Consider the following 57,671-nt stretch of genomic DNA (forward strand, 5'->3'; position numbering starts at 1 on the left):
TGGCAGCACCGCTTTCTGCAGAGCCTCGAATTATACATCGCTTTTTACAGCAGCAAACTCAAAACCAGAAAACTTCTCAAACCACTCACAACCACCACCCCAACCAAGCACCAGAGGCTTCTCACCCCCAACACCCGTAGAGCACTGTTCTGTGCAGCCGAGCCCGCTAGTATACACAAAAAATCAGCCGCCAAACAAGAGAGGCTTCCCGGATCATCTTTGGTGCCTCGTGGCAGACGGCCCCCATGGTGGAGAGGCACACAACAGCAAGGGCGCCGATAATCCTGCCCAATGGCACTCCTAACCTTACTTGACGCCCATCTGGCGTTTGGGCACGTCGCTTTGCTCGATGGCGCCACCTTTTCACTTGAGTCGACTGAACGTGTCGGTTTGATCGGTCGCAATGGCGCGGGAAAGTCTTCATTGCTGAAGATACTGGGAGGGCTTGAAAAGCCCGACGACGGCTTGCTGCAGGTGCAGCAAGGTTTGCGGATCGCCTATGTGGCGCAAGAGCCCCTTCTCGAGCCCGATCACACTGTTTTTGAAGCAGCCAGCGTGGGGCTATCGCCCGTCATCGCACTTCGAGACCAGTATTTGTCTGGGGCAGAGGGCGTTGACCTTGACGCACTGCAATCCCAGATTGAAGCGTATGACGCCTGGAATTGGGAGCAACGGGTCTCAGAGACTCTGGACCGCTTGCACCTGGCACCCGATGCCAAGGTCGGCACCCTGTCGGGGGGCACCAAAAAGCGTGTTGCCCTGGCACAAGCACTGGTCGCCAAGCCCGATGTGTTACTGCTTGACGAGCCCACCAACCACCTGGACCTGGATTCGATCGAGTGGCTGGAAGGACTTCTGAAGGAGTTCAAGGGTAGCGTCGTCACCATTACGCACGATCGAGCGTTCCTCGACCAAGTGGCAACTCGTATTGTTGAACTGGATCGAGGCCACCTGCGCTCCTACCCTGGCAATTTTGGCCAGTACCTTATTCAAAAGGAAGAGCAACTTGCCCAGGAAGCTGTCATCGCGGCAAAGGCTGACAAGCTTCTGGCTCAGGAGGAGGTCTGGATTCGCAAAGGCGTCGAAGCCCGACGCACACGAAGCCAAAGTCGCATCGGGCGCCTTGAAAAGCTGCGCGCTCAGCGCAGCGCCCGCCGCGAAGCACTGGGCAGCGTTCGAATGGACGTGGCCTCTGGCCTTCCATCCGGCAAGATCGTTGCCGAGCTGACCCATGTGAGCAAATCCTTCGGTGATCGCACCGTCGTGCGTGATTTCACCGGCACCATTCTGCGGGGCGACAAGGTCGGGCTCATTGGTCCCAATGGTGCAGGCAAATCCACCTTGTTGAAGATGATTCTGGGTGAACTACAGCCTGACTCAGGCGGGGTTCGCCAAGGCGCCAATCTTCAGGTCGCGTACTACGATCAAATGCGCCAGGCCATTGACCTGGACGCCACCTTGGCCGACTTCATCAGTCCCGGCAGCGAGTGGATCGAAATTGGCCAACAGCGAAAGCACGTCAAGAGCTACCTGGGCGACTTCCTGTTTTCGCCGGCACGGGCCAATTCCCCGGTTCGCACCCTCTCCGGCGGCGAACGCAACCGCTTGCTGCTGGCACGCTTGTTTGCCCGGCCGACCAATGTGTTGGTTCTTGACGAACCCACCAACGACTTGGACATCGACACGCTGGAATTGTTGGAAGACCTGCTCCAAAACTTCGATGGCACCGTGTTTCTCGTCAGCCACGACCGCACCTTCCTCGACAACGTGGTTACCAGCACCATTGCCTGGGAAGGCGAAGGCCAGTGGCGAGAGTACGAAGGCAGCGTGCAAGACTGGCTGATCCAGTCCCAAAGGTCACGCCAGATCCTCGCCAACGCAACCAAGGAGGCGGGCAAAGGTGCCGCCGCCAGGAATGAACCGGCGGCCGCAGAACCTCCGGCGGCCATTGTGGCCGCTCCACAGGCCACAGCGCGCCGAAAGCTCAGCTACAAGGAACAAAGAGAACTGGACGCTCTGCCTGCGCTGATCGAGCAATTGGAGACGGAACAGTCCACAGTGCTCGCAGCCTTGGCGGATGGGCAGCTCTATGCCAACGATCCGGCCAAGGCCATGCAACTCACCCTGCGCAACACTGAGATCGAAGAAGCGCTGATGAATGCCTTGGAACGCTGGGAAATGCTGTCGAATTGAACCAGGGGAGGAGCCCCGCGGAGTGACTGGACTGCCTCTCACGCCGGGGGCACCCGCCCCCCTCTTACCTCAGATGCGGTGATGCAGGCGGTCGGTGGTCCCACCCAATCGGGCCAGCAATGCCCCCGCAATCTTGTCCAGGGGCAAAACCTCATCGGCAGCACCATGGGCAATGGCTTCACGGGGCATGCCGAACACGATGCAGCTGGCTTCGTCCTGCACGTAGTTGTAGCTGCCGGCGTCTTTCATCTCCCGCATGGCCTTGGCGCCATCGTTGCCCATACCAGTCAGCATGATGCCGAAGGCATTGCGCCCCACCACCGAGGCGGCCGACTTGAACAAGACTTCAACCGAAGGCTTGTGCCGATTCACCGGTTCCGTATCCTCAACCACCGCAACATAGTTGGCGCCGCTGCGATCGATGCGGAACTGGCGCCCCCCTGGGGCGATGTACGCATGGCCGGGCAAGATGCGCTCTCCGTTGGAAGCTTCCTTGACAGTGATCTGGCACAGCCCGTTGAGTCGCGCGGCGAAACTGGTGGTAAAGCCTGGCGGCATGTGCTGCGTGATCACGATGGCCGGAGAGTCTGCCGGCATGCGCACCAGAATCTCCTTGATGGCCTCGGTACCCCCTGTGGAGGCGCCAATGAAGATGATTTTCTCGGTAGACAGCCGGCCAAGCAGGGTCGGTGCCGGGCGCGCAGGCGCGACCGGGCTCGCACCCCCAGTCGGTGCATGCGCAGCACCGGCCACATGCAGGTCCTGGTGCCCCCGGTGGACGTGGGCCACCGACGCTACGCGAATCTTGTCGACAATCTGGTTGGCCAGTTCGTTGATGCCATTGGCGAGACCGACACGGGGCTTGGCCACGAAATCCACAGCGCCCAATTCAAGCGCACGCAAAGTCACCTCTGCGCCTTTTTCAGTCAAGGTCGAAATCATCACCACCGGCATGGGTCGCAGACGCATCAAACGCCCCAGGAAATCGATGCCATCCATGCGGGGCATTTCGACGTCCAGGGTGATCACATCCGGATTCAACTCCCGGATCATCTCGCGTGCGATCAGCGGGTCATTGGCAGTGCCGACACACTCCATGTCGCGCTGCCGGTTGATGATCTCCGACAGCAGGCTGCGAACCAATGCGGAGTCATCGACCACCACCACCCGTATTTTTTTTGACATCCCCATTTTTCTCTTCTATCCCATCGAAATCAGAACAGGTCCACAGAACCACCAGCTGTGGTCTGCACCACCGTCGCCACGCTGCCACGCTTTTCCTGGGCCATGGTTTCGGGATGGGCATGGGCCAGCCTCTTGACCATGGCCTTGCCCGTCACGGGGAAGAAGCAGACCTTGCGTGGATAGATATCCAGAACATCCTCAGACACCACCGGAATGCGCTCGGTCTGCAAATAGTCACGCACGAACTTGGTGTTGCGTTCACCGACATTCATGGTCGTGAAGTTGGCCATCACCGCGCCACCGCCAAAGATCTTGGCCTGCATGGTTTCACGACGGGCACCTTGCTTCATCAACTCGTTGATCAACAATTCCATCGCATACGAACCATAACGACCCGACGAATCCCCGCCCTCGCCCTCAGGCAGCATGAAGTGGTTCATCCCCCCAACCAAGGATCGGCTGTCCCAGATGCAGGCGGCAATGCACGAGCCCAGAACCGTCATGATCACCAGGTTCTCATCTGCCACGAAATACTCACCCGGCAGGACCTTCACGGCGTTGTACTGAAAATGATGGTCGAAGTAGAAAAAACTGGCCTCGCCGGCTTTGCGTGACTTCTGCTTGAGCTCATCCAACGTCGACGTCCGAGCCCCCATGGCACCCGCCGTGTTGTAAGCATTGGGCGACACAGGCTGGATGCGTGGCGCCTGCCGCCGCTCCACGCCGGCCGGCAAAGGCGTGCCGCGAGGCGATGAGAACGGGTTGTTTGGCGTAAGTGTCATGGTCGACAAATCATCAATAGGTTGGCGTCAACGACGCTCATAGACCGTCTTGCCACGCAGGGTGAACAGGTCACGCGACTCACTGAAGTTCTCGGCATGACCGACAAACAACATCCCACCCGGTTTGAGCACCCGGTGGATCCGTTCCAGCACCTTGCGCTGGGTCGGCGCATCGAAGTAGATCATCACGTTGCGGCAAAAAACCACGTCGAAGGGCTCCTTGAAAGGCCAGTCATCGCGGATCAGATTGACGCTCAGGAACTCGATGGCCTTGCGCAGTTCGGGTTTCACCCGGATCAGCCCCGCGTTGGAGTCCTTGCCTCGCATGAAAAAGCGTTGCAACCGATCCTGTGTGAGTCCCTTGAGGTTGTCCAGTCGGTACACACCCTGAGCCGCAGAGGCCAAAACCTTGGAATCAATGTCGCTCGCAGTCAGCTTGAAGGGCGCGTTGTTGCCCAAGGTCTCGAAAGCCGTCATGACAATCGAGTAAGGCTCTTCCCCGGTTGACGCCGCGTTGCACCAGACTTTCCAAGGTGAACCTGCCGGACGCGACTTGAGGTGCGCAGCAAAGATCTCAAAATGGTGCTGCTCACGGAAGAAGGCCGTCAAGTTGGTCGTCAAGGCATTGACGAACTCCTGCCACTCGGGGCCATCATGTGTTTCCAGCCAGCTCAGGTAGTCACGAAAGCTGGTGTGCCCCGTCTCACGCAGGCGCCGCGACAGACGGCTATAGACCATCGCGTGCTTGCCGTCATGCAGGTTGATACCAGCACGCTGGTAGATCAACGACTGCACCCGGGAAAAGTCGGCATCGGTCCAGACGAACTCACGCCCCTGCATGACCGGGCCATTGGAAACGGGCACAGCAGGCGCCCTGTCTTTGACAGGTGAACTGCCGGCATCAGCTCGGTGCATGCTGGACATCATGGGCGATCCTTCTCTGTGAGCACAGCCCGGACGGGACCATGGCTCTGCGCGGCAGTCTCAATCGAGAACGAAAAAAAGTTCAAATGGCAGCCACCAGGCCCATGTCCACACCCGACATCAGCTTTTCGATGTCCAGCAGGATCAACATGCGCTCGCCCACCGAACCCAGCCCCAAAATGCAGCCGTTGTCGATCACGCTTTCGATGTCGGGTGCGGCCTTGATGTTGTCAGGGGACAGCTCCATCACATCGCTCACCGAGTCCACCACGATGCCCACGACACGGGTGCGCAGATTCAGGATGATGACGACGGTGAAATTGTTGTACTCAGCATTGGCGCAGTTGAACTTCAGCCGCATGTCCACGATGGGCACGATCGTGCCCCGCAGATTCACAACGCCTTTGATGAACTCAGGCGCATTGGCGATGCGTGTCGGGGGCTCATAGCCACGGATTTCCTGCACCTTCAGGATGTCGATCCCGTACTCCTCCTGATCCAGGCGAAAGGTCAGGTACTCACGAGCACCGGCCGGGGCACCTTCAGAAGTTTTACCGATCACACTCATGATGTTCTCCTTCAAAGACTCACAGACTCAATGACGCGCGCGCCGCACCAGGCCCGCCGTATCCAGGATCAAGGCCACCTTGCCGTCGCCCAGGATGGTGGCGCCCGACACATTCGGAACCTTGCGGTAATTGGTTTCCAGGTTCTTCACCACCACCTGATGCTGGCCCAGCAACTCGTCCACCAAAAGCGCCACACGGCTGCCCTCGGCCTCGACCACCACCATGATGCTGCTGCTCTTCTCGAAATCGAAGCGCGGCACCTGGAACACCTTTTCCAACTCGATCACAGGCATGTACTCGTCGCGCACCTTGACCAGCTGCGAGCCCTGCGCCACGGTGCTGACGGAGTCGTCATTGACCTGGAAGGACTCCACCACCGACGACAGGGGCAGGATGTAGACCTCGTCGCCCACCCCCACCGACATGCCATCCATGATGGCCAGCGTCAGCGGCAGTCGCACCGACACCTTCATGCCATAACCCTCGGCAGAATCGATCTCCACCGTGCCGTTCAAGGCCAGGATGTTCTTCTTCACCACATCCATGCCCACACCGCGGCCAGACACATCGGTCACGACCTCGGCTGTCGAGAAGCCTGGGGCGAAAATCAGCTGCCAGACCTCGGCATCGCTCATCTGATCCGACACATCCAGGCCACGCTCGCGCGCCTTGCCCAAAATCTTCTCGCGGGAAAGTCCACGCCCGTCGTCGCGCACTTCGATCACGATCGAGCCCCCCTGGTGGGCCGCCGACAGCGTGATGGTGCCCTGAGCCGATTTGCCCTTGGCCAGGCGGTCCTCGGGCAGTTCGATGCCGTGATCGCAGCTGTTGCGCACCAGGTGGGTCAGCGGGTCGGTGATCTTTTCAACCAGGCCCTTGTCCAGTTCGGTCGCTTCACCCTGGGTGATGAGATCCACCTTCTTGCCCAGCTTGTTGGCCAGGTCACGCAACATGCGCGGGAAGCGACTGAAGACGATGGACATCGGGATCATGCGGATCGACATCACCGATTCCTGCAGGTCGCGGGTGTTGCGGTCCAGATCGGCCAACCCGGCCAGCAGTTGCTGGTTCAGCGCCGGATCCAGACTGCGGCTGTTCTGCGCCAGCATCGCCTGGGTGATCACCAACTCGCCAACCAGGTTGATCAGCTGATCCACCTTGTTCACCGCCACACGGATCGTCGCAGCTTCCAATTGGGCTTGCGTGTGCGCCTTGGGCTCTGCAGCCTTGGCCGGCACGACCGCCTTGGTCGCTTCTGCCTCGACGGCCTTGGCTGCCGGGGCTGCAGGCGCATCAGGCACCCCGGGGGCGCCGGCAAAAAAGCCGAAGCCGGACGCGGGCGCGGCTGAAGCGGAAGGCGCCACAGCCGGCGGCTCCACCGGATCAAACAAACCAAAACCAGGGATTTCAGGCGCTGGTGCAGCCGCTGGGGCAGCCGCCAGATCGCGGATCTTGACCTGGTCCTTGGCCACGTGGAAGACAAACAGATCCAGCAGTTCGTCGTCCGACGAGGCGGTTTCCACGGCGAACACGCGCAGATCAGCCTGAGCGCTGGGCCGAGCCTCGATGGTTCCCAGCCCAGGGATGTCGCGGAACAACTCAGGAATGGCATCGGCCTGCTCTGGCCGGCCCAGCGGACCGATCACGATTTCAAGCGAACGGACACCTCCTGCAGCCGCGGCTGCAGGTGCCGCAGCGGGCGCTGGCGCAGCCACGGGAGCGGGCGCGGGGGCCACAGCAACCGCGGGGGCAGGCGCTGGTGCCGCGGGCACACCACCCGAAGCCAATTCACTGATGCGCCGCACCAGATCTTCGGTCGACGGAGGGGTTCCTTCGCCACCGGCCTGATGCACGGCCAACAGCCCGCGAGAGGCATCCGCCGACTCCAGCAACACATCCACCATCTGGGGAATGGGCTTGAGTTCTCGACGCCGTAGCTTGTCGAGCAGGGACTCCATGTGGTGGGTCAACTCGGCCACATCGGAGAAACCGAAGGTCGCCGCACCGCCCTTGATGGAGTGAGCGCATCGGAAGATGCCGTTGAGCTCTTCGTCGTCGGCGCTGGCCAGATCCAACTCCAGAAGCATCTGCTCCATCAAGTCCAGATTCTCACCAGCTTCTTCAAAGAAAATTTGATAAAACTGACTCAGATCGAAGTCTGCACCAGAACTTCCACCGTCATGCACTTCAGCCATGCCTTGCTCCTGAAAACGTCAACTGAAGAAAGTGTCGGCTCATCGAATGACTTTCTGGATGACTTCGATCAAGCGGTTGGGGTCGAAGGGTTTGACCAACCAGCCGGTCGCCCCCGCACTGCGTCCGGCCTGCTTCATCTGGTCGCTGGACTCGGTGGTGAGAATCAAGATCGGGATGGTCTTGAACTTGGGATGCTCACGCAATTTGCGCGTCAGACCGATGCCGTCCAGACGGGGCATGTTCTGGTCGGCCAGAACCAGGTCGATGTGGTGGGTTTGAGCCTTCTCGAAAGCATCTTGGCCATCCACGGCCTCCACCACGTTGTACCCGGCGCCAGTCAAAGTGAACGACACCATCTTGCGCATGGACGGAGAGTCATCAACGGCGAGAATCGATTGCATTTAGAGCTCCAGCAACAATATTTATCAGCTTGGTTAGGGGGAACAGGCGCGGGCGTCAGAAAAGGTCGATCGACCCTGCGTCCATTTCGCTCTGAGTGACGGGATTGGGCCGCTCCGGCATCTGATCGGCATACGGGGCAGCTTCTTCACCCTCGTCATTGCCCATGGATTCAGAGGCCAGTCGGAATGCACAGCCTTGCAAGATCTTGGTGGTGTGCGTGATCAACTGGGTTGCCATGTCATGAAACTGCAGCTCAGTGACCGCGCTCTTGAGCGCGTCCCGCACCTGGCGTATTGATTCTGAGCTTTCCACATCCAGCCCCGACAGGCCTTGATTGGCCACACCGAAGCGGTCCAACAGGTTGTCCGCCGCGTGGTTGAGCAAGCCTTCAAGGCGATGCAGGTCGTGCATCACGACCAACAATGAATCCTGTATCTCGGCCACCGCCATGACGGGGAGGTGAACAGCCGGTTCATTGGAATTTTCTAGCGCTGGTTGCATTTTTTCTCCGTCGCCACGAACACACTCTTTAGCGTTTGCAATTCACCGTTACTGCCAAAGCATTTTGCAATAGGCGATTGGCCTGCGCCTGATCGAGGCCACAAAAAAGCCAGGTAACAGCCCTGATTTTGCAAAAAAGCTGCGCAAACTGCCCCCCGGACATCCCCGCATGAAGGCGTTCATGCGTGCTCTATCATATTGACCCATGTCTCAAGAATCGACCGGCCAAGCCCTGCACATCCTCCATCTGGAAGACTCACCGGTCGACCACGAATTGGCCCGCCTGGCGCTGCAGCGCGCAGGGCTGCAGTTTTCCATCGAGAGGGTGGACACCCTGGAAGACTTTGACCGCGCCCTGGCATCGCGCCCTGACATCGTGCTGGCCGACTATCAATTGCCCGGCTTCAATGCATTGGACGCCTGGCGACACGTGCAAGAAGCAGGCCTGGCCAGTCAGATGCCGGTGATCCTGCTGTCCGGTGCCATCGGTGAGACAGCGGCGGTCCAGGCCATTCAACACGGCATCAGCGACTACCTGCTCAAGGACAGCATCGGCAAACTGGCCCACACCATCACCCGCGCACTTGAAATCCACCAGGCCCACCGCGAACGCGAACACGCGGCGCGAGAGCTGGCGGCCTCACAGCAACGGCTGGCCGAACTGGCCGAACACCTGCAGAGCTCGATTGAACAAGAGCGCAGCGCGATTGCCCGCGAAATCCATGACGACATTGGCGGTGCACTCACCGCGGTGAAGTTCGACCTGGCCTGGCTGAGCCGACACAGCACTGGCGAGCCCATGGACGGCCATATCAAGGCGGCTTCGGACATGCTGCAGCACGCACTGGGCGCCAGCCAACGCATCATGTTGAACCTGCGCCCGCCCATCCTGGATCAGGGGCTGGTGCCTGCCTTGCAATGGCTGGCCGACAGTTTCACCCGCCGCACCGGCATTCCCGCACGTCTGCAAGCCAGACTGGAGGGAGGCAGCAGCAGGGCATCGCGCGATGTTCAGTTGGTGGCCTACCGCACCGCCCAGGAATCCTTGACCAACATCACGAAATACGCGCAGTGCAGCCGGGTCGACATCGATATTGCAGAAGACCGGGCCGCCTTGACCCTGGAAGTCTCGGACAATGGGCGGGGCATCCATGGCGACGAACTCGAAAAGCCCAAGTCCTTCGGACTCAAGGGCCTGCAGGAGCGCGCCAGGATGGCCGGTGGATGGCTGGACATCAGCAGCCAGCCCGGACGTGGCACAGCGATCACGCTCACCGTGCCCATGGATGACGCACCCGACCTGACCCCCAACGAAGAGGACACCCCATGATCCGCGTGATGCTTTGCGACGACCATGCCATGCTGCGCCGCGGCATCCGCGACACGCTGGCTGAGGCGGTGGACATCCAGGTCACGGCCGAAGCGGGCAGCTACCCCGAGTTGCGCGAGGCGCTGCGCAACTCCCCCTGCGACGTGCTGCTGCTGGACCTGAACATGCCGGGCCGTGGTGGCCTCGAAGTGCTCGCCAGCCTGAAAGAGACCCACCCTGACATCAAGGTGTTGATCGTCTCGATGTACCCCGAGGACCAATACGCCTTGCGATGCCTCAAGGCGGGCGCCCAGGGCTACCTGAACAAGGCCGGCGACCCCGAAGACCTGATCAAGGCCGTGCGGACCGTGATGGAGGGCCGCAAACACCTCACGCCCGAAGTGGCGCAGTTGCTGGCCGACAGCCTGTCGCGCCCAGCCCACGAGGCGCCGCACGCCACGCTGTCCGAGCGTGAACTGCAAACCCTGCTGAAAATCGCCTCGGGCAAGCGCCTGTCGGACATTGCCGAGGAGCTGATGCTCAGCCCCAAGACCGTCAGCGTCTACCGGACCCGGGTGCTGGAAAAGCTGAGCCTCAGCAACAACGCCGAACTCACGGTCTACGCGATACGCAACAACCTGGTCTGAACGCGCCGGATCAAAGCCCCCCCTAGTGCACGCCGAACAGGTCCATGGCGCGCTCCAACAAGGCCAAGACCGGTTGATCCAGCATCGGGGTGATGAGCGACACCCCCAGCAAACCGATGCTGAGTGTGACCGGAAACCCCACCGAGAAGATGTTCATCTGGGGCGCCACGCGCGAGATCACCCCCAGCATCAGGTTCACGAACAACAGCAGGCCGATCACCGGCAAGGCAATCCACAAGGCACTGGAGAACAGATCGGCTCCCAGCTGATACAACTTCAGCTGCGCCAGGGCCTCCAGAAAATTGCCATCGGCCGGAAACGCCTCAAAGCTCTTGATCACGGCCATCAGCAGCATCAGGTGGCCGTTGATCACCACGAACAGCAAGGTGGCGATGTTGCCCATGAAAGAGGACACCGCACTGGATTGCCGATTGGTCATGGGGTCAAAGAACGAAGCGAAGCTCAGGCCCATCTGCAGACCGATCAGCTCCCCCGCCAACTCGACGCAGCCGAACACCAGCCGGGCCGCAAAGCCGATCGCCAAGCCCACCCCCACCTGTTGCAGCACCGCGCCCAGGGCCTGGGTGCTGTTGACCGAGATCATGGGCTGATCGACCAGCACGGCCTGGGCCGACAGCGCCACCAGGAATGCCAACCCGATCTTGGCGCGCGTCGGGATCGAACGCACCGAATACACCGGCGCGACCGAGAACATGGCCAGCACGCGCAGAAAAGGCCACAGGATCGGCGATATCCAGGCGACGATCTGCGCCTCGGAAAACGAGACCACGCCTAGCCCGCCATGGTCGGGATCGACTCGATCATGCGCCGCAGATAGTCCACCAGCGTGGTCAACATCCATGGCCCGCCCACCAGGAACACCGCCACCGCAGCCAACAGCTTGGGCACAAAGGTCAGGGTGGTCTCATGGATCTGCGTGATGGCCTGGAACACACTGACGACCAGCCCCACCACCATCACCACCAGCAAGATGGGCAGTGACACCAGCAACATCAACTCCATCGCTTCGCGCCCGATGGTCAACACCATTTGTGGATTCATGACCGCCCTTTTCTCAGTTTGCAAAGCTGGCCGCCAGCGAGCCAATCATGAGGTTCCAGCCGTCGGCCAGCACGAAGAGCATCAATTTGAACGGCAAGGCCACCAGCACGGGAGACAGCATCATCATCCCCAACGACATCAGGATGCTGGAGACCACCATGTCGATCACCAGAAACGGGATGAAGATCATGAAGCCGATCTGGAACGCAGTCTTGAGCTCGCTGGTGGCAAAGGCAGGCACCAGGATGCGCAAGGGTGCCGTCTCGGCCGTCACGCTCGGATCCAGCTTGGCCAAGCGGGCGAACAGCGCAAAGTCGGACTGACGGGTCTGCTTCAGCATGAACTGCCGGATCGGTGGATCGGCCTTGGCCATGGCCTGCTCAAAGCTGATCGCATTGGTGCTGTAAGGCAGATAGGCCTCTTCGTAGATGCGGTCAAACGTCGGCCCCATCACGAAAAAGGTCAGGAACAGCGACAAGCCGACCACCACCTGGTTCGGAGGGGCTGATTGGGTGCCCAGGGCCTGACGCAGCAGCGACAACACGATCACGATGCGCGTGAAACCCGTCATCATCAACAGAATGGCCGGCAGAAACGACAGTGCCGTGAAAAACAGCAGCGTCTGGATGGGCACCGAAAAACTGGTGCCTCCGCTGCCCGACCCCACCAGCAGCGGCAGCTGCCCGGCCGGTTGCGCCTGTGCGCACCAGGGCAACAAACCGACCAGTGCCAGCGCAACGCTCGCCAACACCCCGGCCCGGCGGGAGAGTGAACCACGCTGCCAAAGCGCACGGGCAAAGCCCCTCAGATCAACGCCCATCGTTCACCGCCCCAGCAGGAGAGGCGGCCAACGCCGCAGCAAAACTGACAGGCGCCGCATCCGGCGATGCTGCCCCTGCGGCGACCACCGGAAAACTCTGCAGACAGGTGACTTGTTGAGCGGTCACCCCCAGCACCAGCCAGGTCCGCGCATGGGGTGGCCCGACCTCGACCGTCACCACCCGCTGCTGCGGGCCCACGGCCACACTGGAGATCAGGTCCGAAGACAGCCAGACCCCGCCCGCCTTGCCACGCTGCAGGCGTTGCAGCCAGCGCAGGCCCCAAGGCAACAAGGCCAGCAAGCCCACCAGCAGGGCCAAAGGCCCGATGGATTGCCACATGCGTCTACCCCTTGCTCACGCGGCGCAGGCGCTCAGAGGGCGTGACCACGTCAGTCAGGCGGATACCGAACTTGTCGTTCACCACCACCACCTCGCCTTGGGCGATCAGGTAGCCGTTGACCAGCACGTCCATGGGCTCGCCTGCCAGGGCATCCAGCTCCACGACCGAGCCCTGGGCCAATTGCAGGATGTACTTGATCGGCACCTTGGTGCGGCCCAGCTCCACCGACAGCTGCACCGGAATGTCCAGCACCATGTTGATGTCATTGAGCGAACCGTCCCCGTTGGGCGATCCCCCATAGGACGAGCGTGACGGCTCGCCCCCCGACAAGGGGCCACCGGGCTCATGCACCGGGCCATCATCGGCGCGCTTCTGCTCTTCCAGCGCCTCGGCCCAACCCGCCATGGGATCGTCAGCTGGATCCTGGTTTTCTTCAGACGACATTCTTATCTCCAATCCAGTTCAGATCGTGGCTGCGCAGGCACTCCTCGATCCGGATCGCATACTTTGAGTTGTGAGTACCGTATTGGCACTCGAAAATCGGCACGCCGCCGATCGAGGCACGGATGCGGGGCTGGCGGTCCAGCTCGATGAAGTCACCGGGCTTCATGGCCAGCAATTGCTCCACGGTGGCATCGGCACGGGCCAGCTCGGCCACCAGGGTCACTTCGGCCGCCTGGATCTCACGCGTCAGCACCTTCACCCAACGGCGATCGACCTCGATCGAGTCCCCCTGCGTGGAGGAATACAACACATCGCGGATCGGCTCCAGGGTGGCATAGGGCATGCACAGGTGGATGGCGCCCGACAACTCGCCGATTTCCAGCTGGAACGCGGTGGACACCACGATCTCACTGGGCGTGGCGATGTTGGCAAACTGAGGCTGCATCTCCGAGCGCTGGTATTCCAGCTCCAGCGGGTAGATGCCCTGCCAGGCCTTCTTGTACTCGGTGCAGATCACGTCCACCAGGCGGTTGATCACGCGCTGCTCGGTCGGCGAGAAGTCTCTGCCTTCGATGCGGGTCTGGAACTTGCCAACGCCACCATACAAGGTGTCGATGATGCCGAACACCAGCGCCGGCTCACACACGATCAGACCACTGCCGCGCAAGGGGCGGATGGCCACGATGTTGAAATTGGTCGGCACGGCCAGCTCGCGCAGAAAGGCGCTGTAGCGCTGCACGGCCACGGTGCCCACCGAAATCTCGGGGCTGCGGCGGATGAAGTTGAACAGGCCGATGCGGAAGTTGCGGGCAAAGCGCTCGTTGACGATTTCCATCGTCGGCATGCGCCCGCGAACAATCCGCTCCTGGCTGGAAATGTCGTAGCTGCGGACCGCCCCCGCCTCGGGGATGTCCTCGACGATCTTCTGACTCTCGCCCGTGACCCCCTCCAGAAGCGCATCGACTTCTTCCTGGGAGAGAAAGGATTCGCTCATGAGGGCTCCTTACTGGACGATGAAGTTGGAAAACAGCACCGCTGTGAGCGGGCTCTCAGCTCGTTTGACCTTCTTCTTTTTCTTGGCCTTGGGCGCCTCTTCCTCTTCTTCGACTTCGTAGCCCAGAATGCGCGAAGACTCCTTGAGGATCTCGCCGGCCAGTTTTTCCTTGCCGTCAGCGGTCAACAATTCTTCCGAGGTGCGCTGGGAGGACTGGCGAAGAATCATGTCGCGGATCTTGGGCAGATAGGCCTTGACCTGATCGGCCGCATGCGCATCCTCGATCTCGAAGGTCACACCGATCTGGGCGAATCGGTCGCCCCCCTGATCAGCCAGGTTGACCACCATGTTCTCCAGCGGCAGGTAGGTGGGCGCCACTTTCTTGGCGTCGTGCGAGGCCGAAGCGGCGGGCTTCTCGTCACCGTCCTCGTCGGCATTCTTCTTCATGAGCAAAAAGTAGCCAGCACCACCACCACCCAGCAACAACACGGCCGCGATGATGATGATGAGCATCTTTTTGCTTTTGGGTTTTTCCTTGGCATCGGCTGCGGGAGCATCAGACACGTTGTTTCCTTCCGGCGATCACCCCACTGCACACCGGGACGGCTGGCAGTAGATGCATGTTGGGGATTATTGGGTCAATCGAGCCCAATAATAGCCAGAATAGAAGCCCTAAAACGGGGTTAAAGGGGCTCAAGCCCGCGGGGCTGCTCAGCAGGCGCCCCCCAGGATGAGGTCAACAGAACGCCCGCGTCAGACAAACAGATCGAGGGTGCGGTTGGTGCTGACCGAGCGCCGCACCACGGTGGCAGGGCCGTCAGAGGCCTGCGCCGACACGGTGCGCGAGCCCAGGCGCCGGATGCCTGAGCTGGCCTCTTCGCCCTGACGGGAGGAAGACGAAGACGTGTCCGACTGCCCACCACCAGCGCCGACCGACACACCGGCCAAGACCAGCCCCTCGCCCTGCAACAAGGTTTTCAACTCGGGCAGGGCCCCGTTGAGCATGTCGCGCGTCGCCGCCTGATCCGAACGGAAGGCCACACTCGCCTCGTTGCCGTTCATTGAAATGCTCACGGCCACCGGCTGCCCATTGCCCCCGTCCAGGGTCAACTCCGCGGCCTGGCGTTTCTGGTGGATCCAGTAACTGACCTGTTCCGCCACCACCTCCTCCGAGCTGCGCGCATTGGTGTCGCTCAAGCCGCCACCCGCAGCCCCGGCCGTGGTGGCGCTCACGCCCAGGTTCTGGCTTCGGTCCTGCCCATCCGAAAAGGGCTGCAGGCTGACGCTTTGCCGATCTTCCTGCGCCTGGGCCGACTTGTGCTCGCTGGCCGAGCTGGGGTCCGTCCCCGCCAGGCGCCCCAGCAGCTTTCCGGTCTCCTCCGCGGCCGCCGCCAAGGGGGTGTTGTCCAGCACACGGGTGGCCATGTCCTTGAAATCGATGTCGGACTTGGCCAAGGGCACCAGATTGCCGGAGGCGCCAGCATCCGTGGTCAAGCCAGCCTTGCCGACCTCTGCACCGCCGCCGATCTGCGCCTGCAACTGGGCCAGCAGGTCCCGGTGGCCCTTGCGCGCCAAGGCGCCGGACTCGAGCGAAATACGCCCTGCATCCCCGCCCCCACCCGCGCCAGGGACCGCCCCCGCAACCGCCCCCGTGCCGGCATCTTTCTGGGCCGCAGCTGCCATTTGCGCCAACACGGCCGGGTCGGTGGTGGCCTTGGTGATGTCCACCACCCCCGCCGTGACCGCAGGCAGAGCCGTCCCCACGGCTGCGCCAGCAGCCGATTCCTTGGCGTCCGCCGTCGTACCAGCCCCAGCCGCAGCCTGGCGCGCCGCTTCGGCCAGCAGGGCCATTTGAGAGACCAGGTCGGTGGGCAAAGTGCCGTCCGCCGGGTTCAAGCCATCGGCCCCATCTCCTGTCAACTGCACCCCCGGCTTGCGCCGAGCCTGGCCTTGTGCGCCCTGCAACAGAGCGCCCAGGTCGCCAGTCCCATCGCCGCGCAGGGCCGTGGACGCATCAGTGCCGTCGGTCAAGGCCGTCGAAAAATCTTCGAGCAAACCGGTGAACTCCGCGCCAGCGCCTGCTGCCGCCTTGCCGTGCCCCCGGGTGTGCGCCGAGTTGGCCGACGCAGTGGCCGATGTGCTGCTGGATTTGACTTGTTCTACCATGGTCTACCTCGTCAGGCTGTGGGCTGAATCTTCAGGCGGTGGCGCGAGGCTGCCAGCTCGTCCACCTCTTTCTGTTCGCGGCGCTGCAGGGCCAGCGCGGCATCGTGCTGGCGCCGCTGCACCACCTGGCGCAGGCTCACCAGGCGCAGTTCGGCCTGGGTCAGCTCGCGCTCGGCGTCCTGCACCAGCTGGTCGTGGCGCGCCATCTGGGTCTTCTGCAATTCGATGGTCTGGTCCAGTCGGGCCATGAACTGGCGGTGATGGAACATCACCTCCGGGGCCATGCCGAGTTGGCCGCGGATCAGCCAGCGCTGCTCGGTCTCGCCGGAGTAGCCGGTCAACTGGTCCATTTGCTGCTGCGCCCGCTGGCGCGCCAGCCTGGCCTGGGCCAGGCGCTGGACCGCGGCATCGCGCAGCCGCGTCGCATGCTCCATGGCCACCTGCAATCCGTGAGACGCTGCCATCGTCGTGCTCCTGGGTCAGGGGTTGATCTGCAGGCCCAGGCTGGCGGCCATCTGGTCCAGCGCCTGTTGCAGATTGACGGCCTCGTGCATGTCCTGCTGCAAAAAGCCGGCCATGCCCCGCTGCAGCTGAATGGCCTCGTCCAGATCGGGGTCGCTGCCCTGTACATAGGCGCCGACCTGGATCAGATCGCGGCTCTTCTGATAGCGCGAATACATGGCCTTGAAGCGCCGAGCCACCTCGATGTGGATCGGGCTGACCACGTTGTGCATCACGCGGGAGGCCGACTGTTCGATGTCGATGGCCGGGTAATGCCCGGCCTCGGCCAAGGTGCGCGACAAGACGATGTGCCCGTCCAGAATGGCCCGGGCCGCATCGGCGATCGGGTCCTGCTGGTCGTCCCCCTCGGACAGCACAGTGTAGAAAGCCGTGATCGACCCCACCCCATTGAGGCCGTTGCCACTGCGCTCCACCAACTGGGGCAGCTTGGCAAAACAGGAGGGCGGGTAGCCCTTGGTGGCCGGCGGCTCGCCAATGGCGAGCGCGATCTCGCGCTGGGCCATCGCATAGCGGGTGAGCGAATCCATCAACAACAGCACATGCTTGCCCTTGTCGCGGAAGTGCTCGGCCACCGCCGTGGCATAGGCCGCGCCCTGCATGCGCAACAAAGGCGGCGCGTCGGCGGGCGCCGCCACCACCACCGAGCGGGCGCGGCCATCGTCACCCAGGATGTCCTCGATGAACTCCTTCACTTCGCGTCCGCGCTCACCGATCAGGCCCACCACGATGACATCGGCCTGGGTGTAGCGGGCCATCATGCCCAACAGCACACTCTTGCCCACGCCAGAGCCTGCAAACAGGCCCAGCCGCTGGCCACGGCCCACGGTCAGCAAGGCATTGATGGCGCGCACACCAGTGTCCAGCGGCTCCCGCACAGGATCGCGGTCCATGGCATTGATCTGGCGCCGGCCCGGGGGTTCGGCCACCACGTCGAGCACCGGGCCTTGGTGATCCAGGGGTTGACCCGAGGCATCCACCACCCGCCCCAGCAGCCCATCGCCCAGCGGCAGGCGCAACACCCCCAGCGACAAGGCCGAGGCGGGCAAGGGTTCGTCGCCCAGGCGAGGAACGGGTACAAAGGGCAAGGCGGGCGTGACCACCGCCCCGCTGGACAAGCCGTGGATATCGCCGGCCGGCATCAGAAATGCCCGCTCGCCCGAGAAACCCACCACCTCGGCCAGCACCGGCGCCGAATCCTTCTGGGTGATCCAGCACTGCGAGCCCACCGGCACGCGAATGCCCGTGGCCTCCAGCACCAGGCCGGTCAAGCGGGTCAGCGTACCGCGGCTTTCCAGCGCCATGCCCCGCGACACCCGCTGGCGCAGGTCCTGCATGTAAACGTCCCAGCGCAGCGGGCTGTCGTGCTCAGTCGACATCGGCCACCTCCGCATCGTCGGTCCAGGGACGATCCAGGCCCAGATTCGCCACCGCACGGGCCCAGCGGCGCGACAGGCTGCCATCCACCTGGGCCCCCGCGGCCTCGAGCAGACAGCCGCCGGGCTCGACCGCGGGGTCGGCCACCCATTTGATCTCGACGCTGCCGAATTCGCCTGCCGGGGCATTGGCCAGAACCTCGTGGTCGACCGGGTTCAGCCGGACCACCGCGGTGCGGGCGTCCACCGACAACAACCCCAGGGCCTCCCGGATCACCGGGCGCAGCGCCGCCGTGTCCTGGGCCAGCTCACGCCGCACGACCTGGCGCGCCAACTCACAGGCCACATCCAGCACGCCCTGGGCCACCACCTGCTCGGCATCGGCAAAGCGCTGCTCCAGCGAGGCCAGCAAAGCGTCGAAACGCTGACGCGCCTCGGCGCCCTGCTGGGCGATGTATTCATCGAGCCGGCGCTGCCCTTCCAGCGAGGCCTCCAGCCGGCCCTGCTCCAACCCCTGCTGAAAGCCCTCCTGGTGCGAGGCCTCCAGCATGGCCGGGCTGATCACGGGCTCGGCGGGCGCCTGGGCGGCCAGCATGGCGGCGACACGCCGGTTCTCGTCCACTTCGGTGAACTGCCATTGGGCAACGTCGTCGATCTCCTCACTCGGGATGAAACGGGCGTACTGACGGGCGCGATTAGATGAGTTGGTCGTCACCGCCGCCTCCGATCACGATCTGGCCTTCGTCGGCCAGACGCCGCACCGTCTTGAGGATTTCCTTCTGCTGGGCCTCGACCTCGGACAGCCGCATCGGGCCACGGGATTCGAGGTCTTCGCGCAGCGTTTCGGCAGCCCGAGAAGACATGTTCGACAGGAAGCGCTCCTTGAGCTCGGGCGCCGCGCCCTTGAGGGCCACGATGAGGGTCTCCGAGGCCACCTCCTTGAGCACCATCTGGATGGCCTTGTCGTCGAGCTTCATGACGTCGTCGAACACGAACATCTTGTCCATGATCTTCTGCGCCAGGTCGGGGTCATAGCCCCGGATCGATTCGAGCACCGTGCCCTCGATGTTGCTGCCCATCAGGTTGATGATCTCGGCCGCCGTCTTGATGCCGCCCAGCGAGGTCTTGCGGATCTTGTCGCCGCCGGCCAGCACCTTGAACAGCACCTCGTTGAGGTCTTTCAGCGCCGTCGGCTGGATGCCCTCGAGGGTGGCGATGCGCAACAGCACCTCGCCACGCTGGCGCTCGGTCAGTTGGGACAGCACTGCGGCGGCCTGTTCGTAATCCAGGTGGACCAGGATGGCGGCCACGATCTGCGGGTGTTCGTTGCGCAGCAACTCGGCCACCGACAAGGGGTCCATCCACTTCAGGCTTTCGATGCCGGAGACATCGCCGCCCTGCAAGATGCGATCGATCAGCAGCGAGGCCTTGTCGTCGCCCAGGGCGCGCCGCAGCACCGCCTTGACGTAGTCACCGGTGTCTGACACCAGCAGGCTCTGCTGCGCAGCCGCCTCGGTGAACTTGTTGACCACGTCGTCCACCCGGTCGCGCGAGACGGAGCGGGTGCGGGCGATGGTCTCGCCGAGCTTCTGCACCTCTTTGGGCGACAGGTGCTTGAACACCTCGGCCGCCTCTTCCTCACCCAGCGACATCAGAAAAATCGCCGCGTCGTTCAGACCTTGTTCGTCCATATCATCTCTCCGGAGAGTGCCTGATCATGCCGGCGCTTCGCCGTTGACCCAGGTCTTGATGATATTAGCCACCGCAATCGGATTCTGCTTGGCCAATTGGCGTGCGTCCTCAAGGCGCAGCTGCTCCTTGGTCGGGGGCACCGGCGTATTGTCGGCCGCCGGGGCGGGCAACAAGTCAGGCCGGCTGGGGGTCTCGGACTCGATGGCATCGAGCTGGGTGCCCGCCACGGCTGGCACCACGGGCTCAACCTTGGGCGCATTCATCGCCTTCACGGCCGGGCGCACCATGCCCATCAGCACAATCAGCCCAAACAAGACCATGCCGACCGGCCAGGCAAAGCTCTTCGCCAACTCCAGCATCTCCGGCTGCTTCCACAGCGGCACCGGCGTGTTGTCCGTGGCCAAGGCCATGAACGGGGTGTTCATCAGGTTGACCGAGTCACCGCGCTCCTTGCTGTAGCCGATGGTGTCGCGAACCAGCGCTGTCATCTGCTCCAGTTGCTCAGCTGTCAGAGGCTTGTTCACAGGCTTGCCCTTTTCTTCAGGGCCGCTCTGGTAATTGACCACCACGGCCGCGCTCAGGCGCTTGACCGCGCCTGTGCCGCCCTTGACCACCTTGACCGTCTTGTCCACCTCGTAGTTGGTGACCGACTCCTTCTTGGTGGGGGTATTGGTGCCGCCCGCCGGCGCACCCGCGGTCAGCGTCGGTGCAGCGCCGTTGATAGGGGCATTCGCCGCTGCTGCGGGTTGATTGCTGGTGGCACCAGGCACGCCGGTGGGCGGGGTGGCCGCAGTGCCGCCACCGCTTTCCACCACCTGCTGGCTGCGCACGGCCGCGCTGTCAGGGGTCTGGTTGGGCTTGTGCAACTCCGAAGTCGATTCAGTCTGAGAAAAATCAATTTCAGCCGTCACCTGCGCCTTGACGTTCTGCCGCCCCACCACCGGCTCCAGGATGTCGATGATGCGCTTGCTGTAGAGCTGCTCGATCTGCTGCACATATTGAAGCTGCTGCACATCGCCGCCGGCGCCGGCCGCGTCAGGGGTGGCCGACAGCAGCTTGCCGTTGTCGTCGATCACACTCACGGCGGCCGGGTTCATGTCCGGCACGCTGGATGCCACGAGATGCACAATGCCGGCCAGTTGGGCCCGGTCCAGGATGCGTCCCGGGTACAGGGTGACCAGCACCGAAGCCGAGGGCTTGAGCTGCTCGCGGAAGAACCCGTTCTGATTGGGCAGCGCCAGGTGCACGCGGGCACTCTGGATGGCCGCCACCGCCTGGATGGAACGGGTCAGCTCGCCCTCCAGACCCCGCTGGAAGTTCAGCCGCTCCTGGAACTGGGTCACGCCAAAGCGGTTGCCCTCCATCAACTCAAAGCCGGTCACCGACCCCTTGGGCAGCCCTTGGGAGGCCAGGCGCAGGCGCAGGTCATGCACGCGATCTGAGGGCACCATGATGGCGCCACCGCCCTCGGAGTACTTGTAGGGCACATTCATCTGGGCCAGTTGCGCCACCACCGCGCCACCGTCCTTGTCGCTGAGGTTGGCGTAGAGCACCTTCCAGTCGGCCTGGCGCGTCATGAAGGTGCCGGCCAGGGCGACCACCACCAGCAAGGCGATGCCCAGCGCAAGCTTGATCTTCTGCGACCGATCCAGCTCGGCGAGCTTTTGTGTCCACGATGGGGCCACTGGGGTAGCGGTAATTTCAGCGACGGCAGACATCTTGTTTCCAGGTCAAAGGGGTGGCAATACACCTCAGGTTGGAGCCGATTATTCAGCCTGACCGCCGCGCCATCGCCGGGATAAACCAGCTCTTTGGACCTCAATTCAAAGGTCTGCCACCCCGCCAAGTCCCTAACATCGGCGTCAATGATCTCACCGGAGAAGCGCCATGGATCTGCGATTCCCCTCGACCGCCACCCTCAGCCCACTCAGCACCCGCACACCGCAAATCGGCAAGGCCGGCACCGGCGCGGCCGGGCAGACCTCATCCACCGGCAGCGCCGGCTTCTCGGGTGAGTTGAGCAACGCCCTCAAATCCGTGAGCGCCGCCCAGAACAAGGCCACCCAGATGCAGCAGGAAGTGCAGATGGAGAACCCCAATGTCAGCCTGGAAGACACCATGATCGCCATCCAGAAGGCCCAGATCGGCTTTCAGGCCACCATGCACGTGCGCAACCGCATGGTTCAGGCCTACACCGACATCATGAACATGCAGGTCTGAACCCCTCGCCCCGCCAAGCACGACCCCAAACAAAAAGCCCGCTTCGGTCAACGAAGCGGGCTTTTTGTCATCGAGGGCCCTGTTTCAGGCCCCAGAAGCATCAAGGGAGCCCGCCGAAGCAGGCCCATCCCATCAGTGGAGCAGTCGCGAGCCGCCGTCCAGCAGACGCTGGATGTCAGAAAGCCGAGGCTCGGCCAGGTTGCGGATCAGGGCGTCGTTGCGCAGGATGCGCAGCATGATCTTGCCCTTCTCGCTGCGGTCCTCGCTGGCCAGAGGCTCCACCTGGGACTGGTGGTGCAATTGCTCGATCAGCACCGCACAGGCACCTTCGAGTTGCATGACCTGCTCCCAGTCTTCACGTTGTGCGGCCATCAACATGCGCTGGCTGGCGCCCTCGATGGCCTTGTAGTAATCAAGCAGAGATTGTTGCTGCACGTTATGCCCCCTTGCTATTCAACGTGTTTGAGGTCTGATGGCCTTCCAGGCCTCAGCGACGGGTCGGATCAGTTCGATCACGGATTGGACAGCCTCGGGACTGTTGCTCAAATTGGCCTTGGTCAGTTCAAACACCGCGTAGCTGTAGAGCGAATCGAGGTTCTTGGCCACATCGCCCCCTTCCTTTTCGTTGAGAACACTGCGCAGACCATCCTGAAGAATCTGGATGGCCTTGTTGAGATACCGGGACTTCTCCTGGATATCGCCGCGGCTCATGGCACCCGACACCTTCGAGAGGCTGTCCAGCAAGCCGTCGAACAACAGAACCACCAACTGATGCGGATCCGCACCAGTGATACTGGTTTCGACGCCAACACGTTGATAGGCAGATGCAGCTCGGGTACTCACGGGTGTAAACATTCTTTTGGCCTCGCAAATTGTCGCACGGTACAACTGGTGTATCGGCAGCCCGGCCCGGTTCTGAAGGGCTCAATAGCAAGACATTTGGCAGGCTATTCCCAGAGGGCTTCACAAACCCCCTGAACAAGCCGGATTCACACTCTATATAGAAGGATCGAGAACGCCCCAGATCCCACCCGACACCCGTGAGCGAGACCCGCCGGCACCCCGATTGCCAACTTGTTTGCACTCTCGCTCACAAGTAGACCTAAAGTTTTCTGCGCACGACCCGAAAAACAATGCAACGGGCTTCAAGAAGGGTTCGTTGCCAAGCCTGCGACACCGCAGGTTTGACATCAGCGATAGGCTGATTTTTAACTTGAAGGAGCTTCAAAATGGCAATGACCATCAACACCAACGTCAACTCGCTGACGGCGCAACGTAACGCAAGCGCCAACCAGATGAGCCTGTCCACCTCGATCGCACGCCTGTCTTCGGGTCTGCGCGTCAACAGCGCCAAGGACGACGCCGCCGGCCTGGCCATCGCCACCCGCATGGACGCCCAGGCTCGAGGCATGACGGTGGCCATCCGTAACGCCAACGACGGCATCTCGATGCTGCAGACGGCTGAAAGCGGCATGCAGACCGTGTCTGACATGCTGCAGCGCATGCGTGAACTGGCTGTGCAAGCGACCAACTCGACCAACACCTCGTCCGACGTCGCCTCGCTGAACCAGGAATACACCCAGCTGGCAGGTGAAATCGGCCGTACTGTGAGTGCCGTTCAATTCAACGGCACTTCGATCCTGACCACCACCGGCGGCTTTGATTTCCAGGTCGGCGCCAATTCGGGTCAAACCATCACCATTGGCTCGGGCACATTGAACCTGAATCAGGCCAGTTCTGTGTCTGCCGTTTACGCAGGCAGCGCCGCCAGCGCTTTGACCACATCCGCAAACAGTGCAAACGCCAGCAACATTGATGCGATCGACAAGGCCCTGCAAGCCATCAACGACAGCCGCGCTTCACTGGGTGCTGCGCAAAGCCGCTTCCAGAACACGGTCAACTTCCTGCAAAGCGCAGTGGAAAATCAGACTGCTGCCAAGGGCCGCATCATGGACGCCGACTTCGCCTCGGAAACCGCCAACCTGAGCCGCGCACAAATCCTGCAACAGGCCGGCACAGCGATGATCGCCCAAGCCAACCAGCTGCCCCAGGGTGTGCTGTCTCTGCTGCGTTAAGCCAGCGCCCGCTTCAAGTTGAACCTTCGAACCCCGGCATAAGCCGGGGTTTTCTACTGGAGTTGCGGCTTTTCATTTGGAGGTTCGCTTGCTAGAGTAGAAGAGCGCAGGCTCTCTATCTGCACCAGGGGATACCAACATGACCATTTCTTCACCCGGCATTGGCAGCAATGGCCTTGACGTCAATGCGATCGTCACCAAGCTCGTCGCCGTCGAGAGCCAGCCCGTTACCCTGCTGCAGAAAAAGGGCTCTCAGATCCAGAGCACCATCTCCTCCTGGGGCACCGTGAAATCCCAGTTGTCCGCGATCCAGGACGCGGCCTCTGCGCTGCTCGACAAATCGGCCTGGGCATCACGCACCGTCAGTTCAAGCAACAGCAGCGCCGTGAGTGGGGCCGTCACCACAGGCGCGCTGGCAGGCAACTACAGCGTGTCAGTGACCCAGCTGGCTCAGTCCCAAACCACCTTGTCGAGCGGCATCACCTCCGGCAGCGCCATCGGCTCAGCAGGGCGCCTGGACATACAGGTCGGCCAGTGGAGTGGCAGCACATTTACTCAGGGCAGTGGCTCGACCGTGAGCGTCACGGTCAATGCCACAGACACCTTGAGTGACATCGCCACACGCATCAACGGCTCCAATGCGGGGGTTAGCGCATCAGTCGTGACATCAGGGGGGCAGGACAAACTGGTGGTGCGAGGTGCCAACACCGGCGACAGCAACGGCTTTCAGATACAGGCCTTTGACAGCGGCGGCACGGCCATCACCGATGGCACCACGGGCGCAGGCAAGCTCGCCTATGCCAGCAACGGCACGAGCATCGTCGGCATGGGTCTGTCGCAGGCTGCCAAGAATTCGGCGGCTACGGTCGACGGCGTCGCAGTGAGTTCCACCAACAACCAAATCACCGGAGCTGTCTCAGGCCTCACCCTCAATCTGCAGCAGGTTACCACCTCGCCCGTAACCGTGAGCGTGGCCGCAGACACCACGACGACCAGCGACAAGGTGAGCGCCTTCGTGACGGCCTACAACCAGGCCATTTCGGCCATGCGTAACCTCACAAAATACGACCCCAGCACAAAAGCATCCTCGCCACTGCAGGGCGACAGCACGGCCATCGGCCTGCAAAATGCGCTGCGCCAGATGGTGGTGGGCAACGGTCCTGCCAGCAGCAGCTACAGCAGCCTCAGCGCCGTGGGCATCTCCATGCAGCAAGACGGCACCCTGGCGGTCAACAGCACCAAATTGAATGCAGCCATCACCAGCAACCCCAGCAACCTGGAGTCCCTGTTTGACGCCAATGGCGGAAGCACCACGACGAACGGGATTGCCCGGCGCATCCGAGACTTTGCCATGGCGGCCAACAACACAGGCGGCAGCGTCTCCAACCGAACCTCGGCCCTGCAGACAGCCCTGACCCGCAACAGCACCGACGTGACCAAGATGCAGGATCGGATTGCCGTGATCCAAGCCCGTCTTTACAAACAATACAACTCGCTGGACACCAACCTGACCAGCCTCAACAGCCTCAGTAGCCTAGTCAACCAGCAGATCACCACCTGGAACAAATCGTCAGGCTGACGCGCTCACCCGCCACCACCCGGCCAAGGCGACGATACCCGCCTCACCCCTCCCTCACCTCTCCAGCCCGGCGCCCCCATCACTGCGGGGCAAACCTGGGCCAGACGCTCAGAGGACACCGACACCCGGTAAAAGTCCCGAACTGAGCGGCCAGAAGCCCGCTTATCCAGCCTTCTGTTTTTCTCCCAAGCCGAATAATTTTCACAACACTCGGCTGGGATCGGTCGCTGTATTCCGTACAGACATCGCACCGTGTGGATCGTTCATCTTGCATTCATTGAAGGAGCCGTCCCATGGCAATGACCATCAACACCAACATCAACTCACTGAACGCCCAGCGCAATGCGCAGGCTACCCAGATGAGCCTGTCCACCTCGATCCAGCGCCTGTCCTCGGGCCTGCGCGTCAACAGCGCCAAGGACGACGCGGCCGGCCTGGCCATCGCCACCCGCATGGATTCCCAAGCCCGCGGCATGACTGTCGCGATCCGCAACGCCAACGACGGCATCTCGATGCTGCAGACGGCTGAAAGCGGCATGCAGACCGTGTCTGACATGCTGCAGCGCATGCGTGAACTGGCTGTGCAAGCGACCAACTCGACCAACACCTCGTCCGACGTCGCCTCGCTGAACCAGGAATACACCCAACTGGCCTCGGAAATCGGCCGCACTATCAGCGCGGTGCAGTTCAATGGCACCTCCATCCTGACCACTACCGGCAACTACGACTTCCAGGTCGGCGCGAATTCCGGCCAAACCATCACGGTCAATTCTGGAACGCTGAACCTGAACCAAGCCAGCAGTGTCTCTGCCGTCTTTGCGGGCAGCGCAGCCAGCGCACTGACCACCTCCGCAAACAGTGCGAACGCAGGCAACATCGACGCCATTGACAAGGCGCTGCAAAGCATCAACGATGCACGTGCGCAATTGGGTGCGGCGCAAAGTCGCTTCCAAAACACCATCACGTTCCTTCAAAGTGCCGTGGAAAATCAGACGGCGGCCAAGGGACGCATCATGGATGCAGACTTCGCAACAGAAACCTCCAACCTCAGCCGAGCCCAAATCCTTCAGCAAGCTGGGACTGCCATGATCGCTCAGGCCAATCAGTTGCCACAGCAGGTTCTGTCGCTGCTGAAGGGCTGAAGACGCTTCACCCACAGGGTGAAGCGAGCAAGGCTTTTCGCAGATGTCGACAAAGGATCAACACGAATGGCAACACCTTTACACTCTTGTTCAGAGTTGGCCTTGGCCACCTGTACAAGAGGTTTAAGCGTGAATCCACCACGGCAGCCGTGCCTCCGACGCCTTGATGTACGCCACCCGCGTTGCCCAGAAATACCTGCAGAAAGTATTCGCCAACCATGCCAACGCAAGAGACCGTGAGCCCCAGGCCAGAAAAGCACCCGTACTACATCGCGACGTCAGACTATGACGGCAATGCGGTCCATGTCCATCAAATGCATCTGTTGTGCCACGAACTGAACAGTCGTGGCGCTGAAGCCTATGTGTTCGGTGCACGTCATCTCAATGGTCATTGGTGGACACCCATCCTCTCCCTGGAACAAAGAGCGGCCCATTACAAGGCGGGCAAAAAGCCCGTCTGGATCCATCTTTCAACCAGCGGAACCTGGCGTGAACAGTCCCACTGGACGCTGGCCTACACGCCGGAATCACTGACAAGCCACATGCCCACTTTCGCCAAGGGTCGCATCACATTTGCCAGCGGAACAAACCCTGCCACCCTGACACTCCCCTTGGCTTTGCCATGGATCGAGGAAGGGCTGTATCACCCGGACCCGGAAGCAAGACGCGGCGAGGCCCTGGTTTACGCGGATCGCTACCTCAAACTGGGTGGCAAACTGCCCACCAGACACGAGACACTGGTCAATCTCGCCCAGCACCTCAACACACCTCAAGAACGAGCCCAGGCACTGCGCCAGGCCTCACTCATCTATTGCTACGAGCCGGGAGCGATCACCACGGAAGCCTTGTTGAGCGGTTGTCCGGTGGTCTATGTGCAAAACGACCGGACATTGATCGTTCCCCCTACCTCCAGTTGGCAAAAATGGGGAACCGCCTGGGGAGAAGATCCTGAAACCTTGATCCGGGCCCAAGGAGAAATGGCGAGCTTTCAAGAGGCATATCGGAACAATCTGCAAAACGCTGGTGCAGAGCTGAGTGAATTTATCGAACAAACACAGCAGGCCTTGCAGAAACAGCCCTTTGACGCTGCCTGGTCCAATGAGTCGGTATCCCTGCTCGGCGAATTGGTCATCGACACCAAAGACATGGCGCAGCACGCCGACCAGAGCAAGTACCAACGCATCCAGCAGCAATTCAAAACTTGGCGCAAACGGACAACACTGCGCGAGATCGACGGAGAAATCTACGCAGAACACGTGGCCAGCGGCGCGCTCCCCGCTTTCGCAGTGTGCGTGTTTGTTCGCAATGGCGATCTGGACGGCCTGGCTCAGACTCTGGACAGCCTTGAGCAAAACTTCTATCAGGCAGCCGAATTGCATGTGCTGGCGGATTTTGAATGCCCGATTCCTCTGTCGGAACTTGGACCGAACTGTGTATGGCACAGCGGAGTGGATGCCTCTGAAGCTTTCGCAGTCCCCCTGCCTGAATGGCTGCTTCTGGTGGAGTCCGGGGCTCAACTGGCCCCCCAAGCCCTGGTGGAATTTGCTTTGGCAGCACGCAACCCGACAACGGCACTGCTGTACTCAGACGAGTCCCTCATCGCCAAAGACGGCACCGAAACCCCCCACTTCAAACCCCAACTCAACACCGAATGGCTGCACAGCACCAATTACCTTGGGGCTGTTGTAGCGATTCGCGCCGAACACTGGCTGAACAGCCCGGCGCCCAAAACGTTTGAGTCGGTCTACGCGCTGGCCCTTCACCTGAGCGAAAAGCCCCGGGCGATCCAGCACATAGACACCGTGCTGTTCAGCAGCGACGGCCATGTATCCGCATCGCGTGAGCTGATTGAATTGCAGCAACTTGAGCAGCATCTGACTCAGCGAGGTCTGCACGCCACCGTCACCGCCCAAGCGATTGCTGGCTGCCGTCTGCTGCAATATCGCAGCGAGACGCCGCGTGGGGTCTCAATGATCATCCCCACAGGTTATCAACTGGGCTATCTGCGCTGCCTGCTGCAATCTCTCAAAACCTACCAGGAAGATGAGTTGCTAGAGGTCATCCTGGTAACCCAAGCTGATCACGAAGTCGCTACTCGCAACGCAACAGCAGACATCGGTCTGCCCGTGCCGCTGCACCTGATAACGACGCCTGCAGGGCCTTACAACCACGGACTGGCCCTGAATGCCGGAGCCGCCACGGCCAAGGGCGATGTCTTGCTGTTCGCCGACGACGACACAGAAGCCATTCAACGACACTGGCTGAGCCAACTCACCGCCTACTACGATCAGCCTGATGTGGCTTGCGTGGCCCCGCGCCTAGTGCTGCAGATCGGTGACAAGCCGACGCTTCAGAGTGGCCCCATGAGCCTGGGCATCACAGACTGGGCTGGCAGTTACAACGGAGAGCGTCGGCTGTTGGAAGAACAGGGTGTCTTCTCTCGTCTGCAAACCTCGCAGGATGTCGCCACGGTGGCAGGACACTTTTTCCTGCTGCGTCGGGACTGCTGGCAACAATTGGGCGGCTTTGACACCGAAAGCCGCCACACCTTCACGACAGTGCATGATTTCTGCATCCGTGCCAGTCAACAAGGTCAGCGCCATGTGTGGACGCCGGTCAGCTCCGTTCTGCACCAAGGCGGGAAAACCCTGGAAGCGCTGGCGCGCGAGCCTGGCCGGATGTATGAAATCCAGGCTTCGGCGCTCAAGGAAAAACAATCCTTCATGCAGCGATGGATCCAGTTCATTGCAAGCGACGGGCGCTACAACCGACACCTGTCGCTTCAAACACCTTACGACGTGGAAGCGAATCTGGTGATCGACTGGATGAGCACACGAAAAGACCGCCCGACCGTGCTTGCCTTCCCGATCTCCAGCGGATCAGGTCAGTACCGGGTTGTTGAACCCCTGAACGCCTTGCAACATGCCGGCCTGGCCCAGACCTGCAACGTCTTTCCGATCAGCAGCTCCCAGTTCCGCACCCCCAACCCGCTGGAGGTGACCCGCGCCAACCCGGATCGGATCATCGTGCAGCACTCAATCGGTGACGCCCACTTGCAACTGCTGCGGGATTACCGGCGGACCAATCCAGCGTTGTTCACCATCCAGACCGTGGACGACCTGTTCCATGATCTACCGGAGAAGCACCACCTGCACAACATCCACCAGCGCGAAGGCTATGTGCGCATGCGCGAGGCCATGAGCTTGTGCGATCGCGTGATCGTCTCCACCCAGCCCCTGCTGGAGGAATACCGGGGCTACTGCAAAGACATTCGCGTGATGCCGAACTGCCTGGACGATCAGGTCTGGGGCCAATTCTACAAAGTTCCGGCTCCACGATCACGCCTGCGCGTGGGCTGGGCCGGCGCGGCCCAGCACCTGGGCGATCTGGAAATGATCGGCGAGGTGGTGGCCCGGTTCAAGGACGAGGTCGACTGGATCTTCATGGGCATGTGCCCCGACAGCCTGCGCCCCCATATCAAGGAGTTCCACCCCTTCGTGTCGTATGTGGACTACCCGGCCAAGCTGGCCTCGCTGGACCTCGACATCGCCATCGCCCCGCTGGAGGACAACCCCTTCAACCGCTGCAAGAGCAATCTGCGCCTGCTGGAGTACGGCGCCATGGGCTGGCCGGTGGTGTGCTCGGATGTCTACCCCTTCCGCACCGAGAACCCGCCCGTGCTTCGCGTGCCCAACGAAAAAGAGGCCTGGATCGAATCGCTGCGGCGCCTGATCGATGACAGCGCGCTGCGTCACCAGATGGGCCGGCAATTGAATCAGTGGGTCAGCGACAACTTCTACTTGTCCAAGAACACGGACAAATGGTTTTCAGCCATTTTTGATTGACCCATTTGCACCGGGAATCAGCCCTTCCATTCGGAGCGAAGTCAGGACGGGGCCCCTAGAATTGATCAAGGCGCTGCGGTGACGGCGCACATCAATTTCCATCTGCCTGGAGCATCCGACATGAAAGCAGTCATCCTGGCCGGCGGGTTGGGCACCCGCATCAGCGAGGAAACCCTGACCCGCCCCAAGCCGATGATCAGCATTGGCGGCAAACCCATCCTCTGGCACATCATGAAGATGTACTCCAGCCATGGCATCAACGACTTCGTGATCTGCTGCGGCTACATGGGTTATGTGATCAAGGAGTACTTCGCCAACTACTTCCTGCACACCTCGGACGTCACCTTCGACATGACGACCAACCAGATGGAGATCCACGAACACCACGCCGAACCGTGGCGTGTGACGCTGGTGGACACCGGCGACAGCACCCAGACCGGGGGGCGCATCCGGCGCATCCGCCGTTATGTCGAGAACGAACCCTTCTTTTGCATGACCTACGGCGACGGTGTGTCCGACATCGATATCACTGCCGAGATCGCCTTCCACCGCAGCCACGGCAAGCTGGCCACGGTGGCCGCCGTGGCGCCTCCGGGTCGCTTCGGCACGCTGGAAATCGCCGAGGGTCAGGTGCAGGCCTTCACCGAAAAGCCCCTGGGCGACGGCAACCTGATCAACGGCGGCTTTTTTGTGCTGTCCCCCCAGGTGCTGGACCTGATCGAGGGCGATGACAGCATCTGGGAAGACAAGCCGGTGCACGCCCTGGTGCGCCAGCAGCAGCTCGCCGCCTACCAGCACACCGGCTTCTGGCGCCCCATGGACACCTTGCGCGACAAGACCTACCTCGAAGAACTCTGGGCCAGCGGAGCCGCGCCGTGGAAGAACTGGTGAACCGCCGCTTCTGGGCCGGCAAGCGCGTCTTTCTGACCGGTCACACGGGCTTCAAGGGCAGCTGGCTGAGCCTGTGGCTGCAGGCCATGGGGGCCGAAGTCTGGGGCTTTGCCCTGCCGCCCGGCACCCCCATCAACCTGTTCGAAGTGGGCTCGGTGGCCCAGGGCATGCACTCCCGCTTGGGCGACATCCGCGACCTCGAGGCCCTGAGCCAGGCCATGAACCAGGCCCGACCGGACGTGGTGCTGCACCTGGCCGCCCAGGCCCTGGTGCCTCTGTCGTACGAGCAGCCCCTGGACACCTTCGCCACCAATGTGATGGGCACCGCCAACGTGCTGGAAGCCGTGCGCCGCACCCCCGGCGTGCGCGCGGTGGTGGCCATCAGCAGCGACAAGTGCTACGAAAACCAGGAGTGGGTGTGGGGCTACCGTGAAACCGACCCCATGGGCGGGTACGACCCTTACTCGGCCAGCAAAGGCTGCACCGAACTGGTGGTGGCCTCGTACCGGCGCTCCTTCCTGAACGCGGCCAACGTGCCGGTGGCCAGTGCCCGCGCCGGCAATGTGATTGGCGGCGGTGACTGGACCCCCACCCGCCTGGTGCCCGACGTGCTCGCCGCCTTCTCGGCGCAACAGGCCGTCACCCTGCGCCAGCCCGGTGCGATCCGGCCCTGGCAGCATGTGCTGGAGCCCCTGAGCGGCTACCTGGCCCTGGCCCAACGCCTGCACGAGCAAGGCATGGCCTGGGCCGAAGGCTGGAACTTCGGCCCGCACGAATCCGACGCCCGCACCGTGGGCTGGGTGGTGCAGGAGCTGGCACGCCGCTGGGGCCCGGATGCGCGCTGGCAAACCGAGACCCAGGCCCAGCCCCATGAAGCCCACACCCTGAAACTGGACTGCAGCAAGGCGCACAGCCGCCTGGGCTGGCAACCCCGCTGGCGCGCCGACACCGCCTTGCAACACACTCTGGACTGGCACCGCGCCTGGCAGGCCGGCGCCGACATGCGCCAGCAGACCCTGGACCAAATCACCGAATTCGAAAGCGCCGCATGAGCCTGACCCGACACCAGCTGACCGCCGCCGCCGATGGCCAGGTCCACCTCAACCTGCCGGAACTGGCCGGCCAGGAGCTCGAAATCATCGTGCGCCCGGCCCGCGCCGCCGCCACGGCCCAGCCCTGGCGCGCCGGCATCGACGCCATCCCGCCCTCGGGCAAGGTGGTGGGCGACCCCGAAAAGAACGCCATGATCGATGCCGCGCTCGACGCCTGGCTGACCACGGGCAGATTCAACGACGCCTTCGAGAAACGCCTGGCCGATTTTGTCGGCGTCAAGCACGCGCTGACCGTCAACTCGGGCTCCTCGGCCAATCTGGTCGCCTTCTCCACCCTGACCTCGCCACGCTTAGGGATACGCGCCATCCGCCCCGGTGACGAGGTGATCACCGTGGCCGCCGGCTTTCCGACCACCGTCAACCCCATCATCCAGAACGGTGCCGTGCCGGTGTTTGTCGATGCCGTGCTGCCCACCTACAACATCGATGTGTCCCAGCTGGAGGCGGCCCTGTCGCCCCGCACCAAGGCCATCATGATTGCCCACACCCTGGGCAACCCCTTCGATCTGGACGCCGTGTGCGCCTTTGCCCAGGCGCATGGCCTGTGGCTGGTGGAAGACTGCTGCGACGCCCTGGGCTCGACCTGGAAGGGCCGCAAGGTGGGTACTTTCGGACACCTGGCCACCCTGTCGTTCTACCCCGCCCACCACATCACCATGGGCGAAGGCGGCGCGGTGCTGACCAGCGACCCGGAGCTGCGCCAGATTGCAGAATCGTTCCGCGACTGGGGCCGCGACTGCTGGTGCAAGCCCGGCTGCGACAACACCTGCGGCAAGCGCTTCAATTGGCAACTGGGCAGCCTGCCGGCCGGTTACGATCATAAGTACACCTACAGCCACCTGGGCTACAACCTCAAGATCACCGACATGCAGGCCGCCTGCGGCCTGGCCCAGCTGGATCGCCTGGAGGGCTTTGTGCAGGCGCGCAAGGACAATTTCGCCTACCTGAGCGAGCAACTGAAAGACTGCGCCGACCTGCTGGTGCTGCCCGAGGCCACCCCGGGCAGCGACCCGTCGTGGTTCGGCTTCCCGATCACCCTGCGCCCCGAGGCCGGGCTCAACCGCCAATACCTGCTGCAGTACCTGGACGAGCACCGCATCGGCACGCGTTTGCTGTTTGCCGGCAACCTGATCCACCAGCCCTACATGCAAGACCGGAACTTCCGCGTCGTGGGCTCGCTGAAGGCCGCCGACCAGATCATGAACGACACCTTCTGGATCGGTGTCTGGCCCGGACTGAGCCGGGCCCAGCTCGACTACATGGTGAGCCAGCTCCGGCAGGTGCTGGGCCTCAACTTCTGAGCACCAGGCCATGTCCACCCTCGACAGCGCCCCGACCGCAACAGGGCCAGGCCTTCCTGGTGAGGACCGGGCCTGCCTGCGACCCTGTCCGGTCTGTGGCAGCACCGAGGCGCAAGCCCTCAAAACGCTCTCCCTGCCCCAGCCTTCGGGCTCGCCACTGCCCGGCGGCTACCGGCTGATGGCCTGCCACGCTTGCGATCTGGTGTTTGCCGAGACGCCGGCGCCGCAATCGGCCTACGACCTCTACTACCAGCGCTGCGCCAAGTACGGCGGCCCCACCGGCACCGGCGCCGGCCTGCACCCTGCCGACCAGGCCCGGCTGGAGCAATTGGCCGATCGGCTGCTGAGCTGCCTGCCTCGGCCCCAAGCCCGCGTGCTGGACCTGGGCTGCGGTGCGGGCGGTCTGTTGGCGGTTCTGCAGGCGCGAGGCCTGTTTCAGGTCGAAGGCCTGGACCCCGACCCCAGTGCCGTGCAAGCGGCCCAGGCCCGCGGCCTGCGCCTGCGCGAAGGCCTGATCCACGAAGCCGCCACGCGCTGCGCCGGCGAGCGCTACGACCTGATCGTGCTCTCGCATGTGGCCGAACACCTGCGCGACCTCCAGGGCCTGCCGGACCTGGCGGGGCTGCTGACGCCGGAGGGCAAGCTCTACATCGAAGTGCCCCACCCGGTGGGCTACGCCTGTGGCGAGCGCCCGCCCTACTACTACTTCGACAGCGAACACATCAACCACTTCAGCGCCCAGGCCCTGGACCGGCTGCTGGCCCCGGCGGGGCTGCAGTTGCACAGCGCCGAGGCCGTGAGCCTGACCCTGTCCGACGGCGGTCACTATCCGGCGCTGGCCGTGGTGGCCGGCCGGGGGGCCGTGCCGACGCTGCCCCCCCAGCCCTCGACCGTGCAAGCGGTTCAGCGCTACCTGGCCGACTGCGCCCGGGGCGCCACCCTCGTGCCCGAACCGCCCCTGCCGGCCCAAGGCCCGGTGCTGGCCTGGGGCGCGGGCTCCTGGGCCCAGCGCCTGCTGGGCCAGGGCCAGTTGCCGCGCGATCGCCTGGTGGCGTTTCTCGACAACGACCCCAACAAACAAGGTCTGCAACTCGACGGCCTGCCCATCATTCCACCCGCGCTGGGCCTGCAACAGCACCCGCAGGCAGCCATCCTGGTCTGCGTGGCCATCGACCCGCAGCAAATTGCCACTGCCCTGGACGCCTTGGATCCCGGGGCCCGGCAACGACTCCACTTTCTGAGCGACCCGCTATGAACCTCTCCGAACGCATCGCCGACTGGCTGGTCCAGCAAGGCATCACCCAGGTCTTTGCCGTCACCGGCGGCGGCGCCATGTACCTGAACCAGGCCCTGGGCTCCCACCCGGGCCTGCAATGCACCTACCTGCACCACGAACAGGCCTGTGCCATGGCCGCCGAGGGCTATGCCCGCATCGCCGGCAAGCCGGCCGTGGTGATGGTGACCACCGGGCCTGGCGGCATCAATGCGCTCAACGGCGTGTTCGGGGCCTACACCGACTCGATTCCCATGCTGGTCATCAGCGGCCAGGTCAAGCGCGCCACCTGCCTGGACTACACCCCGGTGCCCGGCCTGCGCCAACTCGGTGACCAGGAAGGCCCGGTGCTGCAGATGGCCCGCCCGGTGACCAAACTGGCTGAAGGCGTGGGCAGCCCCGAGGCCTTGATGACCCTGCTGCCGCAGGCCCTGGCCACCGCGGTGGGGGGGCGCCCCGGCCCGGTCTGGCTGGACATTCCCCTGGATGTGCAGTCGGCCGAATGCGGCCCCATTCCAGCCCCCGTCTTCACCCCACCGCTGACACCGGCCACCCTGCAGGCCGATGGCGATCAGATCGCCCAACGCCTGGCCGCCGCCCAGCGCCCGCTGATCCTGGCCGGCACGGGCGTGCGCCTGGCCCGGGCCGAACAAGACCTGCTGGCCTTTGCCGAAGCCCACGGCATTCCCGTGGCCACCGCCTGGACGCACGACCTGATCGCCAGCGACCACCCCCTGTTTGCCGGCCGCCCCGGCACCATCGGCACCCGACCCGGCAACTTCTGCCTGCAGGCGGCCGACCTGGTGATCGTGATCGGCTCGCGCCTGAACATCCGCCAGGTCAGCTACAACTGGGACACCTTCGCCAAGAACGCCTATGTGGTGCAGGTCGACGTGGATCCCGCCGAACTGAGCAAGCCGCTGGTGCAGGCCGATCTGAAGATCACGGCCGACGCGCGCGTCTTTCTGCAAACCCTGCGCGAGCGATGCCAAGGCGGCTTGCCCAGCTATGCGGCCTGGGTCGCCTGGTGCCAGGACATTCGTCGGCGTTACGGTCTCCAAGCACCTGAGCCCAAGGGCCCCGCCATCCACCCGTATGCGCTGGTCGAGCGGGTTTGCGGCCAATTGCGCGAGGACGACATCCTGGTCTGCGGCAATGCCTCGGCCTGCATCCTGCCCTTCCAGCTCGCCCCGCTCAAAAAAGGCCAGCGCCTGTTCAGCAACTCGGGCTCGGCCTCCATGGGCTACGACCTGCCGGCAGCCCTGGGGGCCGCCACCGCAGCCCCCCAGCGCCGCGTGATCTGCTTTGCTGGCGACGGCAGCCTGCAGATGAACCTGCAAGAACTGCAAAGCCTCAAGAGCCTGGGCCTGAATGTGCTGGTGGTGGTGATCGACAACGGTGGCTACCTGTCGATCCGGCTCACGCACGACAACTTCTTCGGTCGCATCGTGGGCGCCACGCCGGCCTCGGGCGTGGCCTTCCCCGACTTCGCCCGCCTGGCCACGGCCTTCGGCCTGCGCACGGTCGACGTGCGCAGCAGTGCCGACCTGCCGGCCCTGGACGCGGCCTTGCAGCAGGACGGCCCGCAATTGCTGGCCGTGACGGTGGACCCGGAGCCCGGCTTCGAGCCCCGCATCAAGTCGCGCGCCCTGCCCGAGGGGGGGTTTGCCACCCCCGAGCTGGACGACATGTTCCCCTTCCTGCCGGCAGAGGAAGTCGCGGCGGTCCGCGCCGAGGCCGCCCGCCTCGTTTCTCATGGAGGGCACTGACCCGTGAAAACGACCTCATTCCCATCCCTGGATGCCGTGGGTCAGGTGGACCTGGAGACGGTGCAAAGACAGGGACTCCTCATTTTCGGATATGGCTCGTTCGCCCATGATCTGGCTGCAGCAGCCCAGAAAAACGGCATCCCTGTCCTGGGCTTTGTCGTTTCGGGCGTTCCTCCCGCTGCCCGCAGCGCACTGCCGGTCTGGCAGCTCAGCCAATTGCCCGCAGCCTACAAGGACAAGCCGCTGTGGGTCGGTGTCTACAACCACCTCGCCCACTCGGACTACCAGTTGATTGATCAGACCTGTCGCACGGCAGGATTTGCAGCGCAATTTCCTCAGCACTATTTTGAGGTGGTCGCTGACGCGCTGGGATGGCGCTATTGGCTCACGCCCAGAGCCGATTACGCAGCCCGCGCAAGCGAATTGCGCGCGGCATTTGATCAATTGGCTGATGAGCCAAGCCGGCAAGCCATGGCACAAACCTTGGCATTTCGGCTGGGGCAGACCTTGGCTGCGCCCTTGCCCGACGCCGGGGTAGCGCATTACTTTCCGGATTTTGCCGTGGCGGCCTGCCTGGCGCGCGAGCGCGGTGCGCAGGCCTTTCTGGACGGTGGCGCCTACAACGGCGACACACTGGACGCCGCGCTGAGCCAGTTGCCCTTCCAGCAGACCTATGCTTTTGAGCCCGACTTGAGCAACTATGAGCTGCTGACCCAGCGAACCAGACAACTGGGGCTCCGCGCCGCCAACTACCCCTGCGGTCTTTCAGGACGAAACGAACAACTGCGCTTTTCCACCGGACAAGGTGAAGCCTGTGCCGTCAAGGAAGACGGTGACAGCATCATCCAGGTGGTTCGCCTCGACGACTGCCTGCAAAACGTGACCATCGACTATCTGAAGCTCGATGTTGAAGGTCAAGAAATCCCCACCCTTCAGGGGGGCCAGGATTTGATCCTGAAAAGCCGGCCTATTTTGGCCATCGCCGCCTACCATCGCTGGGATGATATGTGGCGTATACCGGCTTTTGTTGCAGCACTGGCCTTGGACTACCAGCTCGCGTACCGCAGCCATTCCAGAAACTCATTTGACGGGGTTTTTTATGCCTATTAACACCAATCCCAACAGCATTTTCGAAAACCTCTTCATTCTGGAGCTTGCCAACAACCACTGGGGACGGCTGGACCGGGGCCTGCGCATCGTGAATGACTTTTCTCAGGTGGTGCGCTTCAACAATGTGCGCGCCGCCATCAAGCTGCAGTTTCGCGAAGTCGACCACTTCATCCACAAGGATTTCCGCGGCCGCGAAGACATCCGCTACATCAAGAAGACCGAAGTCACCAAGCTCAGCAAGGCCGAGTACCGGACCCTGACCCGCACCATCAAGGAACGTGGCTGCATCCCCATGGCCACCGCCTTTGACGAGCGCTCGGTCGATCTTTGCGAAGAGCTGGACCTGCCCCTGATCAAGATCGCCAGTTCGGACATCAACGACTGGTTCCTGATCGAGCGCATCGCCGAGACCAAGAAGCCCGTCATCGTCTCCACCGGTGGCTCCAGCCAGAAGGACATCGACGACATGGTGACCTTCTTCGCCAACCGCAACATCCCTCTGGCGGTGAACCATTGTGTGTCGCTCTACCCCAGCGAGGACGACGAACTGGAGATCAACCAGATCGACTACCTCAAGAAGCTCTACCCCAAGAACGTGATCGGCTTCTCCACCCACGAGTACACCGACTGGACCTCGTCCATGCTGCTGTCCTATGCCAAGGGCGCGCGCACCTGGGAACGCCACATCGACATCGAGGAAGGCGGCATCCCGGTCTCGCCCTATTGCTCGCTGCCGCACCAGATCGACGCCTGGTTCAAGGCCTACCACAAGGCCGTGGTCATGTGCGGGGGCTCGGGCCAGTCCAAACGCCTGCCCAAGAAGAAGGAAACCGAGTACCTGGACGGCTTAGTGCGCGGCGTCTACGTCAAGCGCGACCTGCCGGCAGGCTACGAGTTCAAGCACCCGGGCAATGACGAAGATTTCTACCTCGCCATCCCGCTGCAAAAAGGCCAGCTGTCCTGCCGCGAAACCATGAACGGCCTGAAACTGACCCGCCCGGTCTCCCGCGACTCGGCCCTGACCATCGACGACGTGGACAGCCCCTACGCCCAGCACGAATCGCTGCGCCAGGCCATTTACGACCGAGGCCTCTGACCCCCTCCTGCCCCCTGATCCCGACCTCCCTGTGAGCAAGCACTACCCCGCCCCCGGCCTGCCCGCCATCCAGGGGCGGCTAGCCCAGTTGCTGCCGCACCTGGATGCCTCGGCGCTGGAGGGCAAGACCCTGTTCATCACGGGCGGCACCGGCTTTTTTGGCTACTGGCTGCTCTGCCTGCTGGACCTGCTGCAGCAAGGTGGTCATCGCTTTCATGTGCGCCTGCTGTCGCGCAACCCGAGGCGCTTCCAGGCCGTGGCGCCCTTCTTTGCCGCCCAGCCCTGGATCGACTTCGTCACCGGTGACGCGCGTCACTTCACGGACGAACGCCCGGCCGACTTGCTGATCCACGCCGCCACGGACACCCACGCCCAGGCCCACACCCGGCCGCTGGCCATCATGGACGATGTGCTGCTGGGCACCCGCAACACCTTGGAGCAGGCCTTGGCCCAGGGCGTCAAGCGGGCCTTGTTTGTCAGCTCTGGCGCGGTCTACGGCCCGGCCGCCCGCGCCGCCAGCCACACACCCGAAACCACACCCCTACAGCGCAGCCTGGAGCAGCCCGACCCCTATGGTGAAGCCAAGGCCACGACCGAGCTGTGGAGCCAGCATTTCGGTGCGGCCCATGGCCTGTGCATCCCGGTGGCGCGCTGCTTTGCCTTTGTGGGCGCGGGCCTGGATCTGGACGGGCACTTCGCGATCGGCAACTTCATCCGCGACGGCCTGGCCAGCCAAGGCGTGCGGGTGCAGGGCGACGGCACGCCGGTGCGCAGCTACCTGTATGGCGCCGATTTGGCCGTGTGGCTGCTGCAACTGCTGCTGCGCGGCGAGCACGGCCGGGCCTACAACGTCGGCTCGGACCAGGCCATCACCATCGAACAACTGGCCCGCCAGGTCAACCGCCAGCTCAGCCCGGCCCAGGCCGTCATGCTGGCGCGCCAGCCCGTCGACAACCCCCTTCGCTCTTGCTACGTGCCCTCCATCGAACGTGCCCGTCAGGAGCTCCGGCTGGACGTCTGGACCCCGCTGGCCCAGGCCATTGCGGGCACGGCCGACCCCAGCAAGCCTCTCGCCCAGGACTGACCATGCCCCAACTGTACGAATCGCTGCGCCGCCCCTATTACATCGAGACGCCGCCGTACCGCCGCTCCTCGGCCGGCATCCGCGTCATGCACATGCTCTGCCACGTGCTCAACCGCCTGGGCGAGGAGGCCTATGTCTTCACCTCGGAGGTGAACCCCGATCTGAACACCCCCACCGTCACCGAGGACGTGGTGCGGCGCCACCTGCAGGCCGGGCGCGAACCCATCGTGGTCTACCCCGAAATCGTCAGCGGCAACCCACGCCGCGCCAAATCGGTGGTGCGCTACGTGCTCAATGTGCCCGGGCTGATCGGGGGCGACAAGACCTTTGCCGACACCGAGCTGGTCTACGCCTATGGCCAGAACCTGCTGCCCGCCAACGCACCGCCGGGCAATGTGCTGTTCTTCCCCTCGGTGGACTCCAGCCTGTTCAACAACCGCGACAACCCGCTGGACGCACAGCGCCAGGGCATTCTGGTCTACCCCGGCCGGCATCTGAACGCGCTGAAGGAGCACCCCGAGCTGGCCCACGGCACGGTGATCACATCAACTTGGCCCGCCAGCCGCAGCGAACTGGCGGCGCTGATGCGGCGCAGCGAGATGCTGTACTGCTTCGAATCCACCGCCATCGCGCTGGAGGCCGTGTTGTGCGGCTGCCCCGCCGTGGTGCTGCGCTCGCCACTGTTTGACGGCAATGCCATCAGCTCGGCGGAGTTGGGCCGTGAAGGCATGGCCTTCAGCGATGCCCCCGAAGAGATCGACTATGCACGCCGCACGGTAGGCCAGATGCAGGCCACCTACCAGCGTCTGGAGGAGCAGTTCTGGGTCAAACTCCAGCAGTTCATCCGCGACAGCCAGGCCCTGCCGCTGATCGAGCCTGCGCCTCAAGCGGCGGTCTACCAGCCCAGCGCGGCCGATCTGGCCTTTGCCCAGTGGCGCCGGGGGCAATCCCTCGATGAGTTCACGGCCCAGGCCCTGGCCGAACGCATGATGGTGGACTGGCAACACAAGCCACGCTTTCACCTGCTGCTGAGCTGCACCCCCGAAGAACAGGAGGCCGTGCAGGCCTTGCTGGCCTTGCTGGCCAGCCTGGACGCCCAGCTCTACCCCGAATGGATCCTGACCGTCCTGAGCACCGCCGATGCGCCCAGTGCCATCGCGGCCAACCCGCGCCTGCAATGGCTGTGCCTGCGCGAGGCCAGCTCGGCCCCCATCGTGCTGCAGGCCCTGGCCGAGGCCTCGCCAGCCGACTGGCTGGGCCTGTTGCCCGCGGGGGTGACCCTGGCCGAGCCGCAATCCCTGCAGGTGCTGGCCGACCAACTCAATGCGCAGCCCGCCTGGCGTCTGGTCTATGGCGACGACGCGGTACAGCAGGCGGGCCACTCGCCCGAGCCGCACTTCAAGCCCGACTTCAATCTGGACCTGCTGCGCTCCAGCGCCTACATCGGGCGCGCCGTTTTCATCGAAAAGCAGGCCTTGCTCGCCTGTGGCGGCCTGGGTGCACAGGCCGGCGCCACCGCCTATGACCTGGCCTTGCGCCTGCACGATCAGGCGGGCGCTGCTGCCATCGGTCATTTGAGCGCGTTGTTGTGGCTGTGGCCCAGCGCCGGGAGCCGCCATGGCGACGCCCCAGCCGAGCGCACCGCCCTGGCCGAACATCTGGTCCGCCAGCGCCTGGCCGCCGAGGTGCTGCCCGGCCTCAGCCCGCACACCCACCAGGTGAGGTATGCCGCCCCCGAGGGCAGCGACCTCACCGCCCTGATCGCGGTGCGCCACGACCGCCAATACCTGCAGCCTTTGCTGGCCAGCTGGCAACAACTGCGGCCTGACGACCGCACGACGATCCTGCTGCTGGACCTGGGCTGCGAAGACCCCGATGAAAAGGCCTACCTGGACAGCCTAGCGCAAGACGCGTACTGGCAAGGCCGCGTACACCGGCTGGACGCGCGCGGCCTGAACCCCGCCCAGGCGCTGAACCTGGGCCTGCGCCACAGCAGCGCCGAACACCTGCTGTGCCTGGATGTGCGCAGCCACCTGATCCAGGCCGACTGGCTGGAGCGCCTGCTGGGCATCGCCCAACGCCCCGAGGTCGGTGCGGTGGCCCCGCGTCTGGTCAACCCGGCCAACTCACTGCTCATCGAGAGCTACTGGGTGGGAGGCCTGCAAGGCCTGGCCGGCCCCGCTTTCCGCGACCTGGCGTTGGACGCGCCGGGCCTGCACGAGCGGGCCCTGTGCGAGCAAAGCGCTCTGGCCGTGAACGGCTCGGTGCTGCTGATCAAGCGTTCGGCCCTGGCCGGCCAGCCCTGGCTGAACGAAGCGCTGCCCGAGCGTGCGGCCTGGATCGAGCTAGGTCTGCGCCTGCGGGCCCAGAACAGGCTTGTGGTCTGGACCCCGCACTCGGTGGTGCTGCAGCATCCGCGTGCTGCGGCCGAATCGCCCCCCTTGGATCAGGTGCCGCCCGTGTGGCCGGCCTTGCCCTTGCGCGCCCTGGCCCAAGACCCGAACTACCACCGCCAGCTGAGCCTGAGCCAGCCCGGCCTGCCCGAGACCGCGCGCCAGGCCCACTGGGTGCGCACGCACGCCCGGCGCCTGCGCTGGCTGCTGATCGGCCCGGCCGCCGGCCCACTGTCGGTCGTGCACCGGGTACAGGAGAGCCTGCGCAGCGCCGACGACGCCCAGCTCAGCCGCTTCGAGATCGGCGCCCAGCCCGGGCCGCTGGCCGAGTGGCTGATGGACGTGTTGCGAGCCGCCCCCGACCGGGTGCTGATCCACGGCATCCACCTGCCGCTGGCCCAGGCCCTGCTGGCTGCACTGGCCCAGCACCAGCCGAATCTGCCCTGCCTGGTGCTGCTGGACGAGCCCGAGAAGCTCAACCAGCCGGACAACTTCCTGTGCCCGGCCCAACCGGCCCTGCTGCGCAGCCGCCTGCGCCCCCTGCTTGCGCCGGCCCATACGGTGCTGTTGAGCAGCGCCAGCGACGCCCACAGCTTGGAGGGAGTGCACCCCTGTTTGCAAATGCTTCAGTCCCAACCGCTGCACCGAGGAAGATTCAAGACGGATGATTGGCTTGGCTGAGCCCCATGCGCCACGGGCACCCAGGCGGAAAAATAAAACGTTAAACACAAACGTCATTACATGACAAGGCTACTCATATGATCTTTTCAAGAATGGAAGGTTTCGAATCGCACTATGCGTCAAGCCAAAGCATCGAGAGAGACTTCTTTGGGGTCTTCTTCGGCAGTGAATCAACGCCGAACGTGATCTGATTCAGATTCGTGTTCTTGAGCGATTTTCAGTTCGGGACGGGTGGATTTTAAAGACTGCCTCTCGCTTCCCCTACCTAGACTGCATCTGCGGCGCATCCATTGCTCATAACAGCCATATCGGCATAATCTATTAGAGCGTTCAAAAACTCGAATCCTGCATTCCTTGCGACTAATTATTTATTTACATCTCGAACTAAAAATATGCTCAACAAACCAATGCCTAGCTTGCTCGAAGAAATTCGTACGGCTTATCAAAAAATACGAAGCCAAGCGCCATGGAAACATGAAAAGTCGGATTACTGGCATCATCGGATTCTTCCTTTCGCGACACTTGCCCCTTGGCTGGATGACATAGAGTTCGTACATTTGTACGAAAAGATTCGAAGCCACACGCTAGTTGATATTTATCGTTGCTATGAGTTGTGGAGTCTCGCAAAACAATGCGCGAATGTAGAAGGAGACCTGCTTGAAGTCGGTGTGTGGCGAGGCGGCACCGGATGCATCCTAGCTTCAGCAATTCGGTATCAACGAGGAAAAAAGGTCTATCTGGCGGACACTTTTTCAGGGGTTGTCAAGGCGGGCGTCGACGATACCCGTTACGTCGGAGGTGAGCACGCGGACACCTCAGCGACGATCGTTCAGCAGTTGGTCGACGAACTGTCACTGGAAAATGTACAGATTCTTCAAGGTATTTTTCCTGAAGATACCCAGGACAGGATCACCGGCAAGATTGCACTACTGCATTGTGATGTGGACGTCTACCGATCATCCAAAGATATCGTCGAATGGTGTCTGCCAAGACTGTCTGTCGGGGCGATCATCATCTTCGACGACTACGGGTTCTTCGGCTGCGAAGGCGTCACACGCTATTGCGAAGAGTTAAGGCAGCGCCCGGAATTCAAGTTCATCCACAACCTCAATGGACACGCCATCTTCATCAAAATCACCGTGACCGATTAACGCCGCCCCCACAGCCCAGCCTCGCGCTTTCAACGAAAAAGATCTTCAAGCGTAATCACATCCGAGCTATGCCTCGGTGCGAGGACGCGGTGGACCCGAGAGGGAGCGGCGCTCGCAACGCACACTTGACACGTAAGCGATCAAGAAAGCCCCCCTTCCCCCCTCTGTTGCTCCCTCTGCGACGGCTGCAATCCGATACATTTACATCCGCAAGTCCAACCTTAGCCCATGACGTTGGGCGTATCACCGATCAACTCTGGCCTTTACAGCCCCAAACACCTGACCCCGCATGTTCGTCATCATCGGCTACGTCGTCTGCCTAGGCTGCATCTTCGGCGTCTACATTGCCCACGGCGGCAATATCGGCGTGATCTTGCACGCCCTGCCCTTTGAGATGATCACCATCTTCGGCGGCGCCCTGGGCGCCTTCGTGGTGAACAACCAACCCAAGGTGCTCAAGGCCACCATGAAGGCGCTGCCCGACGCGCTCAAGGGCTCGAAGTACACTAAGGCGCGCTACATGGAGCTGCTGACCATGCTCTATGAAATTCTTCAGAAGGCGCGAAAAGAGGGGTTGATGGCGATTGAAAAAGACGTCGAATCACCGCACGACTCGCCCATCTTCAGCAAATTCCCGGTGGTGGGCCATGACCACCATGTGATTGAATTCACCACCGACTACCTGCGCATGATGGTGTCGGGCAACCTGAATGCCCACGAGATCGAAGCACTGATGGACTCCGAGATCGACACCCACCACGCTGAAGCCCATGCCCCGGTGGCGGCGCTGGCCCGACTGGCAGGCGCCCTGCCGGCTTTCGGGATCGTGGCGGCCGTGCTGGGGGTGGTGAACACCATGGGCTCGGTGGGCCAGCCGCCGGCGGTGCTGGGGGGGATGATCGGCTCGGCGCTGGTGGGCACCTTCCTGGGCATTTTGCTGGCCTATGGCGTGATGGAGCCTTTGGGCGGTCTGCTGGAGCAGAAGATGGAAGATGCCGCCAAGGAGTTGCAGTGCATCAAGACCACCTTGCTGGCCAGCATGCAAGGCTACAACCCGACCACCGCGATCGAGTTCGGGCGCAAGGTGCTGTTCTCGACCGACCGGCCCAGCTTCTCCGAGCTGGAATCCCACGTGCGCGGCAAGAAATAAATAACAGGCAGGCAACCGTTCTCCCATGGCAGACGCCAAAAAGCTACAGCCGATCATCATCAAGCGGGTCAAGAAGGGCGGCCACGCTGCGCACGGGGGCGCCTGGAAGATCGCTTATGCCGACTTCGTGACGGCCATGATGGCGTTCTTCCTGCTGATGTGGCTGCTGGGCTCCACGGCCAAGGGCGAGTTGCAGGGCATCGCCTCCTACTTTGCCTCCCCCATGAAGGTGGCGATGTCGGGCGGATCCGGGGCGGGCAACAGCTCCAGCATCATCCCGGGCGGGGGCACCGACCTGAGCAAATCCGTGGGCCAGGTGATGAAGGCCGATCAGGCAGCAGACGCCAAATCGGCGGCCAAGAACCACCCCGAAGCCGTGCGCGCCGAACTGGCCAAGCAAGATGCCAAGCGCATGGCCAACCTCAAGAACAAGATCGAGGCCCTGATCACGGACAGCGCCAAGCTCAACGAATACAAGTCGCAGATCAAGCTGGAGATCACGCCGGACGGGCTGCAGATCCAGATCGTCGATGACCAGAGCCGCCCCATGTTCGACAGCGGCAGCGCGCTGGTCAAACCTTATATGCGCGACATCCTGCGCGAGATCGGCAATGCCCTCAATGGGGTGGAGAACCGCATCAGCCTGGCCGGCCACACCGATGCCGCCCCCTATGGCAATGGCGAACGGGGCTACAGCAATTGGGAACTCTCGGCCGACCGAGCCAACGCCTCGCGCCGTGAATTGGTCGCAGCAGGCATGCCGGACGACAAACTGGCCCGGGTGGTCGGCCTCGCCGCCGTCGACCTGATGGACAAGAACAACCCTCGAGCGCCGGTCAATCGGCGCATCAGCATCACGGTGATGACGCGAGAGGCTGAAGAACGACTGTTGAGTTCAATAAAAGTGCCTCCCAACGCAACAGAAACCGAGAACGGGAAAGAAACTGAGGTTTTGAGCGGAAAAAAACCTTAACATCCCGGTAGCGCTCCCAAAGACTTTTTACACAGAATTTCAAGATCGAAAGGGTCACCTGTGGCAAACACCCTTCGCTTTCTCATCGTCGACGACTTCTCGACGATGCGAAGAATCGTGCGGAACCTGCTCAAAGAAAGCGGGTACACCGAAGCTGACGAGGCCGAAGACGGCGTCGCAGCACTGAACAAATTGCGCAACAGTCGCTTCGACTTTGTGGTGACGGACATCAACATGCCGAACATGAACGGTTTCCAGTTGTTGGCCGAAATCAAGTCGGACGAGAAACTCAAGCACCTGCCGGTGCTGATGGTGACGGCAGAAGCCCGCAAGGAAGACATCGTGGCAGCGGCCCAAGGCGGGGCGGCCGGTTACATCGTGAAGCCCTTCACGAAAGCCACTCTCGAAGAGAAGGTGGCCAACATCCTCAAGAAAATGGGCCTGTGAGATCACCATGGATACCAGCGACTCCACCCAGTCTGCGAGCCATGGCGACGTCACCGATGTCCATCAGAAAATCGGCCACCTGACCCGGCAGCTGCACAACGCACTCAACGAGTTGGGCTACACCGAACGTCTGCGGGGCACCATGGGTGAACTGCCGGACGCCAAAAGCCGCCTGTCCTACATTGCCCGTCTCACCGGCGAGGCCGCCGAAAAGGTGCTCAACCGGGTGGAGCTGGCCAAGAGCGAACAGGACGAGCTGGCCAGCGATACCCAGGCCGTGAAGGCCGCCCTGATCAAGGACCCGGTTCGGGCCGTGGCCAGCGGGCGCCTGCTCAACTACCTGACGGATGTGGAAAAGCGCACCCGGGAAGCGGACAGCCACTTGACCGAAATCATGATGGCCCAGGACTTCCACGATCTGACCGGTCAGGTGATTGCCCGCGTGGTCAGCCTGGCGGCCACCATTGAAGAGCAGTTGGTGCAGTTGGTGATCCAGACCGCACCCAATCCCGTGGCCCTGCAGACGCCGGTGCCTGCACCGCGCGAGCACCTGGCCGGTCCGGTGGTGGACCCCGAGCACACGCCCGATGTCGTCACCGACCAATCGCAGGTGGACGACCTGCTGGCCAGCCTGGGCTTCTGAGTTTTCCGAGGCCCGTCAGGCGTGGCGGGCGGTTCGGGTGCTGTGCCGCGCCCGGCGCGTGGGATTGTCATTTTTGCCGGACACAGCCGCTGGCACGAACACCGCACCGACGCCCAGGGAACAAGCCAGAATGCCCCCGCTTTTCAGACTTTAGATTTTCCTGCGGGCTTTCAGAATGACGGTTACAGCCTCGTACCGTCACCATGGACAATCAAGACCGCCCCCTACCAGCCTCCCAGCGCAAGCTCAGCCAAGCGCGCGGTGACGGCCAGGTCTCGCGCTCCAAGGACCTGTCCCACATGGTGGTGCTGGGTGCCGGTGCCGCCGCCCTGTGGGTCATGACCCCCTCACTGGTGCAGCACCTCAAGCAGGCCCTGATCCAGCAACTGAGCTTCAATGCCGAGACCCTGCTGCGGCCGGCCAACATGATCAACCAACTGCAACACATGGCGGCCATCGCGGTGGCCGCCTCGCTGCTGTTCGCAGCCGTCATCGCCTGCGCCGCCATTGCCAGCGAGGTGGCATCGGGCGGCTGGGTCATGAGCTTCAAGCCCATGATGCCCGACCTGAGCCGCCTCAACCCGATCTCGGGCATGGGCAACCTGTTCTCCAAACAGCAGGCCGTCAACGTGCTGAAGCTGATGCTGCTGTCGACCATCATGGGCTGGACCGGCTGGCACTACCTGTCCAACAGCTTCCAGGAAATCGCCTCTTTGATGATGCAGCCCTCGGCCGCCGCCGTGATGCACCTGGTCAACTGGATCGTCAAGGGTCTGTCGCTGCTGCTGCTGATCGTGTTCGCCGCGGCAGTGATCGATGTGCCGCTGCAAAAGCGCTTCTTCATGGACAAGCTGAAGATGTCGCACGACGAAGTGAAGCGCGAAAACAAGGACGCCGAAGGCAACCCCCAGGTGAAAAGCAAGCTGCGCGCCAAGCAGCGTGAGTTGGCCCACCGCCGCAGCATTTCCAACGTGCCCAAGGCCGACTTCGTGGTGATGAACCCGACCCACTTTGCCGTGGCCCTGAAGTACGACGAAGCCACCATGGCCGCGCCGCAGGTGATCGCCAAGGGCGCCGACCTGCTGGCCTTCAAGATCCGCGAAGTGGCCAACAGCCACTCGGTGCCGGTGCTGCAGTCGCCCATGCTGGCGCGCGCCCTGTACGCCCATGCCGAGCTGGACCAGACCATCCCCTCCAGCCTGTATGCCGCCGTGGCCCAGGTGCTGGCCTATGTCTACCGCCTCAAGGCCGCCATGCGCGGTCAGGGCCCGATGCCTCAGCAGCCCGATCCGCACGTGCCGCCTGAACTCGATCCGCTCAACAAGCCCACCCGGGCCGGAGCTGACGCATGAACGAACTGCTCAAAAACCTGCAACAACGCCTGGGCCCGCACGCCCACCTGATCCAGGGCCTGTCGGCCCCGCTGCTGGTGGTGATGATCCTGTCGATGATGGTGCTGCCCATGCCGGCCTGGCTGCTGGACACCTTCTTCACGCTGAACATCGCGGTGGCGCTGATGGTGATGATGGTGGCGGCCTACATGGTGCGCCCGCTCGACTTCATGGCCTTCCCTTCGGTGCTGCTGCTGACCACGCTGATGCGCCTGTCGCTCAACGTGGCCTCCACCCGGGTGGTGCTGCTCGAGGGCCACACCGGTGCAGGCGCGGCCGGTGCGGTGATCGAGGCCTTTGGCCACTTCCTGATCGGTGGCAACTTTGCGGTCGGTCTGATCGTGTTCGCGATCCTGGTGGTGATCAACTTCGTGGTGGTGACCAAGGGCGCCGAGCGGATTGCCGAAGTGTCGGCCCGCTTCACCCTGGACGCCATGCCCGGCAAGCAGATGGCGGTGGACGCCGACCTCAACGCCGGCCTGATCGACGAAGCCGAAGCGCGCCGCCGCCGTCTCGAAATCGGTGAGGAAGCCAACTTCTTCGGTGCCATGGACGGTGCCTCCAAGTTTGTGCGGGGCGACGCCATGGCGGGCATCCTGATCCTGCTGATCAACATCGTCGGCGGCTTCACGGTCGGCATGGTGCAGCACGACCTGAGCGCGGGCCAGGCTGCCAATTCGTACATCCTGCTGGCTGTCGGTGATGCCCTGGTGGCCCAGATCCCGGGCCTGCTGATCTCGGTGGCTGCGGCCATGGTGGTCTCGCGCGTGGGCAAGGAACACGACGTCAGCAATCAGATCATGAGCCAGATGCTGGGCTCGCCCCGCGTGCTGGGCATCACGGCCGCCATCCTGACGCTGCTGGGCATCGTGCCGGGCATGCCCCATGTGGTGTTTCTCAGCATGGGCTCGGCCATCGGCTATGGCGCCTGGCGCCTGTCGCGCCGGCTGGAGCGCGAAAAGAACGTGCCCCCGCCCCCGCCCCCCGCCACCAACGATGGCGAGGCCAGCTGGGACGACCTGCAGCCCATCGACCTGCTGGGGCTGGAGCTGGGCTACCGCCTGATCTCCCTGGTGGACAAGAAGCGCCAGGGTGACCTGCTGACCCGCATCAAGGGCGTGCGCCGCAAGTTCGCCCAGGAAGTGGGCTTTCTGCCCCCGGCCGTGCATGTGCGCGACAACCTCGAACTCAAGCCCAGCGCCTACCGCATCACCCTGCGCGGCGTGATGGTGGGCGAGGGCGAAGCCTTCCCCGGCATGTTCCTGGCCATCAACCCGGGCGGCATCACCACCCCCCTGATCGGTACCGCCACCACCGACCCCGCCTTTGGCCTCCCAGCACACTGGATCGACGATCGCCAGAAGGAAGCGGCGCAAATGGCTGGTTTTACCGTGGTTGATTCAGAAACCGTGGTGGCCACTCATTTGTCACACTTGATGCAAACACAGGCCGCTAGGTTGTTGAGCCGCACAGAGACCCAGCAACTGGTCGAGCATGTGAGCAAACTGGCCCCGAAACTGATTGAAGAAGTCGTCCCCAAAATGGTCACCATCGCCAACTTCCAGAAAGTGCTGCAGCTGCTGCTGGAAGAGGCTGTGCACATCCGCGACATCCGCACCATCATCGAAACCCTGGCCGAGTACGCCGGCACCATCACCGACCCGGTCGAGCTGGCCCGCCGCGTGCGCATCGCCCTCTCGCCGGCCATCGTGCAACAGATCTACGGCCCGGCGCGTGAACTCAACGTCATCGCCATCGAGCCCGGCCTGGAGCGCCTGCTGGTGCAGGCCCTGGGCAACAACAACGGCACGGCCCTTGACCCGGGCGTGGCCGACGCGCTGACCCGCAGCGCCGCCGAAATCGCCAACAAGCAAGAAGAGATGGGCCTGCCCGCCTGCCTGCTGGTCCCGGACCAGATCCGTGGCGCCATGGCTCGCCTGGTGCGCCGACTGGCGCCCCGCATGCAAGTCCTGGCGCACAGCGAAATCCCTGAAACACACACGATCCGCATTGGTCCCATCCTGAGAGGTGCCGCATCATGAACATCAAGCGCTTTCACGCCGCAACGTCCCGCGAAGCACTGGCCAAGGCACGAATGGCTTTTGGTGAGGGCACGCTGATCCTGTCCAACCGCCCCACCGCCAATGGCGTCGAAGTGATGGCCACCGGCGAAGACGCGCTGTCGGCCCTGGAGCAGCACACCGAAGGCGGCCCCTCACAAGGCCACGGCCTGACCCAGGTGCCCGGCTCCAGCCTGAGCCGCAAGCTGGCCACCATGAACCCACCCGAACTGGGCCCGCGTGGCGTGCGCGAAGACACCGCCGAACTGGCCATGAGCACCCTGTCCTTCCAGGACTATGTGCGCGAGCGCATGCTGCGCCGCCGCCAGGAGGCCATGGGCGCCGAAGACAACGCCCCCATGGCCCCGCGCAGCCAACGCGAGATGCCCGCCCCGGCCCCCAAGGAGATCCAGCCGATCGCCTTCAAGAAGGCCCCGGCCCCGCGCCCGGCCGTCACCCGCCCGGTGTTCGAAGACGTCACGCCGTCCCGCGCCAAGGCCCCGGTGGCCCAGGCCGCGGCCCCGGCCGTGAACCAACAAGGCATCGTCAACGAACTGCAGGCCATGAAGGAGCTGATCGAAGAGCGCTTCAACACCCTGGCCTGGCTGGGTCAGGCCAAGCAGGACCCGATCCAGTCCAACCTGATGCTCAAGATGATCCGCGCCGGCTACTCGCCTGCCCTGGCCCGCGCCATCCTGGAGCGCCTGCCCGCCGAGACCGGCCCGGCCGAAGCCGTGCGCTGGCTGATGGAGGTGCTGGAGCGCAACCTCAAGACCGACGCCGACAGCTACCCGCTGTACGAAGAAGGCGGCATCTTCGCCCTGGTGGGTGCCACCGGTGTGGGCAAGACCACCACCACCGCCAAGCTGGCCGCCCTGTGCGCCCGTGTGCATGGCCCTGGCAGCGTGGGCCTGATCACGCTCGACACCTACCGCATCGCCGCACACGAACAGCTGCGCACCTACGGCCGCATGCTCGGCGTGGTGGCCCATCTGGCCCACGACCGCGCCGCCTTGCAAGACCTGCTGGGCCTGCTGGGCAACAAGAAGATGGTGCTGATCGACACCACCGGCCTGGCCCCGCGCGATCCGCGCAAGCGCGAGATGCTCGATGTGCTCGACCTGCCCGGCATCCAGAAGCTGCTGGTGGTCAACGCCGGCAGCCACGGCGACACCATCGACGACACCCTGTCGTGCTTCAAGACCACGGGCGTGCAGCAGACCATTCTCTCGAAGGTGGACGAGGCCGTGAAACTGGGCCCGGCGCTCGACGCCCTGATCCGCCACCAGGTGGTGCTGCGCGGGGTCACCAATGGCCAGCGCGTGCCTGAAGACTGGGAAGCCGCCGACGCCGGCAAGCTGGTGCGCGCCTCCATGCGCACCCCCGGCAAGTCGGCCTTCGACCCCAAGGCCGTCGACCTGAACTATTTCTTCTCGAACAGCAACATGGCCGTTTCGGAGAGTGCCCATGTTTGAAGCGGGTCTTGACCAAAGCGCCGGCCTGCGCCGGCAGATGCCCAAGCCAGTGCTGCGTCTGGTCCCCGTGATCCGGCACAGCAGCGGCGAGGCCGAACTGCGGCTGCTGTGGCAGCTCTGCCAGGGTTTCGTCGAACAAGGCCTGTCGGTGGCGGTGCTGGACACGGACAGCCTCGAAACCGAAGAGGCACCGGGCCTGCAACAGATCCTCGTCGACCAGTGCAGCCCCTCTGAGGTGGCCGACCTGGACCTGCCCTGGACCATCGTCCCTGCGGCCCTGGGCTGGCGTGAGCTGACCCGCAGCGGCCAGCTCGATGCCCACGGTCGTGCGACCCTGGGCGAGCATTTCAGCCCCTTCGGCATGCTGCTGGTGTATGGCAGCGCTGCCCGGCTGGGCCCGGCACTGGCCAACACGGGCGTGCGCCCCCTGGTGCCCGTGACCCCCGAGCCGCGCCACCTGCTCAGTGCCTACCAGGCCATGAAGGTGCTCATGGAGCAGGCACTGTTGATGCCTTCTGTGGCCGTCATGGTGACGGAGCCGACACAAAACATGGTGATGCGCGCCTTGCAGGCCCGCAAAACACTGCAGAATTGCTTCACCCGTCACATGGGTTGCTACCTCGATTCAATGACAGTAAAGTCCTTCACTGACGATGAGGTGGCAGGGCGCGATATCCAGATGCTGGCCCTGCGACTGATGGAGAACGCGATTCCCCTTGGCGCAGCCCCGGCCTCCCTGCTTCACCGCCCCGCAGACGAAGAGGTTCAATTGGTTCGGAGCCACTGATGTACACGGCAAAAGGTCAGCTCAACCGGGACGCACTGCTCAAGCAGTATGTGCCCCTGGTGCGCCGGCTGGCGCACCACATGATTGCCAAGCTGCCCCCCAATGTTGAGGTGGACGACCTGATCCAGGTTGGCATGATCGGTCTGACCGAGGCTCTGACACGCTACCAGGCCAGCCAGGGCGTGCAGTTCGAGACCTTTGCCACCCAGCGCATCCGCGGCGCCATGCTCGATGAGCTGCGCGAAGGCGACTGGATGTCGCGCGGTTCGCGCAAAAGCCAGAAGGACATCGAGCACGCCGTGCACCGGCTCGAGCAGAAGCTGGGCCGCAGCCCGATCGAATCCGAAATCGCCGCCGAGCTCGACATGAGCCTGGGCGACTACCAGAGCCTGCTCGGCAAAGTGCGTGGCACGCAGCTGGTCTACATCGAAGACATGACCGGCGGGCACGACGACGACGACAGCTTTCTCGACCGCCATGTGGCCGATGAAGATGCCAACCCGCTCGAATTGCTGCGCAACCAGCGCCTGCGCCAGTCCCTGGTCAGCGCCATCGAAGGCCTGCCCGAGCGCGAGCAGTACATCATGAGCATGTACTACGAGCAGGACATGAACCTCAAGGAAATCGCCGCCGTGCTGGGCATCACCGAATCGCGCGTGTGCCAGTTGCACAGCCAGTCGATCGCCCGGCTGCGCGCCAAGATGCGCAGCCACTGAGGCGGTCACCACTGAGGCAGCCATCGGGCCCGTTTTCAGTCCACACGCGTGGCGCAGCGGCGCATCAGGTCCAGCCTGAGCAGGCCCGCAACAGCCCGCGCGTCATTGAATTCTCAGGATTTATAGGCTTTGGCCAGGCCCGCCGGGCCCCGGCCCAGTGATTTGCCGTAGGTGGTCCCGTCGCCCGCACGGGGCAGCAGCGTGGTCACGGCCCGCTCCGCATGGACGGCCAGGCGCTGCAGACTCTCCCGCAGCACGGCCAGACGGGCACTGATGGCCTGCATGCGCTGGCTCAGTTCGGGGCTCATCTCCTGCGCCGTGGGCAGGGAAATCCGGGTCAACTGCAGGGTGACATCGCGCAAGGCCTGTGAGCTGGCCTCGAGTTGATCGGGGTCTTGCCCACCCAAAGCCTGGGCGATCGCGTCCAGCTGTGCCTCCACACCCGAGAGCAAAGCTTCAAACGCAAGCCGATTCGTCACCGCGATTCCAATTCAAGTTAAGTAAGCGCGCGCTTACTGGGAAGCTCCACGCTGCAGCACTTCCTGCGCATTGGACAGCAGTTTGTCTGCGATCGCACCGGCGTTCACCTTGTAGGTGCCGTTGTCGATGGCCGAGCGCACTGCGTTGACCTTGTCCATGTCGATGTCACCGTCGGTCGAATCCGAACCCAGTGTTTGAGCCAGGCTGGACACCGAAACCGAGGTTCCCGTGTTCGAGTTGCTGGTCTTCTTGACCGGTGGGGCCGCCGACCCCTGACCTGTGACTTGCGTCCCTGTTGATGTGAGTGCAACAGGGATGTCTGGCGTTTGACCAATTTTCATCGTTCTCTCCAAGACCCCTATTGATGGAGTACCGTGGCCTTTTCTTCGACCCGCGGCAGAGAAACTTTAGCCCAATTGTAAAAATCGCCTGAAAAAAGAGTGCGCAAAGGCCTCAGATCTCGACCTGAACGGTGTTTCGATCCAACACCGTGCCATTCATGATACGGCCGTTCTCCATGCGAACGCGAACCAGCTGCCCCACGACGCCCGCGCCCAGGGCCTGACCATCGGCCGTGACCTGAAACCCCGGACCCTGGGCCACCACGCGCACCTGGGTGCCCGCCGCAAAGGCCTGCGGCGGTTTGATCATGGATTGACGCAGTGCCTGCCCTGGCAGCAGCATGCGGGCGGCCACCTGGCCCACCCACTGCGCGGGATCGGCCACGACGGCGGCATTCTCGGCCGCCCAGTCGACCTCGGCCTCCATGGCGTCGCCCTGATTGAGCACGGCACCCGAGGCCACATTCCCCTTGAGCACCCAGCCCGGCCCAAAGGCCTTGACCTGCACCGGCAGGAACACATTCCAGCGCACGGCCCCATCGGTGCAGCGCAAACCCAGGCGGGTGCGCCCCCAAAGCCGCTGCCCGGCCGGCAGATAGGGCTCCACCTTGGCGCAAGGCGCCAGGCGCAGGCGCTCGTCGAGCGCACCCACCACCACCTCCATGCGCAAAGGCATGGCCTGGGTGGACTGGCTGCGCGACAGCTCCTGGTCGATCCACTGCTGGGTCAGGCGGGTCGCCTCGCTGTCCAGATTGGCCTGAGCCCCGGCCGGGGCACTCCAGGCCGCCAGCAACAGGCCGGCCAGGGGCAGCACACGGGCAGCCAACCGGTGCAGATGGCTGCGGGTGACTCGGCGGCTGGGGGCTGGGGATGGGTTCATGGCGTTCTCCGGACACGGCCTGACGGCCTTTTGACATCGGCAACTGTAGGGCGCACGCCTGACACGGATCGATCAAACAACCGGTCTTTCCGCGGCTTCATCGGCTGATCGGCAACGGGCCGGATTTCCATAATCGACAGCAACCCGGAGAACCCACCGCCACCCAGACCGCCCACCCCGCGAGACCCGACATGCTCAACAAGATCACCCAACCCATCGACTTTCAGGCCAAGGCGTTGTCCCTGCGCGCCGAACGTCAACGGACGATCGCGAGCAACATCGCCAACGCGGACACCCCTGGCTACGTGGCACGTGACTTCAAGTTCGCCGACGCCATGCGCGACGTCAACGCCATGTCGGACCTGACACTGAAGATGAGCCCTTCGGGCGACGCCGCGGCCAGCGCCGGCAGCGCCGCTGCAGCGGCCGGCATGAGCCAGCCCGGCCACATTCCGCTGCCCGTGCTGTCGACCACCTCGCTGCAGCAGGGCTATGCCGTGGCTTCTCAACCCGCCATGGACAACAACACGGTGGACCTGGACCGCGAACGCGCCAACTTTGTCGACAACTCGGTCCGCTACGAGGCCACGCTGCGTTTCATCAATGGTTACACCAAGACCATTCTGAGCGCGATCCAGGGCCAGTGAACGGCTGAACTGAACAGGAAGGCCCACCATGTCGATGTTCTCGATCTTCAACGTCTCCGGCAGCGCCATCAGTGCGCAGTCGCAGCGCCTCAACGTGGTGGCCAGCAACCTGGCCAACGCCGATGCCGTGGCCGGCCCCGACGGCCAGACCTATAAGGCCAGGCAGGTGGTGTTCCAGACCGTGCCCATGGCCGACAACGGCACCACCGCCGGGGTCAAGGTCACCTCCATCACCGAAAACAACACCCCGGGCCGCAAGGATTTCGACCCCTACCACCCGATGGCCGACGCCGAGGGCTTTGTCGCGCACTCCAACGTCAACCCGGTGGAAGAGATGGTCAACATGATTTCCGCCTCGCGCGCCTACCAGAACAACGTGGAAGTGATGAACACCGCCAAGTCATTGCTGCTCAAGACCCTGCAGATGGGTTCCTAAACACCGGCCAACAGGACTTTCACCATGACCATCTCCTTTGACGCCACCAACGGCTACTCGTACTCCACCAGCACCGGAGCCAACGCCACCAGCGGAACATCGAGCAGCACCAGTGCCAATGGCATCAACACCACCAGCGCCGCCGACCAGCAAGACCGCTTCCTCAAGCTGCTGGTGGCCCAGATGACCCACCAGGACCCGATGAACCCGGTGGACAACGCGCAGATGACCTCGCAGATCGCGCAGATCAACACCGTCACGGGCATCCAGCAGCTCAACACCACCATGCAGACCATGGCCAGCCAGTTCTCGTCCATGCAGCTGATGCAGGGGGGCGGCCTGATCGGCCACGAGGTGCTCACGGCGGGCGACACCATGACGATCACCACCGGCACAGGCAC

Annotated in this window: 55 protein-coding genes (1 of these 55 running past the window's edge); 30 read left to right on the forward strand and 25 right to left on the reverse strand. The window is 63.1% G+C overall.

The window, feature by feature from the left end:
* The first annotated feature begins 291 nt into the window (after positions 1–291).
* On the forward strand, positions 292–2,193 hold the full coding sequence (locus L880_RS0114815; protein WP_027476343.1) for an ABC-F family ATP-binding cassette domain-containing protein: 1,902 nt from the start codon (positions 292–294) through the stop codon (positions 2,191–2,193).
* A gap of 69 nt (positions 2,194–2,262) precedes the next feature.
* Here the strand turns inward: L880_RS0114815 and L880_RS0114820 are convergent, their stop codons facing one another.
* From L880_RS0114820 to L880_RS0114850, 7 genes are all read right to left on the reverse strand, one after another.
* The gene (locus L880_RS0114820) at positions 2,263–3,378 is read right to left on the reverse strand and encodes a protein-glutamate methylesterase/protein-glutamine glutaminase (RefSeq protein ID WP_027476344.1); all 1,116 of its coding nucleotides are present in this window, start codon (positions 3,376–3,378) and stop codon (positions 2,263–2,265) included.
* Between the two features lie 29 nt (positions 3,379–3,407).
* On the reverse strand, positions 3,408–4,160 hold the full coding sequence (cheD, locus tag L880_RS0114825; protein WP_027476345.1) for a chemoreceptor glutamine deamidase CheD: 753 nt from the start codon (positions 4,158–4,160) through the stop codon (positions 3,408–3,410).
* Between the two features lie 27 nt (positions 4,161–4,187).
* Entirely contained in the window at positions 4,188–5,087 is a 900-nt protein-coding gene (locus tag L880_RS0114830) for a CheR family methyltransferase (protein WP_425389188.1), read from the reverse strand.
* Between the two features lie 79 nt (positions 5,088–5,166).
* Complete coding sequence (locus tag L880_RS0114835) at positions 5,167–5,652, reverse strand: chemotaxis protein CheW (protein ID WP_027476347.1); 486 nt, start codon at positions 5,650–5,652, stop codon at positions 5,167–5,169.
* A gap of 27 nt (positions 5,653–5,679) precedes the next feature.
* Positions 5,680–7,848 carry a chemotaxis protein CheW gene (locus L880_RS0114840; RefSeq protein ID WP_027476348.1) on the reverse strand — a complete coding sequence of 723 codons (2,169 nt, stop codon included), beginning with the start codon at positions 7,846–7,848 and terminating at the stop codon, positions 5,680–5,682.
* A gap of 39 nt (positions 7,849–7,887) precedes the next feature.
* On the reverse strand, positions 7,888–8,250 hold the full coding sequence (locus L880_RS0114845) for a response regulator (RefSeq protein WP_027476349.1): 363 nt from the start codon (positions 8,248–8,250) through the stop codon (positions 7,888–7,890).
* A gap of 55 nt (positions 8,251–8,305) precedes the next feature.
* Positions 8,306–8,752 carry a hypothetical protein gene (locus tag L880_RS0114850; RefSeq protein ID WP_027476350.1) on the reverse strand — a complete coding sequence of 149 codons (447 nt, stop codon included), beginning with the start codon at positions 8,750–8,752 and terminating at the stop codon, positions 8,306–8,308.
* Between the two features lie 205 nt (positions 8,753–8,957).
* On the opposite strand from L880_RS0114850, the gene L880_RS0114855 reads away from it, so the two are divergent.
* Together L880_RS0114855 and L880_RS0114860 are read left to right on the forward strand one after the other, a co-directional pair.
* The gene (locus L880_RS0114855; RefSeq protein WP_027476351.1) at positions 8,958–10,082 is read left to right on the forward strand and encodes a hybrid sensor histidine kinase/response regulator; all 1,125 of its coding nucleotides are present in this window, start codon (positions 8,958–8,960) and stop codon (positions 10,080–10,082) included.
* Complete coding sequence (locus L880_RS0114860; protein WP_019576219.1) at positions 10,079–10,708, forward strand: response regulator; 630 nt, start codon at positions 10,079–10,081, stop codon at positions 10,706–10,708. Before L880_RS0114855 ends, L880_RS0114860 begins: the two co-directional genes overlap by 4 nt.
* Before the next feature lie 22 nt (positions 10,709–10,730).
* Here L880_RS0114860 and fliR read toward each other — a convergent pair whose 3' ends face one another.
* The 13 genes from fliR to fliF all read right to left on the reverse strand — a co-directional run bounded on the left by fliR (position 10,731) and on the right by fliF (position 21,840).
* Positions 10,731–11,498, reverse strand: a complete 768-nt coding sequence (gene fliR, locus L880_RS0114865) for a flagellar biosynthetic protein FliR (protein ID WP_027476352.1) — start codon at positions 11,496–11,498, stop codon at positions 10,731–10,733.
* 2 nt (positions 11,499–11,500) lie between these two features.
* Positions 11,501–11,770 (reverse strand): flagellar biosynthesis protein FliQ, encoded by a 270-nt coding sequence (gene fliQ, locus L880_RS0114870; RefSeq protein ID WP_027476353.1) that lies wholly within the window; start codon positions 11,768–11,770, stop codon positions 11,501–11,503.
* Positions 11,771–11,783: 13 nt separating this feature from the next.
* Entirely contained in the window at positions 11,784–12,590 is an 807-nt protein-coding gene (gene fliP / locus L880_RS0114875; protein WP_425389189.1) for a flagellar type III secretion system pore protein FliP, read from the reverse strand.
* Positions 12,580–12,930, reverse strand: a complete 351-nt coding sequence (locus L880_RS0114880) for a flagellar biosynthetic protein FliO (protein ID WP_027476355.1) — start codon at positions 12,928–12,930, stop codon at positions 12,580–12,582. Before L880_RS0114880 ends, fliP begins: the two co-directional genes overlap by 11 nt.
* A gap of 4 nt (positions 12,931–12,934) precedes the next feature.
* Complete coding sequence (fliN, locus tag L880_RS0114885; protein ID WP_027476356.1) at positions 12,935–13,375, reverse strand: flagellar motor switch protein FliN; 441 nt, start codon at positions 13,373–13,375, stop codon at positions 12,935–12,937.
* Positions 13,365–14,369 carry a flagellar motor switch protein FliM gene (gene fliM, locus L880_RS0114890; protein ID WP_027476357.1) on the reverse strand — a complete coding sequence of 335 codons (1,005 nt, stop codon included), beginning with the start codon at positions 14,367–14,369 and terminating at the stop codon, positions 13,365–13,367. The genes fliN and fliM overlap by 11 nt, the downstream gene beginning before the upstream one ends.
* Before the next feature lie 9 nt (positions 14,370–14,378).
* Entirely contained in the window at positions 14,379–14,933 is a 555-nt protein-coding gene (locus L880_RS0114895) for a flagellar basal body-associated FliL family protein (protein WP_027476358.1), read from the reverse strand.
* Between the two features lie 189 nt (positions 14,934–15,122).
* Positions 15,123–16,535: a flagellar hook-length control protein FliK gene (locus L880_RS36400; protein WP_051443332.1), complete on the reverse strand. Its 1,413-nt coding sequence runs from the start codon at positions 16,533–16,535 to the stop codon at positions 15,123–15,125.
* Between the two features lie 11 nt (positions 16,536–16,546).
* Positions 16,547–16,999, reverse strand: coding sequence for a flagellar export protein FliJ (fliJ, locus tag L880_RS0114905; protein ID WP_027476360.1), 453 nt, complete (start codon positions 16,997–16,999; stop codon positions 16,547–16,549).
* Between the two features lie 15 nt (positions 17,000–17,014).
* On the reverse strand, positions 17,015–18,391 hold the full coding sequence (gene fliI, locus L880_RS0114910) for a flagellar protein export ATPase FliI (protein WP_245615177.1): 1,377 nt from the start codon (positions 18,389–18,391) through the stop codon (positions 17,015–17,017).
* 31 nt (positions 18,392–18,422) lie between these two features.
* Entirely contained in the window at positions 18,423–19,145 is a 723-nt protein-coding gene (locus tag L880_RS0114915) for a FliH/SctL family protein (protein ID WP_027476362.1), read from the reverse strand.
* Entirely contained in the window at positions 19,126–20,121 is a 996-nt protein-coding gene (gene fliG / locus L880_RS0114920; protein WP_027476363.1) for a flagellar motor switch protein FliG, read from the reverse strand. Before fliG ends, L880_RS0114915 begins: the two co-directional genes overlap by 20 nt.
* Before the next feature lie 24 nt (positions 20,122–20,145).
* Positions 20,146–21,840: a flagellar basal-body MS-ring/collar protein FliF gene (fliF, locus tag L880_RS0114925; protein WP_027476364.1), complete on the reverse strand. Its 1,695-nt coding sequence runs from the start codon at positions 21,838–21,840 to the stop codon at positions 20,146–20,148.
* Between the two features lie 169 nt (positions 21,841–22,009).
* Here fliF and fliE point away from each other — a divergent pair, with 169 nt between their 5' ends.
* A complete protein-coding gene (gene fliE / locus L880_RS0114930) occupies positions 22,010–22,342 on the forward strand; it encodes a flagellar hook-basal body complex protein FliE (protein ID WP_027476365.1) in 333 nt (110 codons plus the stop codon).
* A 132-nt stretch (positions 22,343–22,474) separates the two neighbouring features.
* On the opposite strand, the gene L880_RS0114935 is transcribed toward fliE, so the two are convergent.
* Both L880_RS0114935 and fliS read right to left on the reverse strand, forming a co-directional pair.
* The gene (locus L880_RS0114935; RefSeq protein WP_019576234.1) at positions 22,475–22,777 is read right to left on the reverse strand and encodes a flagellar protein FliT; all 303 of its coding nucleotides are present in this window, start codon (positions 22,775–22,777) and stop codon (positions 22,475–22,477) included.
* Between the two features lie 18 nt (positions 22,778–22,795).
* Complete coding sequence (fliS, locus tag L880_RS0114940) at positions 22,796–23,185, reverse strand: flagellar export chaperone FliS (protein ID WP_245615173.1); 390 nt, start codon at positions 23,183–23,185, stop codon at positions 22,796–22,798.
* A gap of 386 nt (positions 23,186–23,571) precedes the next feature.
* Between fliS and L880_RS0114945 the strand changes: the two genes are divergently transcribed.
* From L880_RS0114945 to L880_RS0115065, 23 genes are all read left to right on the forward strand, one after another.
* Positions 23,572–24,417, forward strand: coding sequence for a flagellin N-terminal helical domain-containing protein (locus L880_RS0114945; protein ID WP_027476367.1), 846 nt, complete (start codon positions 23,572–23,574; stop codon positions 24,415–24,417).
* 139 nt (positions 24,418–24,556) lie between these two features.
* Complete coding sequence (gene fliD, locus L880_RS0114950) at positions 24,557–25,996, forward strand: flagellar filament capping protein FliD (protein ID WP_027476368.1); 1,440 nt, start codon at positions 24,557–24,559, stop codon at positions 25,994–25,996.
* Between the two features lie 293 nt (positions 25,997–26,289).
* Positions 26,290–27,138 carry a flagellin N-terminal helical domain-containing protein gene (locus L880_RS0114955; RefSeq protein WP_027476369.1) on the forward strand — a complete coding sequence of 283 codons (849 nt, stop codon included), beginning with the start codon at positions 26,290–26,292 and terminating at the stop codon, positions 27,136–27,138.
* A 218-nt stretch (positions 27,139–27,356) separates the two neighbouring features.
* The gene (locus L880_RS0114965; RefSeq protein WP_084461329.1) at positions 27,357–30,983 is read left to right on the forward strand and encodes a glycosyltransferase; all 3,627 of its coding nucleotides are present in this window, start codon (positions 27,357–27,359) and stop codon (positions 30,981–30,983) included.
* A 120-nt stretch (positions 30,984–31,103) separates the two neighbouring features.
* The gene (gene rfbF / locus L880_RS0114970) at positions 31,104–31,874 is read left to right on the forward strand and encodes a glucose-1-phosphate cytidylyltransferase (protein ID WP_027476372.1); all 771 of its coding nucleotides are present in this window, start codon (positions 31,104–31,106) and stop codon (positions 31,872–31,874) included.
* Complete coding sequence (gene rfbG, locus L880_RS0114975; protein ID WP_027476373.1) at positions 31,859–32,926, forward strand: CDP-glucose 4,6-dehydratase; 1,068 nt, start codon at positions 31,859–31,861, stop codon at positions 32,924–32,926. Before rfbF ends, rfbG begins: the two co-directional genes overlap by 16 nt.
* Entirely contained in the window at positions 32,923–34,287 is a 1,365-nt protein-coding gene (gene rfbH / locus L880_RS0114980) for a lipopolysaccharide biosynthesis protein RfbH (protein WP_043329578.1), read from the forward strand. The genes rfbG and rfbH overlap by 4 nt, the downstream gene beginning before the upstream one ends.
* Positions 34,288–34,297: 10 nt before the next feature.
* The gene (locus L880_RS0114985; RefSeq protein WP_027476375.1) at positions 34,298–35,542 is read left to right on the forward strand and encodes a methyltransferase domain-containing protein; all 1,245 of its coding nucleotides are present in this window, start codon (positions 34,298–34,300) and stop codon (positions 35,540–35,542) included.
* Positions 35,539–37,329, forward strand: a complete 1,791-nt coding sequence (locus tag L880_RS0114990; protein WP_027476376.1) for a thiamine pyrophosphate-binding protein — start codon at positions 35,539–35,541, stop codon at positions 37,327–37,329. Before L880_RS0114985 ends, L880_RS0114990 begins: the two co-directional genes overlap by 4 nt.
* Before the next feature lie 3 nt (positions 37,330–37,332).
* A complete protein-coding gene (locus L880_RS35665) occupies positions 37,333–38,439 on the forward strand; it encodes an FkbM family methyltransferase (RefSeq protein WP_157462897.1) in 1,107 nt (368 codons plus the stop codon).
* Positions 38,429–39,535 carry an N-acetylneuraminate synthase family protein gene (locus L880_RS0115005; RefSeq protein WP_027476379.1) on the forward strand — a complete coding sequence of 369 codons (1,107 nt, stop codon included), beginning with the start codon at positions 38,429–38,431 and terminating at the stop codon, positions 39,533–39,535. Before L880_RS35665 ends, L880_RS0115005 begins: the two co-directional genes overlap by 11 nt.
* 31 nt (positions 39,536–39,566) lie before the next feature.
* Positions 39,567–40,619, forward strand: a complete 1,053-nt coding sequence (locus L880_RS32475; RefSeq protein ID WP_051443335.1) for an NAD-dependent epimerase/dehydratase family protein — start codon at positions 39,567–39,569, stop codon at positions 40,617–40,619.
* 2 nt (positions 40,620–40,621) lie between these two features.
* Positions 40,622–43,693, forward strand: a complete 3,072-nt coding sequence (locus L880_RS0115015) for a glycosyltransferase family protein (RefSeq protein ID WP_027476380.1) — start codon at positions 40,622–40,624, stop codon at positions 43,691–43,693.
* A gap of 392 nt (positions 43,694–44,085) precedes the next feature.
* Positions 44,086–44,844, forward strand: a complete 759-nt coding sequence (locus L880_RS0115020; protein WP_211245321.1) for a TylF/MycF/NovP-related O-methyltransferase — start codon at positions 44,086–44,088, stop codon at positions 44,842–44,844.
* A gap of 289 nt (positions 44,845–45,133) precedes the next feature.
* Positions 45,134–45,994: a flagellar motor stator protein MotA gene (gene motA, locus L880_RS0115025; RefSeq protein WP_027476382.1), complete on the forward strand. Its 861-nt coding sequence runs from the start codon at positions 45,134–45,136 to the stop codon at positions 45,992–45,994.
* 25 nt (positions 45,995–46,019) lie between these two features.
* Positions 46,020–46,967, forward strand: coding sequence for a flagellar motor protein MotB (motB, locus tag L880_RS0115030; RefSeq protein ID WP_027476383.1), 948 nt, complete (start codon positions 46,020–46,022; stop codon positions 46,965–46,967).
* A gap of 60 nt (positions 46,968–47,027) precedes the next feature.
* Positions 47,028–47,414 (forward strand): chemotaxis response regulator CheY, encoded by a 387-nt coding sequence (gene cheY / locus L880_RS0115035; RefSeq protein ID WP_019576267.1) that lies wholly within the window; start codon positions 47,028–47,030, stop codon positions 47,412–47,414.
* Between the two features lie 7 nt (positions 47,415–47,421).
* On the forward strand, positions 47,422–48,057 hold the full coding sequence (locus tag L880_RS0115040; protein ID WP_027476384.1) for a protein phosphatase CheZ: 636 nt from the start codon (positions 47,422–47,424) through the stop codon (positions 48,055–48,057).
* A 203-nt stretch (positions 48,058–48,260) separates the two neighbouring features.
* The gene (gene flhB, locus L880_RS0115045) at positions 48,261–49,409 is read left to right on the forward strand and encodes a flagellar biosynthesis protein FlhB (protein WP_027476385.1); all 1,149 of its coding nucleotides are present in this window, start codon (positions 48,261–48,263) and stop codon (positions 49,407–49,409) included.
* Positions 49,406–51,490 carry a flagellar biosynthesis protein FlhA gene (gene flhA / locus L880_RS0115050; RefSeq protein WP_027476386.1) on the forward strand — a complete coding sequence of 695 codons (2,085 nt, stop codon included), beginning with the start codon at positions 49,406–49,408 and terminating at the stop codon, positions 51,488–51,490. Before flhB ends, flhA begins: the two co-directional genes overlap by 4 nt.
* A complete protein-coding gene (gene flhF, locus L880_RS0115055; protein ID WP_027476387.1) occupies positions 51,487–52,983 on the forward strand; it encodes a flagellar biosynthesis GTPase FlhF in 1,497 nt (498 codons plus the stop codon). The genes flhA and flhF overlap by 4 nt, the downstream gene beginning before the upstream one ends.
* The gene (locus L880_RS0115060; RefSeq protein ID WP_027476388.1) at positions 52,976–53,770 is read left to right on the forward strand and encodes a hypothetical protein; all 795 of its coding nucleotides are present in this window, start codon (positions 52,976–52,978) and stop codon (positions 53,768–53,770) included. The genes flhF and L880_RS0115060 overlap by 8 nt, the downstream gene beginning before the upstream one ends.
* Positions 53,770–54,486, forward strand: coding sequence for an RNA polymerase sigma factor FliA (locus L880_RS0115065; RefSeq protein WP_019576273.1), 717 nt, complete (start codon positions 53,770–53,772; stop codon positions 54,484–54,486). Before L880_RS0115060 ends, L880_RS0115065 begins: the two co-directional genes overlap by 1 nt.
* Positions 54,487–54,599: 113 nt before the next feature.
* On the opposite strand, the gene L880_RS0115070 is transcribed toward L880_RS0115065, so the two are convergent.
* The 3 genes from L880_RS0115070 to flgA all read right to left on the reverse strand — a co-directional run bounded on the left by L880_RS0115070 (position 54,600) and on the right by flgA (position 56,187).
* Positions 54,600–54,965: a hypothetical protein gene (locus L880_RS0115070; protein WP_027476389.1), complete on the reverse strand. Its 366-nt coding sequence runs from the start codon at positions 54,963–54,965 to the stop codon at positions 54,600–54,602.
* Positions 54,966–54,998: 33 nt separating this feature from the next.
* Complete coding sequence (gene flgM, locus L880_RS35000) at positions 54,999–55,307, reverse strand: flagellar biosynthesis anti-sigma factor FlgM (protein WP_027476390.1); 309 nt, start codon at positions 55,305–55,307, stop codon at positions 54,999–55,001.
* Between the two features lie 112 nt (positions 55,308–55,419).
* Positions 55,420–56,187, reverse strand: coding sequence for a flagellar basal body P-ring formation chaperone FlgA (gene flgA, locus L880_RS0115080; RefSeq protein WP_027476391.1), 768 nt, complete (start codon positions 56,185–56,187; stop codon positions 55,420–55,422).
* A gap of 191 nt (positions 56,188–56,378) precedes the next feature.
* On the opposite strand from flgA, the gene flgB reads away from it, so the two are divergent.
* The 3 genes in view from flgB to L880_RS0115095 are tightly spaced (at most 28 nt apart) and all read left to right on the forward strand, a layout consistent with a single transcriptional unit that may run on beyond the window.
* A complete protein-coding gene (flgB, locus tag L880_RS0115085) occupies positions 56,379–56,834 on the forward strand; it encodes a flagellar basal body rod protein FlgB (protein ID WP_027476392.1) in 456 nt (151 codons plus the stop codon).
* Between the two features lie 28 nt (positions 56,835–56,862).
* On the forward strand, positions 56,863–57,270 hold the full coding sequence (gene flgC, locus L880_RS0115090; RefSeq protein ID WP_027476393.1) for a flagellar basal body rod protein FlgC: 408 nt from the start codon (positions 56,863–56,865) through the stop codon (positions 57,268–57,270).
* A 24-nt stretch (positions 57,271–57,294) separates the two neighbouring features.
* Positions 57,295–57,671 carry the 5' portion of a flagellar hook assembly protein FlgD gene (locus tag L880_RS0115095; RefSeq protein WP_027476394.1) on the forward strand. It continues 340 nt past the right edge of the window, so 377 of the gene's 717 nt are visible here — the first part of the coding sequence; its start codon is at positions 57,295–57,297; its stop codon lies off the right edge, out of view.

It is taken from the genome of Curvibacter gracilis ATCC BAA-807 (assembly GCF_000518645.1).
Lineage (GTDB): Bacteria > Pseudomonadota > Gammaproteobacteria > Burkholderiales > Burkholderiaceae_C > Curvibacter > Curvibacter gracilis.

Bases quoted from the DNA above. Each gene is read 5' to 3' on its own strand.
- L880_RS0114815 (WP_027476343.1), top strand. From the start codon at position 292: ATGGCACTCCTAACCTTACTTGACGCCCATCTGGCGTTTGGGCACGTC.
- L880_RS0114820 (WP_027476344.1), bottom strand. From the start codon at position 3,378: ATGTCAAAAAAAATACGGGTGGTGGTGGTCGATGACTCCGCATTGGTT.
- cheD (WP_027476345.1), bottom strand. From the start codon at position 4,160: ATGACACTTACGCCAAACAACCCGTTCTCATCGCCTCGCGGCACGCCT.
- L880_RS0114830 (WP_425389188.1), bottom strand. From the start codon at position 5,087: ATGATGTCCAGCATGCACCGAGCTGATGCCGGCAGTTCACCTGTCAAA.
- L880_RS0114835 (WP_027476347.1), bottom strand. From the start codon at position 5,652: ATGAGTGTGATCGGTAAAACTTCTGAAGGTGCCCCGGCCGGTGCTCGT.
- L880_RS0114840 (WP_027476348.1), bottom strand. From the start codon at position 7,848: ATGGCTGAAGTGCATGACGGTGGAAGTTCTGGTGCAGACTTCGATCTG.
- L880_RS0114845 (WP_027476349.1), bottom strand. From the start codon at position 8,250: ATGCAATCGATTCTCGCCGTTGATGACTCTCCGTCCATGCGCAAGATG.
- L880_RS0114850 (WP_027476350.1), bottom strand. From the start codon at position 8,752: ATGCAACCAGCGCTAGAAAATTCCAATGAACCGGCTGTTCACCTCCCC.
- L880_RS0114855 (WP_027476351.1), top strand. From the start codon at position 8,958: ATGTCTCAAGAATCGACCGGCCAAGCCCTGCACATCCTCCATCTGGAA.
- L880_RS0114860 (WP_019576219.1), top strand. From the start codon at position 10,079: ATGATCCGCGTGATGCTTTGCGACGACCATGCCATGCTGCGCCGCGGC.
- fliQ (WP_027476353.1), bottom strand. From the start codon at position 11,770: ATGAATCCACAAATGGTGTTGACCATCGGGCGCGAAGCGATGGAGTTG.
- fliP (WP_425389189.1), bottom strand. From the start codon at position 12,590: ATGGGCGTTGATCTGAGGGGCTTTGCCCGTGCGCTTTGGCAGCGTGGT.
- L880_RS0114880 (WP_027476355.1), bottom strand. From the start codon at position 12,930: ATGTGGCAATCCATCGGGCCTTTGGCCCTGCTGGTGGGCTTGCTGGCC.
- fliN (WP_027476356.1), bottom strand. From the start codon at position 13,375: ATGTCGTCTGAAGAAAACCAGGATCCAGCTGACGATCCCATGGCGGGT.
- fliM (WP_027476357.1), bottom strand. From the start codon at position 14,369: ATGAGCGAATCCTTTCTCTCCCAGGAAGAAGTCGATGCGCTTCTGGAG.
- L880_RS36400 (WP_051443332.1), bottom strand. From the start codon at position 16,535: ATGGTAGAACAAGTCAAATCCAGCAGCACATCGGCCACTGCGTCGGCC.
- fliJ (WP_027476360.1), bottom strand. From the start codon at position 16,999: ATGGCAGCGTCTCACGGATTGCAGGTGGCCATGGAGCATGCGACGCGG.
- fliI (WP_245615177.1), bottom strand. From the start codon at position 18,391: ATGCAGGACCTGCGCCAGCGGGTGTCGCGGGGCATGGCGCTGGAAAGC.
- fliG (WP_027476363.1), bottom strand. From the start codon at position 20,121: ATGGACGAACAAGGTCTGAACGACGCGGCGATTTTTCTGATGTCGCTG.
- fliF (WP_027476364.1), bottom strand. From the start codon at position 21,840: ATGTCTGCCGTCGCTGAAATTACCGCTACCCCAGTGGCCCCATCGTGG.
- fliE (WP_027476365.1), top strand. From the start codon at position 22,010: ATGGATCTGCGATTCCCCTCGACCGCCACCCTCAGCCCACTCAGCACC.
- L880_RS0114945 (WP_027476367.1), top strand. From the start codon at position 23,572: ATGGCAATGACCATCAACACCAACGTCAACTCGCTGACGGCGCAACGT.
- fliD (WP_027476368.1), top strand. From the start codon at position 24,557: ATGACCATTTCTTCACCCGGCATTGGCAGCAATGGCCTTGACGTCAAT.
- L880_RS0114955 (WP_027476369.1), top strand. From the start codon at position 26,290: ATGGCAATGACCATCAACACCAACATCAACTCACTGAACGCCCAGCGC.
- L880_RS0114965 (WP_084461329.1), top strand. From the start codon at position 27,357: ATGCCAACGCAAGAGACCGTGAGCCCCAGGCCAGAAAAGCACCCGTAC.
- rfbF (WP_027476372.1), top strand. From the start codon at position 31,104: ATGAAAGCAGTCATCCTGGCCGGCGGGTTGGGCACCCGCATCAGCGAG.
- rfbH (WP_043329578.1), top strand. From the start codon at position 32,923: ATGAGCCTGACCCGACACCAGCTGACCGCCGCCGCCGATGGCCAGGTC.
- L880_RS0114985 (WP_027476375.1), top strand. From the start codon at position 34,298: ATGTCCACCCTCGACAGCGCCCCGACCGCAACAGGGCCAGGCCTTCCT.
- L880_RS0114990 (WP_027476376.1), top strand. From the start codon at position 35,539: ATGAACCTCTCCGAACGCATCGCCGACTGGCTGGTCCAGCAAGGCATC.
- L880_RS0115005 (WP_027476379.1), top strand. From the start codon at position 38,429: ATGCCTATTAACACCAATCCCAACAGCATTTTCGAAAACCTCTTCATT.
- L880_RS0115015 (WP_027476380.1), top strand. From the start codon at position 40,622: ATGCCCCAACTGTACGAATCGCTGCGCCGCCCCTATTACATCGAGACG.
- L880_RS0115020 (WP_211245321.1), top strand. From the start codon at position 44,086: ATGCTCAACAAACCAATGCCTAGCTTGCTCGAAGAAATTCGTACGGCT.
- motA (WP_027476382.1), top strand. From the start codon at position 45,134: ATGTTCGTCATCATCGGCTACGTCGTCTGCCTAGGCTGCATCTTCGGC.
- motB (WP_027476383.1), top strand. From the start codon at position 46,020: ATGGCAGACGCCAAAAAGCTACAGCCGATCATCATCAAGCGGGTCAAG.
- L880_RS0115040 (WP_027476384.1), top strand. From the start codon at position 47,422: ATGGATACCAGCGACTCCACCCAGTCTGCGAGCCATGGCGACGTCACC.
- flhB (WP_027476385.1), top strand. From the start codon at position 48,261: ATGGACAATCAAGACCGCCCCCTACCAGCCTCCCAGCGCAAGCTCAGC.
- flhA (WP_027476386.1), top strand. From the start codon at position 49,406: ATGAACGAACTGCTCAAAAACCTGCAACAACGCCTGGGCCCGCACGCC.
- flhF (WP_027476387.1), top strand. From the start codon at position 51,487: ATGAACATCAAGCGCTTTCACGCCGCAACGTCCCGCGAAGCACTGGCC.
- L880_RS0115060 (WP_027476388.1), top strand. From the start codon at position 52,976: ATGTTTGAAGCGGGTCTTGACCAAAGCGCCGGCCTGCGCCGGCAGATG.
- L880_RS0115065 (WP_019576273.1), top strand. From the start codon at position 53,770: ATGTACACGGCAAAAGGTCAGCTCAACCGGGACGCACTGCTCAAGCAG.
- flgM (WP_027476390.1), bottom strand. From the start codon at position 55,307: ATGAAAATTGGTCAAACGCCAGACATCCCTGTTGCACTCACATCAACA.
- flgA (WP_027476391.1), bottom strand. From the start codon at position 56,187: ATGAACCCATCCCCAGCCCCCAGCCGCCGAGTCACCCGCAGCCATCTG.
- flgB (WP_027476392.1), top strand. From the start codon at position 56,379: ATGCTCAACAAGATCACCCAACCCATCGACTTTCAGGCCAAGGCGTTG.
- flgC (WP_027476393.1), top strand. From the start codon at position 56,863: ATGTCGATGTTCTCGATCTTCAACGTCTCCGGCAGCGCCATCAGTGCG.